We start from the raw sequence: 57,480 nt of genomic DNA on the forward strand, positions 1-57,480 counted from the left end.
GACGAATGCGCATATTTGCAAACTCGGCCATTAGCTAATCTTCGCAAATGCAAATCCGCAAAGTCGCTGAAAGTGCCCCGGGGGCGGGGCGTTTTGCCATGGACAGCCCCGGACGGCAGGCATAGCACTTTGCCATGACTGAAAAACCCGTCGTCCGGTTTCTGGACCGCACCACCGCCCCACATGTCCTGACACTAATCCTGCTGGCCGGCGTATCGGCGCTGAACATGTCGGTTTTCCTGCCCTCCCTGAACGGGATGACCGCCTATTTCGGCACCGAATACGCGGTGATGCAGCTTGCGGTTTCGGGCTATCTCGCGGCGACGGCGGTGCTTCAGGTTCTGGTCGGACCGCTTGCGGACCGCTTTGGGCGGCGGCCTGTCGTCCTTTGGGCTTTGGCGCTGTTCACACTCGCCACCATTGGCGCGCTGTTTGCCCCGACGGTCGAGGTCTTCCTTGCCTTCCGTATGGCGCAGGCGGTTGTGGCCACCGGCATGGTCCTCAGCCGGGCCGTGGTGCGCGACATGGTGCCCGCCGATCAGGCGGCGTCGATGATCGGCTATGTGACCATGGGTATGGCGCTGGTCCCGATGGTGGGGCCGATGATCGGCGGGGCGCTGGATCAATTGTTCGGCTGGCATGCAACCTTTGTCTTTCTGGCCGGGGCCGGGGCGCTGGTCTGGGCGCTGTGCTACCGCGATCTGGGGGAAACGGTATCCGGCGGGGGCGTCGGGTTCCGCGACCAGCTGCGCAGCTACCCCGAGCTTCTGACCTCGCCCCGGTTCTGGGGCTACGTGGCCTGCGCCGCCTTCGGGTCTGGGGCGTTTTTCGCTCTTCTGGGCGGCGCGAGCTTTGTCGCGGGCACCGCGTTTCACCTATCGCCTTTCTGGACCGGGATGGCGCTCGGGTCTCCGGCCATCGGCTATGCGGTGGGCAACGGGATTTCGGGCCGCCTGTCGGTGCGGGTCGGCATCGACCGGATGATCCTTTGGGGCACGGGCGTGTCGACCTTCGGGATGGGCCTGTCTCTGGTCCTGTCGCTGGGCGGGGTGCATCATCCGCTGGTGTTCTTCGGGCTGTGCACCTTTTTGGGGCTGGGCAACGGGATCATGCTGCCCAATGCCACCGCCGGATCGCTGTCCGTCCGACCACATCTGGCGGGGACGGCATCAGGCCTTGGCGGGGCGATCATGATCGGCGGCGGCGCGGCCCTGTCTGCCCTGGCGGGCAGCCTGCTGACCGAAGAGACGGGCGCGATCCCGCTACAGGTGATCATGTTGGTCACCTCGGCGCTGGCTGGCGTCTCGATCCTTCTGGTCATGGCGCGCACCCGCGCCCTGGGAGAGGCTTAGGGGTGGTGGGTCAAGACCCACATTACGCCCCAACCGATTTGAGAATTTGAGAACGAAAAAGGGCCGCATCGTAAGGTGGGTCTTGACCCACCTTTGCCAAGGGGTGAATTTGCAAACACGCGCAAGACGCGGTGCTAAGTTGCAAAGGCGATCCAATGGCGGTTCAGAAACTCTATGCCGGGGCGAAGCTTCGGGAATTGCGGGCGCGGCTGGGGCTGACCCAGAAGGCCTTTGCCGAGAAACTGGGTGTGTCCCTGCCCTATCTGAACCAGATGGAGAACAACAATCGGCCCGTTTCCACCTCGGTCGTCCTGAGCCTTGCACAGGAATTCGGGTATGACGTGACAGAACTGCAGTCGGGGGACGAGGCGCGTCTGGTCGGCGACATGCGCGAGGCGCTGGCCGACCCGGTGTTCACCGCTGCCCCGCCATCCCTGGCCGATCTGCGCCTTGCCGCCGCCAACGCGCCGGCATTGGCCCGGGCCTTTCTGGACCTGCACGCGGCCTATCGCCAGACCCATGAACGGCTTGCCAGCCTGGACGAGGCGCTGGGACGCGAAGACGCCCGCCTGCAACCCAGCCCCTGGGAAGAGGTGCGCGACTTCTTCCACTATTGCGACAACTACATCGACGCGGTGGACCGCGCCGCCGAACGCTTTGCCACCCAAAGCGCGGCGGGGGCGACGATCCGCGATGCCGCGATATCGGAACTGCGCACCCGCAAGGTCAGCATCTCCTTCACCGACAGCCCCGTTGTCCGCCATTACGACCCCGATACCCGGCAATTGCAGCTGTCCCGCCGCGCGACCGAGGCGACCCGGACCTTCCAACTGCTGCTGCAACTGGCGCTGCTGACGCAGGACCAACTGCTGGAGGCGACGTTGGACCTTGCCCGGTTCCAATCGCCCGAGGCCCGCGCCATCGCCAAGGTCGGGCTGGCCAATTACTACGCTGGCGCGGTGCTGATGCCCTATGGACGGTTCCTGTCCGCCGCCCGCGAAACCCGGCACGATCTGGAACGGCTGGCCGACCGCTTTGGGGCGAGCCTTGAGCAAGTGGCGCACCGGCTGTCCACCCTGCAACGCCCCGGTGCCAAGGGTATCCCGTTCTTCTTTGTCCGGGTCGATCCGGCGGGCACGATCACCAAGCGCCATTCGGCAACCCACCTGCAATTCGCCCGATACGGCGGCGCCTGCCCGCTGTGGAACGTGCACCGGGCCTTTGAAACGCCGGGCCGGTTTCTGCGCCAGCTGGCCGAGACGCCGGATGGAATGCGCTATTTCTGCCTTGCCCGGGATGTGACGAAATCGGGCGGCGCCTTTGACGCCCCGACCCGCCGCTATGCCATCGGGCTGGGGTGCGAGGTGAAACACGCCCCGGCCCTCGTCTATGCCGACCACATGGACATCGACACGCCCGAGGCGTTCGAACCGATCGGGATTTCCTGCCGAATCTGCGAACGCAAGGACTGCCACCAGAGGGCGGTTCCACCGCTGGAACGGCGGTTGCGGGTGGACCCGGACCATCGCGGCGTTCTGCCTTACAGCGTTGACTGAACCACCGATCCGGGGCCTGCTTTCCGTCAGGTCAGGCGGCCCGGAGAAAAATACTTGTTGCGTCTGTAAAAAATTTTTTTAACCTTCGGACAACTCTGCCGCTGCCAAGGCTTTCATGTCCGAACTCCCTTCACCCAAGGGCCGTGCGCCCCGGCTTGGCCCGTTGCTTCGCAAACGGCGCAAACAGCTAGGGCTGACCCTGCAAGAGCTGTGTGACCGGTCGGGCGTGTCGGTTGGCTATCTCAGCCAGATCGAACGGGAAATGGCGACGCCGACGCTGGGCACACTGGCGCAACTGGCGGACGGGTTGCAGGTGGGTCTGGATTTCTTCGTGAAGTCGCACAAGCCGACCGACGCCATCACCCGCGCAGGAGGGCGCGAGCTGTTTTCGCTGGCCGGTTCGTCGATCAGCTACGAGGCCCTGTCGAACGACTATCCGGGGTCGGAAATGTCGTCCTACATCATGCATGTTCCGCCGGGATATGAATCCGAGGTGGTGTCGCATGAGGGCGAGGAGATCCTGTTCATCCTGTCGGGCACGATCCGGCAGGTGCTGGACGGGCAGGTCTTTACCATGACGGAAGGAGACAGCCTTCACTACAGCGGCGAGGTTCCGCATTCCTGGTCGAACCCGACCGATGAACCGGCGCGCATCCTGTGGACCGGAACCCTTGCGGTTCTGTCGCCGGACGGGTCGCGCCGCCTGCCGAAAGCCACCGCTGCCAACGATAATTGAGGCCGCCCCACAGGGGGCATCGGGCGCCGCAAACTGGCGGACCCAATACAAACACGGCGCAGAAGACGCCGGACCCAACCAAAGAACCGACATGGAGGTTACCCATATGTCACTGAAGATGAAATTCCTTGGCCTGACCGCGGCCATTGCCCTGAGTGCGGGCAGTGCTTCGGCGCAGGCGCTGGTCTATTGCTCGGAAGGTTCGCCCGAAGGCTTTGACCCGGCGCTTTACACGTCCGGCACCACCTTCGACGCGTCCAGCCACCCGATCTACAACCGGCTGGTCGAATTCAAGGTCGGCACCACCGAGGTCATCCCCGGCCTTGCCGAAAGCTGGTCGGTCTCCGAAGACGGCATGACCCTGACCTTCAACCTGCGCCGTGGCGTGCAGTTCCATTCGAACGACATGTTCACCCCCACCCGCGACTTCAACGCGGATGACGTGATCTTCTCGTTCGACCGTCAAGGCAATGCTGAAAACCCCTATAACTCCGTCTCGGGCGGAACCTGGGAATACTTCGGCGGCATGGACATGGGCTCGCTCATCGAAAGCATCGAAAAGGTCGATGACTACACCGTCGTCTTCCATCTGACCCGCCCCGAGGCCCCGATCGTCGCCAATATGGCGATGGATTTCGCCTCGATCGTGTCGAAGGAATATGCCGATGCGATGATGGAAGCAGGCACCCCGGAAATGCTGAACCAGGCGCCGATCGGCACTGGCCCGTTTGCATTCCAGGCCTATCAGAAGGACGCGGTGATCCGTTACCTGCGCAACGACAACTACTGGGGCGACCCGGCCCGCGTTGAATCTCTGATCTTCGCGATCACTCCGGATGCCTCTGTCCGCTACCAGAAGATCCAGGCGGGTGAATGCCATGTCATGGCCTATCCGAACCCGGCCGACATCAGCGCGATGCAGGCTGACGCCGGCACTGTGGTGATGGAACAGGAAGGTCTGAACGTGGGCTATCTGGCCTACAACACGACCCAGGCCCCGTTCGACAATGCAAACGTGCGTCGCGCCCTGAACATGGCGATCGACAAGCAGGCCATCATCGACGTGGTGTTCCAGGGCTCTGGCCAGATCGCCAAGAACCCGATCCCGCCGACCATGTGGTCCTACAACGATGCCGTGGTGGACGATGCCTATGATCCGGCAGCCGCCCGCGCCATGCTTGAGGCCGAAGGCGTGACCGACCTGTCCATGAAGATCTGGGCAATGCCGGTGCAGCGTCCCTACAACCCCAACGCCCGCCGCATGGCCGAACTGATGCAGGCCGACTTTGCCGAGGTTGGCGTGGATGTTGAGATCGTGTCCTACGAATGGGGTGAATACCTGTCCCGTTCGCGCGAGCTGAACCGTGACGGTGCTGTCCTTCTGGGCTGGACCGGCGACAACGGCGACCCGGACAACTTCCTTGCCGTCCTTCTGGGCTGTGAAGGGGTTGAAGCGTCGAACCGCGCCCAGTGGTGCCACCAGCCGTTCGAAGACCTGATCCAGGCCGCCAAGGTGTCCAACGATCCGGCCGAGCGGACCCGTCTTTATGAAGAGGCGCAGGTGGTTTTCAAGGAGCAGGCCCCCTGGGCAACCATCGCCCATTCGGTCGTCTACATGGTGATGCGCCCCGAGGTTGACGGCTATGTCGTGCACCCGCTGGGTGGCCACATCTTCAACCAGGTCGGCCTGAACTAAGCTGACGTGATGAAATCGGACCGGCGCGGCCCTCGCGCCGGTCCAACCAACCCTCCAATCCAGAGGCGCAGATGACCGAAACGCTTGCCGACAGACTGGCCGATTATGCCGAGGTGGCGAAACGGATGGGGGTTGATGCCGTGGCGCTTGTGCCCGGCCCGAATTTCACCCGCGTCGTCCACCATCCCTTCATGAGCCATGAACGGCCCTTCGTTCTGGCAGTGGGTGCGGATGGGCGCGCGGCGGCCATCGTGCCGAACCTTGAATTGCGCAGCTGGGATCTGGTGGGCTTTGATGGCCCGGTTTTCGATTGGCGCGACCAGACCGGCTACGCCGAGGCGTTCCAGTCTTTCATGGACTACCTCTCCCCCGCCTCCATCGGGGTCGAGGGGCAAGTCATGCGGGTCTTCGTCCATCACGCGATGCAGAAGGCCCGTCCGGACGTCCGGATTGTCGACGCGGAAACCGAAATCTCGGCCCTGCGGATGATCAAGACCCCTGACGACGTCGCCGCCATGCGCGAGGCGATCGCCATTTCCGAACGCGCACTGCAACGCACGTTGGACGGGGTGCGGATCGGCCAGACCGAGAAACAGATCGAACAGGCGCTGATCCTGAACCTGTTCGCTGAAGGGGCCGAGGACCACGCGTTCCGCCCGATTGTCGCCGCAGCCGACAATTCCGCCCGCCCCCACGCCAAGGCCCGGGACTATGCGATTCAGGCGGGCGATGCGCTGCTGCTCGATTTCGGGGCGCGGGCGGGCGGGTTCTGCGCCGATATCACCCGCACCTTTTTCGTGGGCCATGTAACGGACGAAGCGGCCGAGATTTACGACACCGTGCTGCGCGCCAACCGAAAGGGGCATGAAGTGACCCGCGCGGGCGTCACCGCGCATCAGATCGACGACGCGGTGACCGGCGTGCTCGAGGCCTCTCCTTTCGCCGACTTCATCCGCACCAAGACCGGCCACGGGCTGGGCCGCGAGGTGCACGAGGCCCCCTATGTCATGCGGGGCAATCACCTGACCCTGCCCGCCGGGACCGTCTATACCAACGAACCGGGCCTTTACTTGATCGGCAAGCTGGGCGTGCGGATCGAAGACGATATCCTGATCACCGAAGAGGGCTGCGACAGCCTGACCACCTTTCCGACTGACCTACAGGTGCTGACGTGCTGAAATTCCTGCTTTCCCGTCTTCTGACCTTCGTGCCCACTTTCATCGGGGTGACGTTGATTTCCTTCGCCTTTATCCGGGTGCTGCCCGGTGACCCGATCATCGTGATGGCGGGCGAACGGGGGATGACCGATGAACGCTATGCCGAGCTGACCGCGCAATACGGGTTCGACAAACCCATGACCGTGCAGTTCTGGGATTACCTGACCGGGGTGCTGCAGGGCGATCTGGGCCAAAGTTTCGTGACCAAGCGCCCGGTCTGGGATGAATTCTTTTCGCTGTTCCCGGCCACGCTGGAACTGTCGGTCTGCGCGATGATCTTCGCGGTCTGCCTTGGGCTGCCCGCCGGGGTGATCGCCGCGGTAAACCGGGGCAAGCTGTTTGACCGGACCCTGATGTCGGCGGCGCTGGTGGGCTATTCCATGCCGATCTTCTGGTGGGCGCTTTTGCTGATCATCGTCTTTTCCGGGCAGTTGCAATGGACGCCCGTGTCGGGACGGATCGACCTGATCTACTATTTCTCGGACGCGACCGGATTCATGCTGATCGACTCGATCCGGTCCGGGCAAGATGGCGCGCTGTGGTCGGCGATCCGGCATCTGATCCTGCCGACCATCGTGCTGGGCACCATCCCGCTGGCCGTGATCGCGCGGCAGACCCGGTCCGCCATGCTCGAGGTGCTGGGCGAGGATTACATCCGCACCGCCCGGGCCAAGGGCATGTCGCCCCTGCGGATCAATTCGATCCACGCGCTGCGCAACGCGCTGATCCCCGTCGTCACCGTTATCGGCCTGTCGGTCGGCACGCTGCTGGCCGGGGCGATCCTGACCGAAACGATTTTTAGCTGGCCCGGCATCGGCAAATGGATGGTCGATAGCATCTTCCGCCGCGACTACCCTGTTGTTCAGGGCGGCCTGCTGCTCATCGCCGTGATGGTGATGATCGTGAACCTGACCGTTGATGTCCTTTACGGGATCATCAACCCCAAGATCCGGAAACGCTGACATGGCCCTTCAAACCATCGTCGAAAACACCCCCGACCGCCCGAGCGCCCTGCGCGAGTTCTGGTACTACTTCCGGGAAAACCGCGGCGCGGTCATCGGGCTTTGGGTCTTTGCGCTGTTCCTGCTGGTGGCGGCCTTTGCCCCCCTTCTGGCGCCCTATGACCCGACCGAGCAGTTCCGCGACTACACGCTTCTTCCGCCCGCGTGGCAGGAGGGCGGAAGCTGGGCCTTCCCGCTGGGCACCGACCCGCTGGGCCGGGACATGCTGTCGCGGCTGATCGAAGGGGCGCGGTTCTCCTTTTTCGTCGGCGTGGTGGTTGTGACCATCGCTACCACGGGCGGGATCATCATCGGGCTGATCGCCGGGTTCGCGCCGCGCTGGCTCGACACCATCATCATGCGGATCATGGATATCGTGCTGGCCTTCCCCTCGCTTCTGCTGGCGCTGGTGCTGGTGGCGATCCTCGGGCCGTCGCTGACCAACGCGATGATCGCCATCGCCATCGTGCTGCAACCCCATTACGTCCGCCTGACCCGCGCCAGCGTGCTGTCGGAACGGCAAAAGGACTATGTCACCTCGGCCAAGGTGGCGGGCGCCCGCCTGCCCCGGCTGATGTTCAAGACCGTTCTGCCCAACTGCCTTGCCCCGATCATCGTGCAGGCCGCCCTGTCCTTTTCCACCGCGATCCTTGACGCGGCGGCGCTGGGGTTCCTTGGCATGGGGGCGCAGCCGCCGACGCCCGAATGGGGCACCATGCTGGCCGAAGCGCGCGAGTTTATCCTGCGCGCCTGGTGGGTCGTCACCTGGCCCGGCGTCGCCATCCTGATCACCGTGCTGGCGATCAACCTGATGGGCGACGGGCTGCGCGACGCGCTTGACCCGAAACTGAAGCGGAGCTGAGCCATGAGCCTATTGCGTATCAGGAACCTCTCCGTCGATTTCGCCACCTCCTCGGGCCAGTTCCGGGCCGTGGACGGCGTCGATCAGGACGTCGACAAGGGCGAGATCTTGGCCATCGTGGGCGAAAGCGGATCGGGAAAGTCGGTGTCCATGCTGGCGCTGATGGGACTTCTGCCCTGGACCGCGACGATCACGGCGGACGAGCTGACCTTTGACGGGCAGGACCTGCTGACCCTGCCCGCCCGCGACCGACGCCGGATCGTTGGCAAGGATCTGGCGATGATCTTTCAGGAACCGATGTCGTCGCTGAACCCCTGTTTCACCGTGGGCTGGCAGATCAAGGAGGCGCTGCGCGTGCACCTTGGGCTGGACCGTGCGGCGCGGCACAAACGGGCGATTGAACTGTTCGAACAGGTGGGCATCCCCGCCCCGGAAAAGCGGCTGTCGTCCTTCCCGCACCAGATGTCGGGGGGCATGAACCAACGGGTGATGATCGCAATGGCCATCGCCTGCCGTCCGAAGCTGCTGATCGCGGATGAGCCGACGACCGCGCTGGATGTAACCATTCAGGCGCAGATCCTCGACCTGTTGACGGGGCTGCGGGAAGACACCGGGATGGGCCTTGTGCTGATCACCCACGACATGGGCGTGGTTGCGGAAACCGCCGAACGGGTCAGCGTGCAATACGCGGGACAAAAGATCGAGGAACGGCCCGTGGCCGATCTGTTCCGCACGCCGCACCACCCCTATGCGGCGGCCCTGTTGGACGCGCTGCCGGAACGGGCGACCGAAAAGCGGCTGCCGACCATCCCCGGCGTGGTGCCCGGACAGTTCGACCGGCCAGCGGGCTGCCTGTTTTCGCCCCGCTGCAAATTCGCGGATGACCGGTGCCGGGGGACGGCACCCGCCGCTGCCGGACCCGACCTAGGCTACACCCGTTGCCATTATCCGCTGAACACCGACCAGAGGATCGCATCATGACCGCCGCCCCCGTGATGAGTGCCGAAAGCCTTGCCCGCCACTACGAGGTCGGCGGCGGCATCCTGCGCAAGCCGCAGGTGCTGAAGGCCGTGCAGAACGTCGATTTCCAGCTCTACGCCGGCAAGACGCTGGCTGTCGTTGGGGAATCGGGCTGTGGCAAATCCACACTCGCGCGGATGGTCACGATGATCGAGGAACCGACCGCCGGGACGCTGACGCTTGACGGGGAACCGGTTCTGCCGGATCGCTGGGCCTCGCTTCGGCAATCGGTGCAGATCGTGTTTCAGGACCCCTATGGATCGCTGAACCCGCGCCAGCGGATCGGCCAGATCCTGATGGAACCACTGGTGATCAACCGCCCCGACATGCCCACAAGCGAACGCGAGGCGCGGGCGCGCGACATGCTGGGGTTGGTGGGGCTGCGGCCCGAACATTTCGACCGCTACCCGCATATGTTTTCCGGCGGGCAGCGGCAACGGATCGCAATCGCGCGCGCACTGATGCTGGACCCGAAGGTGCTGGTGCTGGACGAACCGGTATCGGCGCTGGACCTGTCGATCCAGTCGTCAATCCTGAACCTGCTGATCGACCTGCAAGAGCGGCTGGGTTTGGCCTATCTGTTCATCTCGCACGACCTGTCGGTGGTGCGGCATGTCGCCGACGAAGTGATCGTGATGTATCTGGGCCGGGCAGTGGAGCGGGGCACCAAGGACGAGGTCTTTGGCGGGCCGCGCCACCCCTATACCAAGGCGCTGTTGTCCGCGACGCCGATTGCCGACCCCGAGGCCCGGAAAGAGCGGATCAAACTGGTTGGCGAATTGCCCTCGCCGTTGAATGTGCCCGCGGGTTGCCCGTTCAGCCCGCGGTGCTGGAAGGTTCAGGACAGGTGCCGTGCAGCCGCGCCAGAACTTGACGGGGAGACCCACAAGGCCGCCTGCTTCTTTCCCGAAGGATAGGGGATGGTGGGTTAAAACCCACCTTACCCGGGGGCGCTTCGCCCCCCGGACCCCCAGAGGATATTTCTAACCCAAAGAAGGGACTGGTTGCCCCTTTGTAAGGTGGGTCTTGACCCACCATACCTCTCAGCAGTTGGGCACGTTGACGGCCAGCCCGCCCAACGCGGTTTCCTTGTATTTCTCGCTCATGTCGACGCCGGTCTGCCGCATGGTTTCAATCGCCGCGTCCAGCGGGACAAGATGCGTTCCGTCCCCGCGCAGCGACAGAGAGGCGGCAGACACCGCCTTGATCGCGCCGAGCCCATTGCGTTCGATACAGGGCACCTGCACCAGCCCCCGGATCGGGTCGCAGGTCATGCCAAGGTGGTGCTCCAGCGCGATTTCGGCCGCGTTTTCCACCTGTTCCGGCGTGCCGCCCATCACCGCGCACATGCCGGCGGCCGCCATGGCGCTGGCGCTGCCCACCTCGGCCTGACAGCCGCATTCCGCGCCCGAAATCGAGGCGTTGAACTTGATCAGCCCGCCGATGGCCGCCGCCGTCAGCAGGAAATCGGGCACTTTCGACACCGTCGCGCCGGGCACGTGGTCCAGCCAGTAGCGGATCGTTGCGGGCACCACCCCGGCGGCACCATTGGTGGGCGCGGTCACCACTTGCCCGCCGGCTGCGTTTTCCTCGTTCACCGCCATGGCGTAGGTCGAAATATAGTCGTTGATCGTATGCGGCGCGGTCAGGTTCATGCCCCGTTCGGCCATCAGCGCCTCGTGAATCGCCTTCGCCCGGCGCTTGACCTTCAACCCGCCGGGCAGGATGCCCTCGCCCGCAAGCCCGCGTTCGATGCAGTTGTTCATCACCTCCCAGATCCGGGCAAGGCCCCGGTCCAGATCGGCTGCGGGCTTGCGGGACAGTTCGTTCTGGCGCTTCATCTGGGCGATGGTCAGCCCGCTTTCCGCCGCCATATCAAGCATTTCCACGGCGGACTTGAAGGGAAACGGCACCGGGGCGCCATCGTCCTGATCCTTGCCCGCCGCCAGTTCCTCGGCCGTGAGAACAAAGCCGCCGCCGATGGAATAATAGGTCACTTGCGTGATCACGTCGCCCTGCGCATCGGTCCCCTTGATGATCAGCCCGTTGGCGTGACCGGGCAGGTTCGGGCCATAGTCGAAGACCAGATCGTCCTTGGGCAGGAACTTCAACTCGTCCAGCCCCTCGGGCGTCACGGTGCCCTCTTCATTGATCCGCGCCAGCTCGGCCTCGGCCTTGTCGGCGTCGTAGTCATCGGCCCGGAACCCGGCCAGCCCCAGGATCACCGCCCGGTCGGTGGCGTGCCCGACCCCGGTGAAGGCCAGCGATCCGTGCAGGGTCACCTTCAGCCCCGCCACCTTGAACGGCTGCCGCCGCAGGTGATCAAGGAACATCGCCCCGGCCACCATCGGTCCGATGGTATGCGACGATGACGGGCCGACGCCCACTTTGAACATGTCGAAGACGGACAGAAACATCAGAGCGCACTTCCTTCGGGAGGGTTTGGGAGTATCGGTTTGGAAAACGGCGTGGGGCCAAGCCCCTCGGCCAGGGCGACACGGGCAACGGACGCCCGCGCCTCAAAGACTTCGGCAAAGGTCTTCAGGCGCGGCCATTGGCCAAGGTCGTACCAGTCGGTTGCGCCCCCATAGATCGCGGCCCAGCGGAGCATCGGAGCAAGGTAGCAGCCAAGGATTGAGGCCCGCCCGTCAAGCCAGGGGGCATCGGGCGCCGCGTCCAGCACGGACAGGGCCGCGCCGATCCGGGTTCGGGTCCGGGCGCGCAGGTCTTCGTGGTGGGCGTCGATAAATTGATCCGGGTAGAACAGCACGCGTTCCGCCGGATGCAGGGTATTCGCGAGCCAGAACAGCCATTTCAGCGCCGCCGCCCGCCCCTCCGTGCCGGGGCCGGGCATCAGGCCATCCGAGTTCTCGCTGATCCAGAGCAGGATTGCGCCGGTTTCAAAGATCGACCCCTGCGGTGTTTCCAGTGTCGGGATCAGCCCGTTTGGGTTGATCGCCAGATACGACGGATGCTTTTGCCCCCGCGCGGCCCGGTCCACCAGAACGGTCTGATAGGGCAGCCGCGCCTCTTCCAGCGCCAGCCGCACGCAAAGCGAGGCGTTGTCCGGAGCATAGTGGAGGCGCAGATCCATCGTCATATCCGCCTTCTGCGTCGCGCGGGGCGATTTCGCCCCGTCGAATGCGACGTTTCCTATCGGAAACCCGTCCGGCCGCCAAGCGGTGGCGAGCGTTGGTCCGTTTTCTGGCTGGATGGTCGGGGCGAGAGGATTCGAACCTCCGACCTACGGTACCCAAAACCGTCGCGCTACCAGGCTGCGCTACGCCCCGACGCGCTGTCCTTAGACTGCCCGGACGGGTTTGAAAAGGGTCAGTTGCACGGAAGTGCCGCATCCGCGCCAAAGGCCGGGTGCCGCAACGCATCCCCAACCTTCAGGCCTAGCCGCGCGGCCATCCCGCCGTTGATTTCCAGTACCGCCAGAATTCCGTCCCCGCCCGGAATCGGCGTTTCGTCCAGCGGTTCGGCATTTTCATGAATATGCCGGATCACCCCATCCGGGCCGATGAACAGCATATCAAGCGGAATAAGCGTGTTGCGCATCCAGAAAGACGGTGCCTGAGGCCGTTCGTAGATGAACAACATGCCTTCCATCATGGGCATCCGTTCCACGAACATCAGCCCCTGCGCACGTTCCTGCGGGTCATCGGCGATTTCGACCCGAAACAGGGCTTCGCCCCGGTCCCCCTGCACGGCAACCCGATCGGGGGCACAGTCCTGCGCGGCGGCAGACACAGAAATGCCGCCCGCCAACAGCAGACCGACAACCGCGTGGATCACCCGGCGCCCTACTTCGATTCGACTGCACGTTCCCAGCTGAGCACCTCGGTCGCCATTTTGCCACGCTGCCCATCGATCACCTTCAGGCCCACGGCTTCGCCGGGCATAAGGTCTGCCATGCCGGACCGGCGCAGCACCTCGATATGGACAAACACATCTTCGGCCTTTCCGAAGACATTGGCAAACCCGAATCCCTTGGCCTTGTCGAACCATTTGATACGAGCCGGCTGAATTGGCGTGCGGGCCAATTCTTCGGGGTCGATCCCGGCAAGATCGCCCAAGGGCGCCGTCACGGTCGTATCGGGCGGGGTGATTTCCAGCACGTCGACCGCTTGCGCCCCTCGCTCGGTGTCCACCACTTCCAGTCTGATCCGCGACCCATCCGCAACCGAACTTTGCCCGAAATTCCGGAGCACGTTCGCGTGCAGAAGGATGTCCGGCCCCCCCTCGTCCGCGACGACGAAACCGAACCCCTTGGTTGGATCAAACCACTTCACATGGCCGCCGACCTGGCGACCCTTGTCCTGTGTTTCTTCTACCATCTCATTCTTCCAAAGCCGGTTCCCATCCATACCGGCCACCCCCACCTGACCGCGTCAGGCAGGTGGATACAAGCCCAAAATTACTGGATTTTAGGTCATGCTATTCGCGAAGCGTGAAATTTCAGGGGTTCAGGCGCTCTATTTTCCAGGAAGATTTTTCGCTGTCCCGGGTCCAGCGGAACCGATCATGCAACCGGAATGCACCATCGGCCCAAAACTCGATCTCGCAAGGATTGATACGGTAGCCGCCCCAGAAGGGCGGACGGTCCGGGTTGATTCCCTTGGCGGCCGTGATTTTCGCGACCTCGGCCATCAGATGGGACCGCGACGACAGGGGCTGTGACTGGCGCGACGCCCAGGCCCCCAGCCTGCTTTTGAGCGAGCGGGACTGGTAATAGGCATCGGCCTGCGGCCCGTCTTCACGGGTCACGGTCCCGCGCACCCGGATTTGCCGCCGCAGCGACTTCCAATGTATCACGAAAGCGGCCTTGCCGGCGGTGTCCAGTTCCTGCGCCTTCTTGCTTTCGTAATTCGTGTAGAACACGAAGGCCCCGGCCTCGATCTCCTTCAAAAGAACCATCCGCGCGTTCGGCAATCCGTCCGCATCGACCGTGGCCAGGGCAATGGCATTGGGATCGTTGATCTCGGCCGCATCGGCCTCTGCCAGCCAGTTGCGCGCGATTTCATACGGGTCATCCCCGGCAAAGATTCCGTCCCGATCCGACATGTTCGTTCCTCTGGTTCTGCTGTGCCCGCCTGACCCCACGTCAATCAGATGCGAAACAAGCGGCTTTGTCAGGCTTGATGCCTTACGGGCAATCACTTACACCGGATCGAAATTGGGCCGGGAAGGCAAGGGGGACATTGATGTCGTCGAATTTGATGCAGGGCAAACGCGGGCTGATCATGGGCCTTGCAAATGACAAGTCGATCGCCTGGGGGATTGCGCAGGCGCTGGCCGACGCCGGGGCCGAACTGGCCTTTTCCTATCAGGGTGAGGCCCTGAAGAAACGGGTCGATCCGCTGGCGGCGCAGCTGGGGTCCGATATCGTGCTACCCTGCGACGTGACCGACATGGACTCGGTCGACGCCCTGTTTGCCGAACTGGAAGCCCGCTGGGGCAAAATGGATTTCGTCGTTCACGCAATCGGCTTTTCCGACAAGAACGAGTTGCGCGGCCGCTATGCCGACACCAGCCGTGACAACTTCCTCATGACGATGGACATCTCCTGCTATTCCTTCACCGCCGTGGCAAAACGCGCCGCTGCGCTGATGCCGGACGGCGGGTCCATGGTCACCTTGACCTATTACGGTGCCGAACAGGTCATGCCGCATTACAACGTCATGGGCGTTGCCAAGGCCGCGCTGGAAGCGTCGGTGCGCTATCTGGCCGAGGATTTCGGCAAGGACGGCATCCGCGTCAACGCGATCTCGGCCGGGCCGATCAAGACGCTGGCCGCCTCGGGCATCGGCGATTTCCGCTATATCCTGAAGTGGAATGAATACAATTCGCCCCTGCGCAAGAACGTCACCATTAACGAAGTAGGCGGATCGGCCCTGTATCTGCTGTCCGACCTGTCGACCGGGGTGACCGGTGAAACTCACCACGTGGACGCCGGATACCACGTTGTCGGGATGAAAGCGGTGGACGCCCCCGACATGACCCCCGGCAAGGATTGAGACAAGGAAGACCCGTATGACCGACCGCCTGCCGCACGAAAAAGGGTTTCACGTAAGCTGGGATCAGATGCACCGGGACAGCCGGGCGCTGGCCTGGCGGCTGGACGGGCGTGGCCCGGACGATGGCGCCTGGCGCGCGGTGGTCGCGATCACCCGTGGCGGCATGGCCCCGGCGATGATCGTCGCCCGCGAGCTGGATATTCGCACGGTCGATACGATCAGCGTGAAATCCTACCACTCGGGCGGCGGCAAGGCCGATCAGCGGCGAGATGCACAGGTGCTGAAATCCCCCAATGCGGACATGATGGGAGACGGCACTGGCATCCTTGTGGTCGATGATCTGGTCGACAGCGGCAAGACGTTGGAACTGGTGCGCAAGCTGTACCCCAAAGCCCATTTCGCCACCGTCTATGCCAAGCCGCAGGGCGAACCGATGGTCGATACCTTCATCACCGGGGTTAGTCAGGACACGTGGATTTTCTTCCCTTGGGATATGGCGCTGCAATACGTCGAACCGTACCGGGGCAAGGACTGATCCAGAGCGATTGACAGGGGCGCGGTGTTGCGCCCCTTTTCATTTTCCGGGGGTTTCATGACACTGACCCGCACCCAAACCACATTCGCCCCGCCCGTGATGGAGGCCCGCCGCTGGCTGGAGGGGGTCACCTTTCCGCCCGAGCGGCCGCTGATCAACGTCAGCCAGGCCGCGCCGGTCGATCCCCCGCCCGCCGCGCTGCGGGCCGAGATTGCCCGCGCCGCGGTAGAGGACGCCGGTGCCCATCTTTACGGCCCGGTGCTTGGACTGCCCGACTTGCGGGCAGAGGTCGCGGCGCAATGGTCGGCGGCCTATGGCGGATCGATTGACTCGGCGCAGGTCGCCATTACCTCGGGCTGCAATCAGGCGTTCACGGCAGCCCTGACCACGTTGTGCAGCGACGGGGACGAGGTAATCCTGCCCCTGCCCTATTACTTCAACCACGCCATGTGGCTGGACATGTCGGGCATCCGCATCGTTGGGTTGATGACCGGCGACGGGATGATCCCCGACCCGGCCAAGGCCGAGGCGCTGATCACCGACCGGACCCGCGCCATCGTCCTTGTGACCCCAAACAACCCGGCGGGGGTGGAATACCCGGCGGGCGTGGTCGGTGCCTTCTACGACCTGTGCCGACGGCACGGGATCGCGCTGATCGTGGACGAGACCTATCGCGATTTCGACAGCCGGACCGGCGCGCCGCATGATCTGTTCATCCGCCCAGATTGGGACGACACCCTGATCCATCTTTATTCCTTTTCAAAGGCCTACCGGCTGACCGGGCATCGTGTGGGGGCGATGATTGCCAGCCCTGCGCGTCTGGCCGAGGCCGAGAAGTTTCTGGATACGGTGGCGATCTGCCCCAACCAGTTGGGTCAGCGGGCGGCGCTGTGGGGGATGCGGAACCTGTCGCAATGGGTGGCGGGCGAGCGGGACGAGATTCTCGACCGGCGCACCGCGATCGAAGAGGGCTTTCCGCGTCTGGCGGCGAAGGGCTGGCGGCTCTTGGGATGCGGCGCCTATTTCGCCTATGTCGAACACCCGTTCGACGAACCGTCGGATGCGCTGGCGCAGCGGTTGGTGACCGAGGCGGGCATCCTGTGCCTACCCGGCACCATGTTCATGCCCCCCGATCGCGCCGAAGGCCGGCGGCAATTGCGGATCGCCTTCGCCAATATCGACCGTGCCGGAATTGCTGCCCTGTTCGACAGGCTGGCGGCGCTTTTCTGACCTGATTGTGGTGGGTCAAGACCCACCTCACCCACTTTCCCTGCAGCCTCGACCCACTTTCCCTGCAGCCTCGTAAGGTGGGTTTCAACCCACCATACCCCCACATGCGTTCCCGGCCTTGCACCCCGGCCCCGCCCCGCCTATTCAGAGGCAACAGTTGAAGGGTCCGGAACCAATGGGCCCAAGGAAAACAGGGGTGGGCGCATGGCCGCGAAAAATGGCAAGCGGGTCGGGGTCTGGATCATTCTGGGCCTGTTGTTCGTGGGGCTTGTGGGCTTTGGCGGCGCGGGCCTGACCGGTTCGGTCCGGTCCATCGGCACCGTGGACGGTAACGAGGTGCCGATCGTCGACTATCAGAATTCGATCAACAGCTATGCCCGGTCGCTGTCGGCCCAATCCGGCGTGCCGGTCAGCTTTGCCACCCTGCAACAGATCGGTGCTGACCGCGAGATCCTGAACGCGCTGATCAACCGCTATGCCATCGACGCCGAAGTGGCCCGGATGGGACTTTCCGTGGGCGACGATAGGGTGCGTGAAACAGTCGTGTCGAACCCCAGCTTTGCCGGGATCAACGGCGAATTCGACCGGCTGGCCTACCGCGATCTTCTGGACCGTAACGGACTGACTGAGGAAGCCTTTGAAGCGCAGGTCCGGGCCGAGGCCGCGCGGTCCCTTCTGGAAACCGGCGTGGGCGCGGGTGTGACCATGCCTGACAGTTTCCTTGACGTGATCATCGGCTATCAGGCCGAACGCCGCGACGTGACCTGGGCAACCGTCGGGGCGGAATTCCTGGCGGCCGACCTGCCCGAACCGACCGGCGAGGAGTTGCGGGCGTTCCATGCCGAGAACCCCGATCTGTTCACCGCCCCCGAAACCCGCGACATCACCTATGCTTGGCTGACGCCGGACATGCTGCGCGACGGGGTCGAGGTGGACGAAGCCGCGCTGCGCGAACTGTATCAGGACCGCATCCGCGATTATGTCGTACCTGAAACGCGGTTGGTCGAACGGATGCCCTTTGCCGATGAAGAGGCCGCCATTGACGCGATGAACCGGATCGCCGCCGGAGAGATCGACTTTGACGGTCTGGCCGAGGAGCGCGGCGTGGACCTGTCCCTTCTGGACATGGGCGACGTGACCGAGGCCCAATTGGGAGAAGCCGGGGCGGATGTGTTCTCCTCTGCCACCGGAGAGGTCGTCGGCCCCCTACCCTCGCCGCTGGGATCGGCGCTCTATCGCACCAACGCCATTTTCGACGCCCGCGAAACCACCTTTGAAGAGGCAATGCCGGACCTGCGTGACGAATTGGCCACTGCGCGCGCGCGGCGCATGATCGACGAAAGCCGCGAGGCAATCACCGACCTGCTGGCCGGGGGTGCGCGTCTGGAGGATCTTGCCGAGCGGACGGATCTGGAACTTGGCACGATCCGCTTCTTCGACGGTGTCGAGGACGGGATCGCCGCCTATGACGGATTCCGCGCCGCCGCCATCGCCGCCGAACCGGGGGCCTACCCGGAATTGCAGGAACTGGAGGACGGCGGCGTTTTCGTCCTGCGTGTCGATGCGATCACCGAACCCGCCGTGCAGCCGATCGAGGACGTGGCCGAGGAACTCCGCGCCGCATGGGAGGATCGCGCCCGCGCCGCGGCCGTTCTGGCCCGCGCCGAGGAGCTTGCCACGCAGGTCGGCGCCGGATCGGACCTGACCCTGCTGGGCCTTGCCCCGGTGACCGAAGCCGACATGACCCGCCGTATCTTTGTCCCCGGCACCCCCCCGGGCTTTGGCCCCAAGGTCTTTGAACTGGGCGAAGGCGAGGTCGCGGTGATCCCGGCCGGACCTGATGCCATCATTCTGCGGGTGGACGCGATCCGCGCCCCCGACATGGACAGCGAAGACGTGCAGGCCCTGCGCGGCGCGCTGGCGGCGCAGATGAACCAGGACCTGTCCGACGCGGTCTATCAGGTGTTCGAACAGACCATTCGCACCAACGCGGACCTGAACATCGACCAGAACGTGATCAATCAGGTCAACGCCCAGCTTCAGTAAGAAACGGAACCACCCATGGCCCTGACCCCGGATTTCGACGCCTTCCGCGCCGCCTATGAGGCGGGCCGCAATCAGGTGGTCTATACGCGGCTTGCGGCCGACCTGGATACGCCGGTGTCGCTGATGCTGAAGCTGTCGGGCGCCGGCAAACATGCCTTCATGCTGGAATCGGTCACAGGCGGAGAGGTGCGCGGACGCTATTCGATCATCGGCATGAACCCTGACCTGATCTGGGATTGCCGCGGGACCGAGGCGCGGATCAACCGGGCCGCCCGATATGACGACGATGCGTTCGAGGTTGAGTTGGCCGACCCGCTGACTTCGCTTCGCGCGCTGCTGGCCGAAAGCCGGATCGACCTGCCCGACGGGCTGCCCGGCGCGGCGGCGGGGCTGTTCGGCTTCCTCGGCTATGACATGATCCGGTTGGTGGAACACCTGCCCGATGTGAACCCCGACCCGATCGGCCTGCCCGACGCGATGCTGTTGCGCCCCTCGGTCGTGGCGGTGCTGGACGGGGTCAAGGGCGACGTGATCCTTGTGGCCCCCGCATGGGCCAGTTCCGGCCTGTCGGCCAAGGCCGCCTATGCGCAGGCCGCCGAACGGGTGATGGATGCCTGCAGGGCACTGGACCGCCCGGTGCCGGTGGACAGCCGCCAGTTCCACGCCCCGCACGAGGTTGCCCCGGCGACATCGAACTTTACCCGCGAGGGCTACAAGGCCGCCGTGGAGAAGGCCAAGGACTATATCCGCGCGGGCGATATCTTTCAGGTGGTTCCGGCGCAGCGCTGGACGCAGGAGTTCCGCGAGCCGCCCTTTGCCCTGTATCGCAGCCTCCGGCGCACGAACCCCTCGCCCTTCATGTTCTTCTTCAACTTCGGCGGGTTTCAGGTGATCGGCGCTAGCCCGGAAATCCTTGTTCGGGTGTTCGGGTCCGAGGTGACGATCCGCCCGATTGCCGGCACCCGTCCGCGCGGCGCCACCCCGGAAGAGGACAAGGCGAACGAGCTGGACCTGCTGGCCGACCAGAAAGAACTGGCCGAGCACCTGATGCTTCTGGATCTTGGCCGCAACGACACCGGCAAGGTGTCGAAGATCGGCACCGTCCGCCCGACCGAGCAATTCGTGATCGAGCGCTATTCCCACGTCATGCATATCGTGTCGAACGTGGTCGGCGAACTGGCCGAGGATCAGGACGCCCTGTCGGCCTTCTTTGCCGGGATGCCTGCCGGGACCGTATCCGGTGCGCCCAAGGTCCGCGCGATGGAGATCATCGACGAGCTGGAACCGGAAAAGCGCGGCGTCTACGGCGGCGGCTGCGGGTATTTCAGCGCCAATGGCGACATGGACATGTGCATCGCCCTGCGCACGGCCGTTCTGAAGGATCAGAAGCTTTACATTCAGGCCGGGGGCGGCGTGGTCTATGACAGCGACCCAGAGGCCGAGTACATGGAAACCGTCCACAAGTCGAACGCGATCCGCAAGGCAGCCGAGGACGCGACGATGTTCAGCGGGTCGGGGAACGGCTAAGGCAAAGAATGCTTTTGGCGGCAGACCCACCTGGCAATTCAATTCACAGTTTTGGAAGCGGAACGTCATATGCAGCAAGTTTCGCACGTGCCGCCTTAACTGCTTCTGGTGGGAAGCATTCTGAATATTCCACTACTACATACTCACCAGTAAACCTTGCCGCCCCTGCGGCAACAAGTGCCTCAAATCCCGGCGTGACATTCGGATCGAGTGCCCAATCAATCAAAGTCTGGACCGCACCTTTCGTGGCAATCTTGCGGCGCGTGTAACTCGCCTGTTGTTTCCTGCCGTGTTTCTCTCGAAGAGTCTCTTCGTAAGCGGCGACAGCTTCCCATAGCCGACGCACGACAGGATCCTCATGGCCCTCGCCGGACAATTCGAAGATGCGAATTCTACACGCAGCCGCTATGTCTTTTCTGTTCAGGCGCAATGCATTTTGTTGAAGCCTACGAACTGCCTCAATGTCGTTCATTTTTCTTGGATCAATTGTCATCTAATGACCTCGCCACTAATCCGTTCACGAAACATCCAATTCGAACGCCCCCTCCTTGCATTGAACTGTATTCGAGGTGTGACTAGAAATCTCCCCCCAACAGCACCGCCGACAGCGGCGCCTGATTGACCTGCCCGGCCCGGTTGGCGGTGGACCAGAGGATCAGCGCGCTGATGGTTTCGGGCCGGACCCGGCCCAGAAGCACGACGCCGCTTTCCTGCCGCGCCCGGAACGCCGCCTGATCAAGGAACCGGCGGATCACCCGCGCGTCCTGCCCTTCGGCGTCCAGATCGCGGTAGAAGATCGCGGCGGGCACCTCGGCTGCCTCAGCCGCCCGCTGCGCGGTGTTCAGCCCGCGCGACAGGCTGACAAAACCGCGCCCGTCATCGGCCAGCCGGGCCATGACCTCTTCGGTGCCGCCGCGCGCGCGGGGCAGGCCGTTGCCGTCCATATCCACAAGGGCCACGGTTTCCGGATTGTCCGAGAAAAGCGCCTCCAGCGTCGTCGCCACATCCTGCGCCTCGAAGCTTTCTGGCAGGTTGATCCGCAGCGCGACCTCGACCCCTGCATCGCGGTAAGCGCGGACAAGTCCCGCTGCCCCTTCCGCCGAAGGATCGACCGCGACAGTCACGGGAACGCCCGCCGCCGACAATGCCGCCGGGCCGCCGGGCATCGTGCCATCATCGACCAGAACGATCGACAGGATCGGGCGGCCGTCATCCTCGAACGGGGTGCCGAAATCCTGAAGCGCGACACCGGTGAGGGCCGCGCCAAACAGTTCGGGCTCTGCCGGTTCTGCCGCAGTAGCCTCATCGGTCGAGGGGCGGATGACCCGCACGGTGTCGTCACTGGTGGGCATGGTGCGGGCCGGTTCGCCGGACAGGCCGACCACAGGGGCGGGGCCGGTTTCGGGGGCCGGTGCGGGTTCTGCGACGATGTCGGGCGTCGGTTCAATCGGCGCCGTGGGCTCTTCTACCGAAACCTCGGGCAGGGCCTCTGGCATGGCAGGTTCCGGGGCGGGTTCGGGCGCGGCTTCCGGCGCGGCGGGCGCGTCGGGCACCACCAGAACCGCGATCTCTCCCGTCGCATCCGGTGCGACCATCCCACCGGGCACCGGCTCTTCCTCGGGCAAGGCAGGCGCGGGGCGCGCGCCCTCAACCGGGGTTTGCAGTTCGACCACTTCGTCGGCAGCCGCCGCCTCGGACGGGGCGGGCGCGGGGGTGGTGGACACCGCAAGACTGTCTTCACTGTCCGGCACCGCGGGCGCGGGGGCTTGCGGGTTGGGCAGGACCGGGCTGTCGGGGCTCAGGGCGGGCGCCTCTGCCCCCTGCCCGGCTACCGGCGCTGTCGGGGCACCTTCGACCGCCACGGCAACAGGCGCTGTGGGGGGGGCTGTATCGGCAACGGGCGGCGCGGATTCGGCGGTTGGCTCTGCCACCGGCGTTTCCACGATAGCGGGCGCCGTGGCAGGTTCGATCGGCGCGGCCGAGGTGGCCTCGGACTGGGCGGTGGCGGTTGCCGGGGCGGCCTCGGGCGCTGCGACCTGCGGCGTGGCGGGCGGCGTATTCCCCGCCGGCTGCGGCCCCAGAAGCGATGCCGTGCCCAGCCCGACCACCGCGACCACGGCTCCGACCAGACTTCCGCCTAGAAACCCTCTGAACATGGGTCTGCCCCCTCATCATTCGTCTTTTTGGCCGGTCCGGACCTTGACGCTTGCCCCGGACCCGGCCCATGTATGGCCCAACCATACCGGAAGCCACCGGGGCCATGGTAGCCCCCAATTTCCGGTCGACAGACAAAGGCGGGACAATGCTGCTTCTTATCGATAACTACGACAGCTTTACCTATAACCTTGTCCATTATCTGGGCGAATTGGGGGCCGATGTCGTGGTCCGGCGCAACGATGCGCTGACGGTTCAGGATGCGATGGGGATGAACCCGGACATGATCCTGCTGTCGCCAGGCCCCTGCGACCCGGCACAAGCCGGGATCTGCCTTGCCCTGACCGAGGCCGCCGCCGAAACGCGGACGCCGCTGATGGGCGTCTGCCTTGGCCACCAGACCATTGGCGAGGCCTTTGGCGGCAAGGTTGTCCGCTGCCACGAGATCGTTCACGGCAAGATGGGGCAGATGCACCACTCGGGGAAAGGGGTGTTCTCCGGCCTGCCCTCGCCCTTTGAGGCGACCCGCTATCATTCGCTGGTGGTCGAGCGGGACAGCCTGCCCGATTGCCTTGAGGTGACCGCCTGGCTGGAAGACGGGACGATCATGGGGCTGCAACATAAGACGCTGCCGATCCACGGGGTTCAGTTCCACCCGGAATCCATCGCCTCCGAACATGGCCACCGGCTGCTTCAGAATTTCCTCGACCTTGCAAAGGAACCGGCATGAGCGACGCGCTGAAACCCCTGATCGCGGCCGCCGCCGAACGCCCCCTGACCCGGGCCGAGGCCGAGGCGGCCTTTGACATCCTGTTCGAGGGGGACGCGACGCCCAGCCAGATGGGCGGGCTTCTGATGGCGCTGCGCACGCGGGGGGAAACGGTGGACGAATTCGCCGCCGCCGCCGCCGTGATGCGGGCGAAATGCCGCCCCGTAAAGGCCCCCGAAGGCGCGATCGACATTGTCGGCACCGGCGGCGACGGCAAGCATACGCTGAACATTTCCACCGCGACGGCCTTTGTCGTGGCGGGCGCGGGCGTGCCGGTGGCCAAGCACGGCAACCGCAACCTGTCGTCCAAGTCGGGCACGGCGGATGTGCAGGCGGCCATGGGGATCAACGTCATGGTCGGGCCCGAGGTCGTGGAACGCGGTCTGGCCGAGGCCGGGATCGGCTTTATGATGGCGCCGATGCATCACCCGGCGATGAAGCACGTGATGCCGACGCGGGCGGAACTGGGCACCCGCACGATCTTTAACATCCTCGGTCCGCTGACCAATCCGGCGGGCGTGAAACGGCAGCTGACCGGCACCTTCAGCCGCGACCTGATCGCGCCGATGGCGCAGACGCTTCAGGCGCTCGGGTCCGAGGCGGCCTGGCTGGTGCACGGGTCGGACGGGACGGATGAGATGACCATCACCGGGGTGACCTGGGTCGCGGCCCTGTCGGGCGACATGATCGCCATGCGCGAGGTGCACCCGGAAGACGCTGGCCTGCCAGTGCATCCGTTCGAGGCCATTGTCGGCGGCACGCCAGAAGACAACGCCGCGGCCTTCCGCGCGCTGCTCGATGGCGCGCCGGGCGCCTATCGTGATGCGGTGCTGCTGAACGCCGCCGCCGCCCTTCTGGTCGCGGGCAAGGTGGATAGCCTGAAAGACGGCGCAACACTGGCGGCCGAAAGCATCGCCAGCGGCGCGGCAAAGCGGGCGGTCGAGACACTGGCCCGGATCACGCAGGCCGGGTGACGGGGGCGGTGGGTTAAAACCCACCTTACGTTTGAGGGGCGCTGCCCCTCTGGCCCTGTCGGCCCATTCACCCCGGAGTATTTGGGGCAAAATGAGAGGCCATTCTTCTTTGGTTCTAAATATCCTCTGGGGGCCATGAATCATCTGGTTGGGGGGCGAAGCGCCCCCGGGTAAGATGGGTCTTGACCCACCGCCCCTAGCGGGATTTGAAAATCGTTCCGAAGATGCCTCGGATGATCCGGCGCCCGGTTGTCCCCTTCAGCTCTTTCACCATGGCTGTTGCCAGCGCATCGCCGAGGCTGTCCTCTTTCCGCCGGGACCGGGTGCTGCGGCTGCGGCCCGCGTCGTAACGGCGGGCGTTGCGGAACTCGCGCTCCTGGGCTTCCATCTCCGCCTCTTGCGCCTCGGCCGCTTCGGCCTCTCTCGCGGCTGCATCTGCCCGGCGGGCCAGCATTTCCGCCGCCGAATCCCGGTCCAGCCGCGTGTCGTATTTTCCGGCAACGGGTGACCCTGCGATGACAGCCTTGCGGTCGTCTGCCGTGATCGGGCCAAGCTGGGACGACGGCGGGCGGATCAGGGTCCGTTCGACGATCCCCGGCACCCCCTTGTGGTCCAGCATCGAGGTCACCGCCTCGCCCGTGCCGACCTCTCGGATCGCCTCGGCGGTGTCGAAGGCGGGGTTCGGACGGTAGGTGTCGGCGGCCTTTTTCAGGTCGCGCTGGTCGTTGGCGGTGAAGGCGCGCAGTGCGTGCTGCACCCGGTTGCCCAACTGGCCCAGAACGTCCTCGGGCACGTCGGCCGGGTTCTGGGTGATGAAGAACACCCCGACCCCCTTGGACCGTATCAGCCGCGCCACCTGTTCCACCTTGTCGATCAGGGCCTTGGGCGCGTCATCGAACAAAAGATGCGCCTCGTCGAAGAAGAAGACCAGCTTGGGCTTGTCCGGGTTGCCGACCTCGGGCAGTTCTTCGAACAGTTCCGACAGGAGCCACAGAAGGAAGGTCGCGTAAAGCCGGGGCGAGCCCATCAGCTTGTCCGCGGCAAGGATATTGATCCGTCCGCGCCCGTCCGGGTCCGTGCGCATCAGGTCGGCAAGGTCGAGGGCCGGTTCGCCAAAGAACGCCGCCCCGCCCTGATTTTCCAGCACCAGCAACTGCCGCTGGATCGCCCCGACCGAGGAGGTCGCGACGTTGCCATAGCGCAGCGATAGCTCTTTCGCGTTTTCGCCCACGAACAACAGAAGCGCCTGAAGGTCCTCAAGGTCCAGAAGCGGCAGCCCTTCTTCATCGGCCACCCGGAAGGCGACGTTCAGCACCCCTTCCTGCGCGTCGGACAGTTCCAGAAGCCGGGACAGCAGAAGCGGCCCCATTTCGCTTATCGTGGTGCGGACCGGGTGGCCCTGATCGCCGAACAGGTCCCAGAAGGTGACCGGAAAGGCCGAATAGGTCAGATCAAGCCCGATCGTCGCGGCCCGTTTCATGAAGGCCTCGTGCAGCTTGAAATCTTCCCGCCCCGACCGGGCCAGCCCCGACAGATCGCCCTTCACGTCCGACAGGAACACCGGCACCCCTTCGGCGGAGAGCCCTTCGGCAAGAATTTGCAGCGTGACCGTCTTACCGGTGCCTGTGGCCCCGGCGATCAGCCCATGCCGGTTGGCGTAATTCAACAGAAGGCTTTGCGGCGCGCCATAGCCATCCCCGCCCCCACCAACAAAAATCCGATCGCCCATACCCGGCCTCCCTGTTCGACTTCCGGCCTACAATACTTGTTTAACCAATCTCTGCCAGAGTGATCCTGTCCGCCCTGCCATGTCCTCCGGCCTGGGGCGGGTATCCTCCCTGTCAGACTTGCCGCGCCCCTTGGGCGCGGCGTTTTTTTGCCTGCGTCCGTCAAGACGGATCAAATGCGACCTTCCCCGAGCAGGGGGCGAAGTTTTCCTGTTGACGCATGCGATTCCATTGCGTAGCGTCCCCTCAATTAGTCGGCCAAGTCCGACAGGGAGAGATGGGAAAAGGGGTCGGGATGGCCCCTTTTTCTGTTTTGGGGAGTGCCCGTTGGGCATGCAACGGCGATGGTTCGCCGATGATTTCCAGCCTTTCCCGCTGACACCCGGAACCGGCCATGTTAAGCGTGGCGCGACAAATGCTCTAAGTCAGGACCATTCATGACCAAATTCTTCAAGACCCTTTCTGCCGCCGCCCTTCTGGTTGTGAGCGCCGCGGCACTGCCCGCGCAGGAAACCGCCACCGAAGGAACCGGCACGTCGGACGAATTGTCGATGGGCCAGCCGGCCCTGCAGCCGGGGCAGCCCTATGCCCGTGAACAGTTCGGCGACTGGACGATCCGCTGCCTGAACAACCCCGAAGGCGACGATCCCTGCCAGCTGTACCAGCTTCTGACCGATGCCGAGGGCAACGAGGTTGCCGAGATCAACCTCTTTCCGCTGGATGGCGCGGGTGATGCGGTGGCCGGCGCCAATATCGTGGCCCCGCTTGGTACCTTCCTGACCCAGGGCGTGACCTTGTCTGTCGATGGGGGCGAGGCCCGCCGCTATCCGTTCACTTTCTGCAATGCGGGCGGATGTGTGGCGCGTGTCGGCTTTACCGCCGCAGAGGTCGCCCAGTTCAAGGCGGGCAATTCTATCGCCATGAGCCTTGTGCCCTATGCCGCACCGGACAACCGCGTGGATCTGACGATTTCGCTGACCGGCTTTACCGCTGCGTTTGACAGCGGCACGCCGGTCCAGCAGCAGTAGGTTCACAGTTTCCGTATTTGCCGCCGCCCCATCCCCGGGGCGGCGGTTTTCCTTTGGGGCCAAGGTGGGTCAAGACCCACCTTACACTACGGCCGACGGCCAGATGCAGCCGTAGGGTAGGTTATGACCCACCCTTAGCGCGACAGCGCCCGCATCCCCCGGTCGATCCCTTCCAGCGTCATCGGAACCATCCGGTCCTCGCCAAAGATCTGCTGGATCATCTTCACCGACTGGGTGTATCGCCACATCCGTTCCGGCAGCGGGTTGATCCAAAGGTGCCCCGGCCATTGGTCCCGGGCGCGCGACAGCCAGACCTCGCCCGCCTCCTCGTTCCAATGTTCGTTGGCCCCGCCGGCAAAGGCGATCTCGTAGGGGGACATCGACGCATCGCCGACGAAGATGCATTGGTAGTCCGGGCCATAGGTCCGCAGCACGTCCCAGGTGGGGGTCTGTTCGTTCCAGCGCCGGGCGTTGTCCTTCCACACCCCCTCATACAGGCAGTTGTGAAAGTAATAGTGTTCCAGATGCTTGAATTCGGCGCGGGCGGCGCTGAACAGTTCCTCGACCAGCTTGATATGCGGGTCCATTGATCCGCCCACGTCAAGGAACAGCAGGACCTTGACCGCGTTGCGCCGTTCGGGCCGGGTTTTCACGTCCAGATAGCCTTGTTCGGCGGTGGCCCGGATTGTGCCGTGCAGGTCCAACTCTTCGGCCGCGCCGTCGCGGGCCCATTTGCGCAGCCGCTTCAGCGCCACCTTGATATTGCGGGTGCCCAGCTCAACGTCGCCGTCAAGGTTCCTGAATTCCCGCTTGTCCCAGACCTTGACCGCGCGTTGGTGGCGGCTTTCCTTCTGGCCGATGCGGATGCCTTCGGGGTTGTAGCCATAGGCGCCAAAGGGGGATGTCCCGGCGGTGCCGATCCACTTGTTGCCGCCCTGATGGCGGCCCTTCTGGTCTTTCAGACGTTCGCGCAGGGTTTCCATCAGCTTGTCAAAGCCGCCGAGCGCCTCGATCTCGGCCTTTTCCTCGGCGCTCAAGAACTTCTCGGCCAGTTTTTCCAGCCATTCTGCGGGCAGGTCCACGGCCTCCAGCACCTGTTCAGTGCTGATCTGTTCCAGCCCGTCGAAGGTTGCGGCAAAGGCCCGGTCGAACCGGTCGATGTTGCGTTCGTCCTTCACCATTGCCGTGCGGGCAAGGTAGTAAAACGCCTCGATATCATAGGTGGCCAGACCCGCCTTCACCCCTTCGAGAAACCCAAGGTATTCGCGCAGCGACACCGGCACGCCGCCCGACCGCAGGTTTTCGAAAAAGGGCAGGAACATCGGCCCCGCGCCTAGCGCATGGACCGATCGATGAAGAGCAACAGGAACAGTCCGATCACCCCACCGATCATGGCAAAGACAGCGGCCCATTGCAGAAGGTCAGCCAGCTTGCCGCCCTTCATTCGCGCCCGAAGCGCCCCAAGAATTGCCCCGGCCAGAAGGCCAATCAGCGGATAGATCATCTGGACAGTGGTCCCTAGCTTCTCCGGCCCGGGTTGAGCGAGGCGACTTCGCGCAGGCGGGCCCGGACGTTGCGTTCAGAGCCAAAGCCGTAACGCGCCCAGCCCAGACTGTCCAGACGCACGGCCCGCGCCTCATCCGCGCGGCCCATAAGGTCCAGCGCTTCGGCCTTGAACATCATCAGGGTCGCCAGTAGGGCCGCGTTTTCGTGGTCGCGAGCGATTGGGATCGCCTCATCCACGATGGCCAGCGTGCGGTTTCCATCGCCTGCCGACAGGGTATAGGCCGCCAGCTGGACCGCGACATGCGCCGTGTGCAGCCGGGTTTCATAGGACCGGCGATAGGCCCGGTCGGCCGCCTGGAACGCGCCACGGGCAAGGTTGGCGTCATTGCCGACCTGCAACCGCCCATAGGCGAACAGGGCAAAGCCTTCGCGGGTGCCGTGCCAATTGAAGGCGCGGCCAAGGTTGATCGCCTGTTCCGCGGCCTGTCGCCGCCGCGTGGGCGATGCCCCCGGTGACAGGGCGGTTTCGATCGCGTCGATCCAGTCGCGGCTGGTGTCGTTCATCGGACGGCCATAACCGATTTCGCCCGACGGGTTCAGCCGGGCCAGAAGCGCGGGCAGACGCGCCGCGACCTCGCCCCGGGTCATGCCGTTGCGCAGTTCGGGCGCATAGTAGGCCCGCAGGACCAGCATGTCGAAGCTGGTCAGAACCGCGTGGATATTGTCATCGTTGAAGACGCTGTCTGGCAGCCGGTAAAGATCGTTCAGCGGGCCAAGCGCTTGGGCGATTTCTTCGTGCAGACAGTCGCGGATTTCCTGCGGCGCCACGTCGGAGGGGACAAAGACCGTGGCCCTGTCGCGCCGTTCCAGCGTGGTCCAGTCGACCTGCGGGGTCCGGCGGAAGGCCTTGTATTCGTCCCAATTGGACACGCGCGGCACAACGAAACAGGCGGCGCGCGGAACAGCGCGCTGCAATTCCTCGCGCGGGATGGCCTGCACGGTGATCGACGCGGCACCGGCGCCGGTCATGAAGATGTCGATCCCGGCCTCGGCCCGGAAGCGGGACAGAAGGCCGCGCAGGTCGGGCACAAGGGTGCCGGGGACGTCACCGATGACCCGCACGCTGATCGGCCCTTCGAACCGGGTCAGGCGCGGCACCGGACGGCCGCTTTCCATGCGGAACGCAAGATCAAGGAAATCCTGGGCAATCTCGGAATTGGCGCGGGTGGCGGTGATGACCCGAGCCGCTGCAAAGGATCGCATCGGCGGCAGGGTATCTTCCTGCACCACGTTGCGCGTGGGCGGGGCGTTCTGGGGCATGGGCGCACAGGCGCTCAGGGCAGCAATGGCGGCGACGGCAAGTTTTCTCATGCCACCACCTGCCCTGCCGCTGCGGCGGGCCACATCTGAAATCGGTCACGTCGCGCCGTGCCCGCCCCGACAGAGGGCCGGGCGAAGTGGCGTTGGATGTCGACCGGCATGTTTGCCTTGGTCAAGTCCTGTCTCCTTACTGCTCACCTTGCCGTCCTGCCAACGGAGTGAGGCCGCAAGACGAACCAATCGGGGCAATCCAACGGCATTGTTGCGACAGCGTGGAGTAAACCGCCGGGACGGGGCGAAATCACCCGCCCGATGCCCCGCCCCCACAATTATCCGGCGACCGTGGCCGGAAGGACTCAGCCGCATTGTGGCGGGGTGTTCCCTCACCGCTAGATATGGGAAATCCGGCGACTTGGGGTCAGTTCGGCAGGCGCGCGGCGGCCAGAATGGGCCCCTGCCCGTCTTCCTGAATCAGGACGACCGCATGTTGCCCCTGCGCAGGTGGCAGGGTCAGGGTCAGGGGGGCGCGTCCCGTCCAACGTTCAACAATCTGCCAGCCGGTGACGATATTGGCATAGGCCAGCGTGCGGCCCGCATTTTCGCCGCGCCGGATCTCGACCTCGACCATGGGAAGGTAGCTGACGATCTGGACCACGGCGTTGCGCGGTGCGCCCTCGTGCCAGGTGGCGGACAGATGGACCCGCCCGCCGGACCGGCGCAGGTCGATGGTGACGGGATCGGACTGTTGGTCATGGGCGCGGATCAGGTCCATCAGGTCCATCCCCTTTGCCCCGACCACGTGGTCGACCCCACCCACAACGAATTGCGGGGTGTAGACGGTATTGGCCCCGGCAGCGCGGGCATAGCGGTGCTGTCGCGCGGTCCAGGCTGGGCTGCCGAAACTATCGGCCCAGCCGATGTAGTCCCAGTAGTCCACGTGCAGCGCCAGCGCGATGATATCGTCGCGCCTGGCCATCTCGGCCAGCATTTCATCGGCAGGCGGGCAGGACGAACAGCCCTGCGAGGTGAACAGTTCTACCACCACCGGCGAATCTTCAGCCATGGCACCACCCGCGATGGCGGTTGCCCCTGCGACAAGAATGGCCCGAATGGTCTGTATCATATCTCTAGCGTCCCGGCGGTTGTGCCCTTGCCCATCATGGGGCGCATCAAGGCTTAGACCAAGCCCGCTGTAATGGCCAATCAACCAATTGCGAGAGCGGCGCGAGGTTGTGCCCCTCTGCGGTTTACGCCCGATTCACCTCGCTTGCGCAAAATTGTGCACAATGGTATACAAAAAGGGCCTCACCCCCTTGATTGCCCGTCTGGCATGGTGCAGAAGCATGCCGACGCCCGCGCAAGACCCGGGCCATCCGCCACCAAAAGGGAGCCTCCCCGATGACCGTTACCGTTGGTAAAGACACCGCGAAAACCCGTAAGACACTCAAGGTCGGCGATCAGTCCGTCGCCTATTACTCGATCCCGGCCGCTCAGGCCGCGGGCCTTGGCGATTTTGACCGCCTGCCCGCCGCGCTGAAGGTGGTTCTGGAAAACCTGCTGCGGTTCGAAGACGACGGCTTTTCAGTCTCGGTCGATGATATCCGCGCCTTTGCCGACTGGGCCAAGAACGGCGGCAAGACCAACCGCGAAATCGCCTATCGCCCTGCCCGCGTGCTGATGCAGGATTTCACCGGCGTCCCGGCCGTTGTGGACCTTGCCGCGATGCGCGACGGGATCAAGGCGCTTGGCGGCGACGCCCAGAAGATCAACCCGCTGAACCCGGTCGACCTTGTCATCGACCATTCGGTCATGATCGACGAATTTGGCAACCCGCGCGCGTTCCAGATGAACGTGGACCGCGAATACGAACGCAACATGGAACGTTACCAGTTCCTGAAGTGGGGTCAGTCGGCCTTCAACAACTTCCGCGTCGTGCCGCCGGGCACCGGCATCTGCCACCAGGTGAACCTTGAATACCTGGCCCAGACCGTCTGGACCGATACCGACCAGAACGGCGAACTGGTCGCCTACCCCGATACGCTGGTCGGCACCGACAGCCACACCACCATGGTCAACGGCCTTGCCGTTCTGGGCTGGGGCGTCGGCGGGATCGAGGCTGAGGCCGCCATGCTGGGCCAGCCGATTTCCATGCTGATCCCCGAGGTCGTGGGTTTCAAGCTGACCGGTGAAATGGTTGAAGGCACCACAGCGACCGACCTTGTTCTGAAGGTCGTTGAAATGCTGCGCGCCAAGGGCGTTGTCGGCAAGTTCGTGGAATTCTACGGCGAAGGTCTGGACCGGCTGCCGCTGGCCGACCGGGCGACCATCGCCAATATGGCCCCCGAATATGGCGCCACCTGCGGCTTCTTCCCGATCGACGGCGAAACCCTGCGTTACCTGCGCCAGACCGGCCGCGACGAAGACCGGATCGCACTGGTAGAGGCCTATGCCAAGGAAAACGGGTTCTGGCGCGGCGACGATTACGCGCCGATCTACACCGATACGCTGGAACTGGACATGGGCACCATCGTCCCCGCGATTTCCGGCCCCAAGCGGCCGCAGGACTACCTGCCGCTGACCAATGCGAAAGAGGCCTTTGCCAAGGAAATGGCCGAGACCTTCAAGCGTCCGATGGACAAGGAAGTCGCCGTGAAAGGCGAAGATTACACCATGTCCTCGGGCAAGGTCGTAATCGCCTCGATCACCTCCTGCACCAACACCTCGAACCCCTATGTTCTGATCGGGGCCGGGCTTGTCGCCCGCAAGGCTCGCGCGCTGGGTCTGAACCGCAAACCCTGGGTCAAGACCTCGCTTGCCCCCGGCTCGCAGGTCGTGACCGAATATCTGGAGGCCGCAGGGCTGCAAGAGGATCTGGACGCCATCGGCTTCAACCTTGTCGGCTATGGCTGCACCACCTGTATCGGCAACTCCGGCCCGATCCAGAAGGAACTGTCCGAGGCGATTGCCGAGGGCGATCTGGTCGCCACCTCGGTCCTGTCGGGCAACCGCAACTTCGAAGGGCGGATTTCGCCCGACGTGCGCGCCAACTATCTTGCCTCGCCGCCGCTGGTCGTGGCCTATGCGCTGGCCGGGGACATGAACATCGACCTGACCAGCGAACCGCTGGGGCAGGACAAGGATGGCAATGATGTCTTCCTGAAAGACATCTGGCCGACCAACGCGGAAATCGCCGAACTGGTCGAAAAGACCGTGACGCGCGAAGCCTTCCTGAAGAAATACGCCGATGTCTTTAAAGGCGACGAAAAATGGCAGGGCGTGGAAGTGACCGGTGGCGAAACCTACGACTGGCCGCCGACCTCGACCTATATCCAGAACCCGCCCTATTTCCAGGGCATGGGCAAGGACGCGGGCGAGATCACCAATATCGAAGGCGCCAAGGTTCTGGCGATCCTTGGTGATATGGTCACGACCGACCACATCAGCCCCGCCGGGTCGTTCAAGGACACCACCCCGGCCGGGAAGTACCTGACCGACCGTCAGGTGGCCCCGCGCGAGTTTAACTCTTACGGGTCGCGGCGCGGCAACCACGAGGTGATGATGCGCGGCACCTTCGCCAACATCCGCATCAAGAACGAGATGCTGGACGGGGTCGAAGGCGGCTACACGAAGGGCCCGGACGGGTCGCAGATGGCAATCTATGACGCCGCCATGGCCTATGCCGAGGCCGGCACCCCGTTGGTGATATTCGCCGGTGAACAATATGGTGCCGGGTCGTCGCGTGACTGGGCCGCCAAGGGCACCGCGCTTCTGGGGGTCAAGGCTGTTATCGCCGAGAATTTCGAACGCATCCACCGGTCGAACCTCGTCGGTATGGGCGTCATCCCCTTCGAATTCACCGGCGGCGACACCCGCAAGTCGCTTGGCCTGACCGGGGAGGAGACCGTGTCGATCGAAGGTCTGGACGGGGTGAAGCCGCAGGATGTGGTGGCCTGCCATATCACAATGGGCGACGGCACCACCAAGACCATCCAGATCAAGTGCCGGATCGATACCGCGCCCGAGATCGAATACGTCGAGAACGGCGGCGTGCTGCACTACGTGCTGCGCAACCTTGCCAAGGCGTAACCCGCCGGGACAGAACAGGAAAAGGCCGCCTCTAGGGCGGCCTTTTTCGTTTGGGGGGCGGTGGGTTAAAACCCACCTTACGTGAGGGGCTCTGCCCCTCTGGCCCGTTCCGGGCCATTCACCCCGGGATATTTATTGACCCAAAAAAGGGGCCGGACTCAGCATCCATTCTTCTTTGGATTCCAAGCATCCTCTGGGGATCCGGGGGGCGAAGCGCCCCCGGGTAAGGTGGGTCTTGACCCACCGCCCCTAATTGCCCCCTAGCGCCTTTTCCAGTTCCGGGCGGAACCGCTGTTCGTAGTCGTCCCCAACAAGCGCGCCCTGAAACCGGTATAGGATCGTTCCCTCGCCATCGACGATGAAGGTTTCCGGCGGGGCGGTGACCCCCCAGTCAATCGAGGTCCGCCGCCGGGGGTCGAAGCCGTGGGCGAAGAACGGGTCGCCTTCTTCCGCCAGATAGGTCATCGCGTTGCCCTGCTGGTCGGCGAAATTAATGCCCGCGATGCGAAAGCCCTCGGCCTCCAGTGCCTCCAGCGTCGGATGTTCGGCCCGGCAGGGACCGCACCAGCTGGCCCAGAAGTTCACCAGCGTCAGATCGCCCCCGCGCAGGTCCGCATCAGTCAAGAGCGGCTTACCCGGCAGCCCCTCGGGCGCGACAGCGGGGGCCTCCTGCCCGATCAGGGCCGAGGGCAGGTCTTCTTCGTTCCCCCAGTAAAGCCCGCCAATGGCAAGCCCGGCCACGGCGGCGAAGATGATGGGGGGCAAAAGGACGAGTGGCGAGACCTTAGCCATCGGTCTTCTCCGCCCGGTCGAGCCGCGCCTTGGCAGCGCGCGCCTGCATCAGGCTGACCACGATCAGCGCCAGCAACAGCCCCACCGTCACTCCGTAGGAGGCCCAGACGTGAAAGGTATGTTTCCCGAAATCCAGCATCACGATGCCCCCCGGTTTGCCCGCGCTTCCAGCGCCATCGCCCGCCGCAGCCGGATTAGCGCGTTGGTCCGGATCAGCACGAGCGCGATGAAAAACAGAATGAACCCGCCCATCGACAGGACCGCAGGCCACCAGAAGGACGGGTCGATGTTGGTTTCCTTGTCGGCTGAGAAGGTGGCCGACTGGTGCAGCCCCTGCCCCCAGAAAATCGCGGCATAGCGCGACAGGACCGCGAAGACCGACCCGACGATGCACAGGACCGAGGTGAGGTCCGCGGCGGTGTCCTGATCCTCGATCGCGGCCCAGAGCGCGATGTAGCCGAGGTAGAACAGGAACAGGATCAGGAAAGAGGTCAGGCGCGGCTCCCATGCCCACCACGTTCCCCATGTGGGTTGCCCCCAGATCGCCCCGGTGGCCAGACCGATCAGGGTCATCACCGCGCCGATGGGGGCCGCCGCCCGCGCGGCCAGCGCCGATACGTGATGCCGCCGCACCAGCCAGATCAGCGAGGTGACAAGCATCATGAACCAGGCGTTGATCGCCATCAGGACCGAGGGCACGTGCACGAAGAGGATCTTCACCGAATGTTCGAAATTCTCGGCGGCGGGCGTCAGGAACAGCCCCCAGCCAAGCCCGGCAAGGATCAGCCCGAAGGATGCCCAGGACACCCACGGAATGATCGGCGTTGTCGTCGCCATGAATTTCTTAGGGTTCGCGTATTCCCAGATCGACATATGGTCCTCGACAGGTTTAGCGCAGGTTGACCCGAAGGGCCGCCGCACTTGCAAAAGGCAAAAGCGCGAAGGCCCCCGCCGTGATCCCCGCCAACATGGTCAAAGGCACGGCGGTTGCCAAGCCCTCTGCCCCGCGACGAACGGCCTCTGCCCCGAAGATCAGGGTCGGCACATATAGCGGCAGCACCAGAAGCGACATCAAAAGCCCACCCCGCTTGATCCCCACCGTCAGCGCCGCGCCGAAAGTGCCGATCATCGACAGCGCGGGCGTGCCAAGCGCGAGCGAGAAAAAGAGGAAGCCATAGGCCTCGGGCGCGAGATGCAGCAGGAAGCCAAGCGCCGGGGCGGCGAGTGTCAGCGGCAAGCCGGTGGTCAGCCAATGGGCCAGCGCTTTCATCAGCGCGGCCCCTTCCAGAGGCAGCGGCGAGGTGGCCAGCAGCGCGAGCGACCCGTCTTCGTGGTCCAGCGCGAAGATCCGGTCCAGCGACAGAAGCGCCGCGAGAAGCGCCGCGACCCACAGGATACCGGGCGCGATCCGGGTCAGGATATCCTGCTCGGGCCCCACGCCGAAGGGGACCAGCACCACGACAATCAGAAAGAAGGCCAGCCCAAGGCCAAACCCGCCCCCGGCCCGCACCGCCAGCCGCAAATCCCGGATCAGAAGCGCGATCACAGGAACGCCTCGTCACTGGCGCCGGACATGGTGGCAGAGGCCTTGAACGGGGTCAGGTCCAGGACCGGCGCGTCCAGCCCAAGGTCGATATGGGTGGCGATCACAGCGATGCCGCCCGCCGCCAGATGGGTCTCCCGCAGGTAGTCTGCAAAAAGCCCGACAGAGCGTGTGTCGAGCGACACCGTCGGCTCGTCCAGAAACAGAACCTTGCGCCCGATCACCCCCAGCCGCGCCAGTCCCAGTCGCCGTTTCTGCCCGGCGGAGAGGGTTCCGGCGGCCCGCAGGCGCAGGGCGGTCAGATCAAAGGCGTCATAGACCGTGTCCGGGACGGCGCTGCCATACAGCTGCGCCCAGAAGGTGAGGTTTTCCTCGACAGTCAGCGTTGCCTTGATGCCGTCGGCGTGGCTGGCATAGGCGGCCTCTTCCTCGGGCAGGTCGATGGTGCCCGCCAGTGCCGGTTGCAGCCCGGCCAGCGTGCGTAGAAGGGTTGTCTTGCCGATCCCGTTCGGCCCGCGCAGGACAAGCGCCTGACCAGCGTCCACCGCAAAACTGACCCGGTCCAGAACGGGGATACCGCCACGGGCGCAGGACAGGTCAGTGACGGTCAGGCGTGTCATGGTCTGGGCATACCCCATGCGCGTGGCCCCGGAAAGATCAGACCGGGATCAGCGCCAATCCGACGCGGCGTCCTTCGGACAGAAGCACGTTGTAGGTGCGGCAGGCGGCGGGGCTGGCCATGGGTTCGATGGCCACCTCCGCCGCATCCAGATCGGCCTGAAAGCCCTTGGGCAGATAGGCCATATCGGCCCCGGTGCCGACAAAGATCACGTCGACGATGTCCTTGGCCGCGATCAGGGCTGCGGCATCCTCGAACCCGTCCCAGGGGGCGATGCCGTTGGGCAGAACGAGGATCGGCCCTTCATAGACCTGTCCCCCCATGCGAAAGAAGCCGGGGCCATAGCCTTCGACCGGAACCGCATCGGTATAGACAACCTCGTTCAGCCGCATTGCCTTGCCCCCTGCCCGCGATCAGGCGTCGATATCCATGAACTGGTTGCCCGTCGGTTTCTTGTCCTTGGACCAGTCGCGTTTGACGCCCAGCATCAGCACGATGTTCTTGGCCACATAGATCGACGAATAGGTGCCGACCACGATGCCCCATGTGATGGCAAAGACAAAGCCACGGATCACATCGCCGCCCAGCACCAGAAGCGCGATCAGCGCGATCAGCGTGGTGCCGGAGGTCATCAAGGTCCGGGCCAGCGTTTCGTTGGCCGACAGGTTCAGCACCTCGCGCAGCGGCTTGACCTTGTACTTGATCAGGTTTTCACGCACCCGGTCGAAAACGACCACGGTATCGTTGATCGAATAACCGACGATGGTCAGAAGCGCCGCGATAATCGCAAGGTCGAACCGGATCTGGAAGGCCGAAAAGATGCCGATGGTCAGGATCACGTCATGGAACAGCGCGGCGACGGCGCCGACCGCGAACTGCCATTCAAACCGTAGCCAGATATAGAACAGGATCGCGATGAGGGCGGCGCTGACCGCCATGATCGCCTTTTGGATCAGCTCTCCGGACACTTTCGGACCGACGCTTTCGACCGACGGGAAGGTGATCGACGGGTCCACCGTCTGAAGCGCGGCCTCGACCGCCTCGATCGTGTCGGCGGCAACACTTTCATCGCCTTCCTGCGCCTGAATGCGGATCATTGCCACGTGCTGGTCTTCGTCAAAGGTCGGATCGAAGACTTCGGTGATCGACACATCCCCCAGCCCCAGCGGCTCGATCGCGGCGCGATAGGCGCCGGTGTCGACGGCCTGCGTGGACTGGGTGCGGATCGTGGTGCCGCCCAGAAAGTCGATGCCATAGTTCAGCCCCATGCTGAAGAACAGGGCGACCGAGAGGATCATCGCAAGGACGGAGGCCCCAAAGGTCGGTTTGGCGACCTTGAAGAAATCGAAGTTGGTATGTTCGGGAACCAAACGTAGACGCATGGGATCAGACCTCGATTTTCTTGGGACGACGGCGCTGGAACCACCAGACGATCAGCAGGCGGGTCACGAAGATCGCCGAGAAGACCGAGGTGAGAATGCCCAGACCCAGCGTGGTGGCAAAGCCACGCACCGGGCCGGAGCCCACGACCCAAAGGATCGCCGCCGTGATGAAGGTGGTGATGTTGGCGTCCAGAATGGCGGACAGCGCCCGTTCATAGCCCAGTTCGATGGCCCGCGCCGGGCCCTTGGCCGTACGCAGTTCTTCGCGGATACGTTCATAGACCAGCACGTTGGCGTCCACAGCCATACCGATGGTCAGAACGATCCCTGCGATCCCCGGTAGGGTCAGTGTCGCGCCCAGCACCGAAAGCGCCCCGAACAACAGGGCCACGTTGATCATCAGCGCAAGGTTGGCGAACCAACCGAACAGCCCGTAGGACAGCGCCATGAACAGGATCACGGCGGCCATGCCGACGATGGCCGCGATCTTGCCCGCCGCGACACTGTCAGCGCCCAGTTCCGGCCCGATGGTCCGTTCTTCAAGGAACACCAGTTCCGCCGGCAGGGCACCCGCCCGCAGAAGCACCGCAAGGTTGGTCGATTCCTCAACCGTGAAATTCCCGGTGATCTGACCGGACCCGCCCCGGATCGGCTCGTTGATGCGCGGCGCGCTGATCACCTCGTCATCCAGCACGATGGCAAAGGGGGCGCCGACGTTCTCGGCCGTATAATCCCCGAATTTCCGAGCACCTGTTCCGTTAAACCGGAAGTTGACCGAAGGCCGCCCGTTCTGGTCGAACGACGGCTGCGCATCGGTCAGCTCTTCGCCCGTTACGACGGGGGTGCGCTCCAGCACGTAGAACACTCCCTCCTCTTCCAGCGAGGGAAGCAGTTCCTCGGTCGCCGAAGTGATCGTGTTCTCATCTGTTGTGCGACGCACGACGGGCTGGAAGGTCAGCTGTGCGGTGGCGCCGATCCAGCCCTTCAGCTCCTGCGCCGATTTCGCGCCGGGCACCTGGATCAGAATCCGGTCCGCGCCCTGCCGCTGGATCGCGGGTTCGCGGGTGCCTGCGGCGTCGATCCGGCGGCGGATGATCTCCAGCGCCTGATCTACGGTGCGGTCAGCGGTGGCGGCCATTTCCGCCTCGGACAGGCGGATGGTCAGGACCGGGCCGTCGATGGACACGACGATGTTCGATGCCCCTGCCCCGGTCAGCGACACCACAGGCTGGGCCAGACCGCGCACGATCTCAAGCGCGCGGGCCGCGCCATCCTGTTCCGAAATCCGGACGACCAGCAGGTCCTCGGGGCTTTCCTCGCGGGTCACAAAACCCACTGTATCGCGTTCCGCGGCCAGCGCATCGCGCACCTCGGGCCACATGTTTTCCAACATCGAGGCATAGACGTCCGCAACCTGCACCTCGGCCAGCAGATGCGCGCCGCCGCGCAGGTCCAGACCAAGGTTCACCAGCCCGTCGGGCAGGAACGACGGCCAAAGCGCGGCCTCGGCCTCCAGATCCGCGTTGCTAAAACCGGCGTCGATCAGCACGCGCGCGTCACTGGCGCGTTCGACCCGTTCGTAGAACAGGTTCGGCGCGGAAAACAGGATGCCCGCGGCGCAGACAAGAACGATCACGGCCTGCTTGAACTTGGAAAACTGCAGCATGGATGCCCCCGGACGGGTTGGTGTCGGATCAGCCCTTGGCCGGTTCGGTCTTGTTCAGGACCTGGGCGATGGTGCCCCGGACGACGCGGACGCTGACGCCCTGCGCGATCTCGACCTCGACCTCGTTTTCGCCGTCCTTGACCTTGGTCACCTTGCCGATGACACCGCCCTGGGTGACGATCTGATCGCCCCGGCGCAGGGCCGCGACCATCTGCTGGTGGTCCTTCAGCTTCTTCTGCTGCGGACGGATCAGGAGGAAGTACATGATCCCGAAAACGAGGATCAGCGGAATGATGGATTCAAAGCCCTGCATGGCGGCGTTTTTCCCTTTTCTTGGTCCGGCGAAGGGGCCCTTCGCCAAAGTCGGCGCACGTTACGGCGGGGACAGGGGAATGGCAACCACGGCCCAACCCGAAAACCCACCATATCTTGCGCGTGACCGGCATATATGCAGGAGTTTGACAACCGGAAGGGGTAAGGGGTGCGACATTGGGAACCGAGAGCCTGTTTCAACTGACATTTCCACCGGTAACGGTGCTGGATACCGTGGTCTGGACACTGCTGGCGGTCGTGGCCGGGTGCCTGTGGATCTACCTTTGGATTTCCGCAAGCGCCCGTCAGGACCAATCCAAGCGGCTGGGCAGCCTTTTTGGCATGTCGCCGGGTATCGCGGTGGCGATCACGGTGATCATCGCCCCGCTGTTCCTTGCGGCCCTCGCCGCGTCCTTTTCCGTCCTATTGCGAACGGTGGTGAACCCTTCGCTGGCCACCGGGCTGGGGACAGGCGCCCTGATCGCCGCCACGCTGGGGGCCCCCTTCCTGATCTGGCGCAGCATCGTGGCGCAGAAGACCGTCGATCACGCAGCAAAGAGCCTGTTCAACGACAAGATCAACGCGGCCGTACAGGACCTCTATGCACAGCGACAGGTGACCAAGGTCGACAAGCGGAACAAGGGGCAAATGTTCAACGCGTGGCAAGACGATGTGGTCAAACGAAACGCCGCCATCGACCGGCTGTTCGGTTTGGCCGAGGAAGCAGCCGACAAAGACCCCAAGGAAGTGCACCGCATCGCGTCGATGCTGTCGGTCTATGTGCGGGAGTTGTCAAAGGAACCTGACCTGCGCGCCAAAACTCCGCCCAAAGGCGCGAGCCCGCAGGAAATGCGTGACTGGGCGCGCAACTTGGAAATCGCGCGATCGGACATGGAAAAGGCGGTGCAAACCCTTGGCAAGTTGCGGAGATTGATCGCAGAAGATGTCGACAAGGCAAAGATAGACCTACGGGACGCCAACCTGCAAAGGATGGACCTCCAGTCGCTCGATTTCGTCGCCGCAAATCTGCGTAGGGCGAAGTTGCAGGGGGCGAACCTCTTCTTGGCGGAGTTGCAGGGGGCAAACCTCTCCGGGGCGGAGTTGCAGGGGGCAGACCTCTCCGGGGCGGAGTTGCAGGGGGCAAACCTCATCTGGGCGGAGTTGCAGGGGGCAAACCTCATCAGGGCGGAGTTGCAGGGGGCAAACCTCTCCGAGGCGAAGTTCGATGATGCAACCAACCTCACAGCGGCTACTCTTCGAGGTGCCGCTGTGAGGTTGGTTGATGATACCACCATAGCACGATTGAGGTCATTCTTCGACGACATCTTCGCCGATGGGGGCCTGTTTGGCCAAGATGACAGCAACAGGACCCTTCCCAATGGCGCGGACTGGCCGGACCATTGGCCAAGGGAAGAGCTCGATTTCGGAGATTTCCTCAAGGCTTGGCGCGCGTGGCAATGCACCCTTGATCCACCTTTGCCGCCGGAGGCTTTGCCGGAGGACGGTTAGGACCGGGCCCGGACCGGGGTGGGCGATTTGAAGGTGGGGCTGCTGTGCTTTATCGAGCCACGTCCTCTGACCGTTGGTTTTTCCTGCGCCATCGCCATACGCCCGCCCGAGGGGCGGGACGGGCGCGGTCCGGGCTGGTCGCCCGGACCATCCGGGGGCCAACCGTCGCGCCCCTTCATCCCCCCTTCCCCGTCCTGCCAAATCCGTGCATAAGCGCGCCCATCTGAAAAACACATCAAAGGACCGGACCCATGCATGACATCCGCACCATCCGCGACAATCCCGCCGCTTTCGACGCGGCGCTGTCTCGTCGTGGGATCGCGGGCATGTCGTCCGAGATCCTCGCGCTGGACGAGGCCCGCCGCGCCCTGATCCACGCCGCAGAGACCGCGCAGGCCGAACAGAACAAGGCCTCCAAAGAGGTCGGCGCCGCCAAGGCCCGGGGGGATGAGGCGGAATTCGAGCGCCTGCGCGCGCTGGTGGCCGAAAAGAAGGCCGAGATTGCCCGCATGACCGAGGAAGCCAAGGAAAAGGACGCGGCCCTGACCGACCTTCTTCTGGGCATCCCGAACCTGCCCTATGACGACGTGCCCGATGGCGCGGACGAGGCCGACAACGTGGAAATCCGCCGCTGGGGCACGCCGCGCAATTTCGCCTTTGACCCGGTCGAGCATTACGAGATCCCCGCCGCAAAACCCGGCATGGATTTCGAGACCGCGGCGAAACTGTCGGGCAGCCGCTTCGTGCTGCTGAACGGCGCGATGGCGCGTCTGCACCGGGCGCTGGCGCAGTTCATGATCGACTTTCATGTCGAAAACCACGGGTTGTCGGAAACCATCACCCCCGTGCTGGTGCGCGAGGATATGATGGTAGGCACCGGGCAATTGCCCAAATTCGGCGAGGACAGCTATCAGACCACAAACGGCTGGTGGCTGATCCCCACGGCCGAGGTGACGCTGACCAATATCGTGAACGGCGACACGGTTGACGAGGCCACCCTGCCCCGCCGCTACGTTGCCCATACCCAGTGTTTCCGGTCTGAGGCCGGCAGCGCGGGCCGCGATACATCCGGCATGTTGCGCCAGCACCAGTTCGAGAAGGTCGAGATGGTGTCGATCACCCACCCCGACCAGTCCGAGGCGGAACACGACCGGATGACCGGCTGTGCCCAGGCTATCCTTGAGGCGCTGGAACTGCCCTACCGCACGGTCGTCCTGTGCACCGGCGACATGGGCGCGGGCGCCCGCCGCACCCATGATATCGAGGTTTGGCTGCCGGGGCAGAACACCTACCGCGAGATTTCGTCGGTTTCGACCTGTGGGGATTATCAGGCCCGCCGGATGAACGCCCGGTTCAAGCCTGCCGATGGCGGCAAGCCGCAGTTCGTGCATACGCTGAACGGGTCCGGGCTGGCCGTGGGCCGGACGCTGATCGCGGTGCTGGAGAACGGGCAGCAAGAGGACGGGTCGGTCGCCCTGCCCGCCGCGCTGCACCCCTACCTGCGGGGCAAGACGCGGATCACGGCAGAAGGCCAGATGGTCTGACAGTAAAGGGGGCCGCGGCCCCCTTTTTTCATCCACTCCTGCAACTCCGGCCTTCTGCAAGGAAGGCCACGCGCCGACCGCCCCCCAGGGCGGCGCGTTCCGCGCCACCCGCGGTCAGCTTGGGGCATAGTTTGTTTGTGGCTACTTTTTCTCGCCCTTGCCCAGGTGCTTCTTCAGCCGCGAGGGCTGCTTGTTCTTGCGGCCTTTGAACGGGTTCTTGTCACCCTGATCGCGCAGGAACAGGCGGATCGGCGTGCCGGGCATGTCAAAATCGTCCCGCAACCCGTTGATAAGATACCGGGAATAGCTATCCGGCACCTTGTCGGGATGCGACGTCATCACGACAAACGCAGGCGGGCGAGTCCGCACCTGGGTCATGTAGCGCATCTTGATCCGCTTGCCCTGTGGCGCGGGCGGCGGGTGCTGTTCCAGCATGCCGATCAGCCAGCGGTTCAGCTGGGCGGTGGTCACGCGGCGGTTCCAGACATCATGGGCCTTCATGATCGCCTGCTGCAGCCGGTCCAGCCCCTTGCCCGTCTTGGCCGACACGGTGACCAACGGCGCGCCGCGCAACTGCGGCAGAAGCTTTTCGAAGGAGGCGCGCAAGTCTTTCAGCTTGTCCTGCTTTTCATCCTCCAGATCCCATTTGTTTACGGCCACCACGACCGCCCGACCCTCTCGCTCGGCAAGGTCGGCGATGCGCAGGTCCTGCTGTTCAAAGGGGATTTCGACGTCCAGAAGGACCACCACGACCTCGGCGAATTTTACCGCACGAAGACCATCGGAAACCGAGAGTTTCTCCAGCTTTTCCTGAACCTTGGCCTTCTTGCGCATACCGGCGGTGTCGAAGATGCGCATCGGGACAGGGTCCCCGTCGCGGCCTACCCATTCTGTCTGAACCGAGATCGCGTCGCGGGTGACACCGGCCTCTGGCCCGGTCAACAGGCGTTCTTCGCCGATGATCTTGTTGATCAGGGTGGATTTGCCAGCGTTCGGGCGGCCAACCACGGCGATTTGCAGTGGCTTTTCCCGGGTGGGCACGCGCGGGCCCATATCCTCGTCATCCTCGTCGATCTCGACATCGGTTTCGGGGGCCTCGCTGGCGTGCTTTTCGGCGAATTCATCGGCCAGCGGCATCAGCACCTGCAACAGGTCGGTCATCCCTTCGCCATGTTCAGCCGACAGGCGGATCGGTTCGCCCAGCCCCAGCGCATAGGCTTCCAGCAGCCCCGCCTCGCCCGCGCGGCCCTCGGCCTTGTTGGCCGCAAGCAGCACATGGGCGTTCTTCTTGCGCAGGATATCGGCAAAGACCTCGTCCGTCGGGGTGACGCCAACACGGGCATCGATCAGGAACAGGCAGACATCGGCCATTTCCACCGCCCGTTCCGTCAGCCGCCGCATCCGGCCCTGAAGGCTGTCATCGGTGGCTTCTTCCAGTCCGGCGGAATCGATCACCGTGAACCGCAGATCGCCCAGCCGCGCCTGCCCTTCGCGCAGGTCGCGGGTCACCCCCGGCTGGTCGTCCACCAGCGCGAGCTTCTTGCCCACAAGGCGATTGAACAGCGTCGATTTGCCCACATTGGGGCGGCCGACGATTGCAAGGGTAAAGGTCATGGTCGCGGGTCCGGATAAATTCAGACCCGCCCTCTATACCATTCGCAGCCTAACGGAAAGCCAGCAGTTGGCCGCGCGTGTTCAGCAGATACAGGACCTGCCCCGCCACAACCGGATTGGAGGCAGCGCCGCCTGGGATTTCCACCTGCCCGATCAGCGCACCAGAGGCCGGATCGAACTGCCGCAGCGCCCCGTCGGACGAGGCGACGATCACCCGTCCGCCCGCGATGATTGGGCCGAAATGCGCGTAGAGGGTTTTTTGCCGCCGTTCCCGGCCTTCTTCAAATGTCGGCATTTGGACCCGCCAGACGACCGACCCATCGCCGGAATCCATCCGCACCAATTCGTTGCGGTCATTGACGAAGAACAGGCTGTCGCCCGCGGGCCAGACTGGGCCGACGGCCCCTTCGGTCGCGGTCCAGAGCCGGTCGCCGGTTGCGGCTTCCATCGCAACCACCCGGCCCGAGGAATTGCCGACATAAAGACGGTTTCCAACCACCACCGGATCGGCGGCGATATCGGACACGGTCGATGCCGCGCTGCCAAGCCGCTGCCCGGTCACGACCGAGGACCAGCGCCGCAAGCCGCCACGCGGGAAGGCGGCCAGAACTTCGCTGCTGGGGAAGGGGAAGTAGGCCAGTTCATCGGTCACGGCCACCCCGGCCCCACCCGAGAAGCCGGATGCAGAGGGCGCGCCGTCAATGGTCCAGCGAATGCGGCCTGTATCCGCCTCGATCGCCCAGGCGCGGCTGTCGCGGGCCACGAGGTAGACCAGCCCATCCCGCACCGTGGGGGCAGACCCGCCCGGCGCGTCAAGGTTCTGGGTCCAAAGCTCGGCCCCAGTCTGCGCATCAAGCGCGGTCAGTTCGCCAAAACCGGTCGCCACGAACAACGTGCCCCCGGCAAACGCAATACCGCCGCCCGAGGCAGAGGAGGTCGAGTCGTAGCCCGGTGTCACATCGCGCGACCAAAGCGCCGCGCCGTTGGTGCCGGTCGCGGTGACCGTGGCACGGGAATCAAGCGTATAGACCACGCCCCCAGCGACCACCGGATCGGCGGTGATGCGGGCACGACGGCTGTTGCCCTCGCCCACGTTGACCTGAAATGCCAGTTGCAGGGCCGATCCCAGCGCCGGGTGCCCCGCCACATGGGTCGGGCCGCCGTTGCGATGGGTCCAATCAGCGTTCGTCGTCGCCTCGGGCAGGCGCAGCGGGCGGGTTTCGTTCACAGCGGCCTCAGGCGCGCCGACCATGCCTTCGCGCAGATCGACCCGTTCACCGGGCAGGATCACATCGCGTTCGGCGCAGCCTGCCAGCAAGACCAGCGAAAGGGCCGCCGTCGAAAAGAACCTGTTGATCGTCACTGCCTGTGCCCCCTCTTGGCCATGCGCCACTTCGAACCGCTATTGGTCGGTTCCGGCAACCTCTGCCGGGCTGGCCAGTTCCAGTTCGCCGCCCAGCGCCACAATCAAGCCTCCGGCCCGGTCGCGCAAGCCCCGCGTTGCGCCTGCATCTTCGCGAATGGCCCGCAAATCGGCCAGGGCAGCGTCAACCTCGCCCATTTCGATCCGGGCTAGGGCGATCTGTTCCTGTGCCAGAAGCGACAGCGGCGCACCGGGGCGGGCCAGCGGTTCCAGCGCGGTGATCCGGTCGGCGGGGGCGGTCGTGCCCACCTCTGCCAGAACGGCCTTGAACCCGGCGATGTCGCGGTAGATCGGCGCGACTTCTGCATCGTTTGCAAGCGCGCGCAGCGTTTCGGCCGACGCGGCGGCGTCGCCTGCGTTCTGTTGTTCTGCGGCCAACAAGAAGGCGGTCGCCACGCCCGACGGCAGGTCGGCCAGGGCCGCGACCCGGTCGGCACTTTCATTGGCGGAAAGCGCGGCATAGATCGCGTCACCCTTGGCCTGTGCAGCGGCAGCACTTGTGGCGCGCTGGTATTCGGTCCAGGCCGCGCCGCCGACCAATCCGACGACCAGCACGGCGGCGATCCAGCCGTACTTTTTGAAATAAGCGAACAGTTGGTCTCGGCGGACCTCTTCGGTCACTTCGTCGATAAAGCTCTCGGGGTTGCTCACGCCAATACTCTCCGCTCGGGCAATTCTTCGGGACCGTCTTATCGTGAAGCGGCGGGCAATGCCAAGACCCGCGTCATCGCGCGGCCACGCCCCGCCAAACGCCCAAATCTGTTGCACCTCTGCGCCACCTTGCCGCTAATTCATGAAAACTCTAATCTGAACCGGTTAGTTTAGCGTATCGGATGCATCAAACGCTTGCGACTCGGCCCCAGTGACATAAGTCAACGGTCAGCCACCGCCCATGTGAACACCGCTTCGAAGTCAAAGGTCCGACCACCCATGAAGATCATGCCCATCCTGACCGCCATCCTAGTCTCGGCTGTCCTTTATCTTGGTATTTTCGAACGTGACCGGCTGTTGGGCTTTGCGGGGCTGGATGGCGCGGAACCCGAGGTCGCGGCCGAGGAGGCCGTTGCCGAAGAGGTCGCCGAGGGTGATCTGATCAAGGTCGTAGTGCAAACGTCTTCGGCGCGTGAAGTTGACAACGCGGTCATCCTGCGGGGCCAGACCGAGGCCGCCCGCGAGGTGGAAGTGCGGGCCGAAACCTCGGGCCTCGTGATTTCCGATCCGCTGCGGAAAGGGGCAAGCGTGTCCGAGGGCGATCTGCTGTGCGAATTAAACCCCGGCACCCGCGCCGCCGGTCTGGCCGAAGCGCAGGGGCGTCTGGCCGAGGCCCGGTCGCGACTTCCCGAGGCGCAGGCCCGTCTGCCCGAAGCGCAGGCCCGCCGGGGCGAGGCGGAATCGCGCCTGACCGAGGCGGAGTCGCGGCTGGAAGAGGCCCGCGCCCGCCTGCAAGAGGCCCAAATCAATTATGACGCCGCCGAAAAGCTGTCCGAGGACGGGTTCGCATCGGAAACCCGTTTGGCCAATGCCGAGGCGGCCCTGTCGGCAGCCCGTGCCGGGGTGACATCCGCACAGGCCGCGGTTGAAGGGGCCCGCGCCGGGATCGTCAGCGCCGAGGCCGGGATCGAAGGTGCCCGCGCCGCAGAGGAAAGCGCCCGCGCTGGGATCGCGTCGGCGGAAGCCGGGGTTGCCAGCGCTGAAAAGGAATTGGACCGGCTGCGGATCACCGCGCCCTTTGCCGGCCTTCTGGAAACCGACGCTGCCGAACTGGGTGCGCTGCTGCAACCGGGCAGCCCCTGCGCCACGATCGTGCAGCTGGACCCGATCAAGCTGGTGGGCTTCGTTCCCGAAACCGACGTCGCCAAGATCGAGGTCGGCGCGATGGCAGGTGCGCGGCTGGTGTCAGGACAAGAGGTGCGCGGGCAGGTGACCTTTATTTCCCGGTCCGCCGATCCGACCACACGCACCTTCCGGGTCGAGGTGAGCGTGCCCAACCCCGACCTTGCGATCCGGGACGGCCAGTCGGCGGATATCCTTGTGGCCGCCGCGGGCCGGTCGGCGCACCTATTGCCGCAATCGGCACTGACCCTGAACGACGAAGGGCTATTGGGGCTTCGTATCATCGAAGAGGGCAACGTTGTCCGCTTCATCGAGGTGGAGCTTCTGCGTGACACAATAGACGGGGTTTGGGTCACCGGGCTGCCGGAGACGGTGGACGTGATTGTTGTCGGACAGGAATTCGTCATTGACGGGGTCGTTGTCGCCCCGACCTACCGCGAGGCGAACGGATGACCGGTATCGTAGATTGGGCCGCGTCCCGGGCGCGGATGGTTCTGGCCTTCATCGCCCTGTCCATCGCGGCGGGGTGGTTCGCCTATACCGGCCTTCCCAAAGAAGGCGAGCCGGATATCGAGATCCCGGCCCTATTCGTGTCGGTCCCCTTCCCCGGCATTTCGGCGGAAGACGCCGAAAGCCTGCTGGTCAAGCCTATGGAAACCGAGCTTGCCGATCTCGACAACCTGAAGACCATGACCGCGACCGCCGCCGAAGGCTATGCCGGTGTCGCGCTTGAGTTCGAGTTCGGCTGGGACAAATCGCAGGCCATGGCCGATGTCCGCGACGCGATGAACGCGGTCGAGGCCTCGTTCCCGTCGGGCGCCGAAAGCTATTCGATCAACGAGATCAACTTTTCCGAATTCCCGATCATCATCGTCAACCTGACCGGTGACGTGCCCGAACGGACCCTGATCCAGATTGCCAAGGATCTTCAGGACCGGCTGGAAGGGCTTGAACCGGTTCTGAAGGCGCAACTGACCGGCCAGCGGGACGAGATGCTTCTGGTCGAAATCGACCCGCTGAAGCTGGAGGCCTATAACGTCACCGCCGGGGAGCTGATCAACGTCGTCACCCAGAACAACCTTCTGGTCGCCGCGGGCGAGGTATCCAGTGCGCAGGGCACTTTCGCGGTTACGATCCCCTCGTCCTTCGACGAACCGCAGGACGTCTATAACTTGCCGGTCAAGACCAATGGCGACCGGGTGGTGACCCTTGGCGATCTGGCCACGATCCGCCTGACCTTCGAGGACCGCGAAAGCACGGCCCGATTCAACGGCGTCAACACCGTGGCCCTTCAGGTGGTCAAGCGGAAGGGGTTCAACGTCATCGACACCGCCGAAATGATCCGCGCGGCGGTGGACGAAGCCCGCGCGGACTGGCCCGAAAACATGCAGATCGCGGTCGAGGTCGGCACCTCGAACGACCAAAGCCGCAACGTGGCGTCGATGGTCAGCCAATTGGAAGGCTCGGTCCTGACCGCCATCGCGCTGGTGATGGTCGTGGTCCTTGCGGCCCTTGGCACACGGCCCGCGCTTCTGGTGGGTTTTGCAATCCCGACGTCTTTCCTGCTGACCTTTGCCCTTTTGGCGGTCATGGGCGTGTCGATTTCCAACATCGTCATGTTCGGCCTGATCCTTGCGGTCGGGATGCTGGTGGACGGGGCCATCGTGGTGGTGGAATACGCTGACAAGCGCATCCGCGAAGGCATCGGCCCGATGCACGCCTATGTGGACGCGGCCAAGCGGATGTTCTGGCCCATCGTGTCGTCGACCGCGACGACGCTTTGTGCCTTCCTGCCGATGCTGTTCTGGCCCGGCGTCGCAGGCGAATTCATGGGCATGCTGCCTGTGACGATCATCTTCGTCCTCTCGGCCTCGCTGGTGGTGGCCTTGATCTACCTGCCGGTCATGGGCGGGGTCACCGGCCGGATGAGCCGCCTGTTCGGCCGCTATTCCGACGCCCTGCGCGCGCGCCTGCCCTGGGCCGTGCGCGCGGTTCTGGTGATTCCATCGATATTCGTGACCTACTCGGGCGCGATGCTGACGCTGAACCCGGGTTACTTCTCGGGCGCGGCAAGCCAGACCGACGGGGGCGGGTCCTCTGTTCCGGGCATGGCGCTGTTCGTGCTGGGCGCGATCATGGTGTCGATCACCGTGGGGTCGATCCGGCTGAACCGCCAGCAGAAGCGGATCAAGGCGGGCTACCGCCGGTCGCCCTTTGGCTGGGTGATCCATGCCATCGCGGGCAACCCCGTCATGCCGCTGGTGTCGATCGGGGCGATCACCTTCCTCGTGATCTCGGTCTTCACTTACTTTGGGGCGAACAACAACGGCGTCGAATTCTTCACCGAAAACGAACCAGAGCAATCCATCGTCTATGTGCAGGCACGCGGCAACCTGTCGCTTGAGGAGAAAGACGCGCTGGTGGCACAGGCCGAACAGGTGGCCCTGTCACAGCCGGGCGTGCAGACCGTCTTTGCCTTTGCCGGTGCGGGCGGGCTGAACCAGAATACCGCCGGAGCCTCGGGCCCCACCGATGCAATCGGGCAGTTGCAGCTGGAACTGGTGCCGTGGGAAGACCGCGCTGCCTATTCCCGCGAAACCGGTATTCCTCTGACAGATCTGGACGGGGATGTGATCATTGCCCAACTGCAAGACCGGCTCAGCCAAATCCCCGGCATCCGGACCGAGACCCTGAACCTTGCGATGGGTCCGGGCGCGGTGAAACCGATCCACCTGCGCCTGAAGGGCGACAACTGGCAGGAACTGCTCGACACCACGCAGGTCGTTCGTGACTACCTCGACGGGCTGGAGGCTGTGACCCAGACCGAAGACAGCCGCCCCCTGCCCGGCATCGACTGGGAAATCAGCGTCGACGTGGAAAAGGCCGGCCGGTTCGGGGCCGATGTGGCCACCGTCGGTGGCATGGTGCAGCTTGTGACGCGCGGCATCCTTCTGGATACGATGCGGGTCGACACCTCGGACGAAGAGATCGAGATCCGCGTTCGCCTGCCGGAAGAGGATCAGGTCCTGTCGACCCTGTCGAGCCTCAAGGTGCGGACCGCTTCGGGCCTTGTGCCCCTGTCGAACTTCATCACCATCACGCCGGTGCCGACGCTGGCCCAGATCAACCGGATCGATCAACAGCGGTATTTCGACGTGAAAGCCGGGGTTGAAACCGGTCTGGTCAAGCTGACCGATGCTGAAACCGGCGCCTCCCGGATCATCCCCGAAGCCGATTATGACGCCGACGAAGGTTTGAAGGCACAGGTGACCGCCGGGGACCTGACGCTTGCGGTGGTCAACGGCAACGAACGGATCGAGGTCATCCAGGAGTGGCTGGACACGCCGGGCAACCTGCCCGCCGGGGTCAGCTATGAATGGGCGGGCGATCTGGCCGACCAGAGCGAATCCACGGCCTTCCTGCAAACCGCCTTCATGGGGGCGCTGGGGCTGATGTTCATCATCCTGCTGGCCCAGTTCAACAGCTTCTACAACTCGGTCCTCGTGCTGCTCGCGGTGATCCTGTCTACCACCGGGGTGCTGATCGGGATGCTGGTCATGGATCAGGCGTTCTCGGTCATCATGACCGGCACCGGGATTGTGGCGCTGGCTGGGATCGTGGTGAACAACAACATCGTGCTGATCGACACCTATCAGGAATACCGGCAATACATGCCCCGGACCGAGGCGATCACCCGCACCGCCGAGGACCGCATCCGCCCGGTGCTTCTGACCACGATCACCACCATGGCGGGCCTGACCCCGATGATGTTCGGCCTCAGCCTTGATTTCTGGAACGGCGGCTATTCCATCGACAGCCCGACGGCGCTGTGGTGGAAACAGCTGGCCACTGCGGTCGTTTTTGGCCTTGGGATCGCGACCTTTCTGACGCTGATCTTCACGCCCTCGATGCTGGCGGTGCGGGTCTGGGTGACCACCTATGCCGAATGGGCGTCGATGCTGGCCGCGAAACTGTCGATGGGCCGGACCAGCCGCGCCGCCCGCGACTGGGCCCTGTCCAAAGCGGCGAAGCGGGTCCGGACACCGGAAATCATCTGGACGCCCGAACTGATGCCCGTACCGGAACCCGCGCCGGAAGAGGTGCCCGAGGAACCGACACAGGAAGCCGCGAACCAGCCCGAGCCTGCCAAGGCAGAGGCCGAAAAACCCGCCGGGAAAAAACCGCCGCTGTGCGCCGCCGAGTAACCGGTAAGGTGGGTCTCGACCCACCACCCGGCCCCGCAATCAATTGGGCCTCAACTATCTCAAAGAGGCCTCGATACTGTACTAGACGTTGTCTCGCGGCATGATTGTTGGAAGTGGGTCAGTGCGTTCTCCCCTACGCCCAGCATTCCTGTATCGACTCTGATACTCGCGACGCTGTTTCGCAATTTCATAGAGAACGATGCCCGAACTCGTGCCAAGGTTCAGGCTTTCAATCATACCAAACATCGGGATGGCGACGCACATCGCACTTCGGTGTATCGCAGTTTCGCTGATGCCTCGCTTTTCGTTTCCGAACCAAACTGCAAGTTTTGCAAATTGCGTGAAATCACCTTCATGAAGGTAGACGTTGGTTTTTCCTTTGACATGTGGAGAAGTCACCACGGAGACAAAGCCATTGCTTTCCAGATGGTTCAGGCAGTCTTCTGTACTGTCGAACCGCTTTACGAATGTCCATTTCACCGCAGAGACAGATGTCGAAGACAAAGACTTCCTCTCCCGCATCTCCTGCCAGTCATTCGGCAGTGAGTTCCGAGGATCAACAACATAGGCCTTCTCAACACCAAGTGCATTGACGTTTCGAATGACGGTTCCGATGTTCTTGATGTCTGCCGGGTCTTCGATAACCGCGATCAAGTTCTTGCACCGAAATTCCTTGATCGCGTCAGCCCGTTTTCGGACCGAGGCTCTTTGCTTCTTGGGTGCTTTGTCTTGCATATCGGCACCATATCCCAAAGGGGCTTTTGCACAAGTGCAAGGTGCCAGTCATGCACGTGGCCGATGACTTCAAGTGGCTGCAGTAGCAAGTACAGCCAGGCCGGGATATTCTGGCTTCCCTCCATTTGCCAAATCGGGGAAATGGCGGCGTGCGGGGCGAGGGCCTCTCGCCCTAAGCCCGGCTTTGGCACGGTCTCGGTCCGAGGAATGCCGGGGCTTCGCCGCAAACCGAAGAGTTGACAGGCCAGATCGCCTGGGGCGGTAAGGTGGGTTTCAACCCACCTTGCCTGTCAGGCCCGCGTCTTCCTCGGCCTGCTGGCGGTGCCACAGCTGGGCATAGCGGCCCTCTTGCGCCAACAGCTCGTCGTGCCGACCCTCTTCGACGATCTCGCCTTTTTCCAGCACCACGATCCGGTCCGCATCGGCGATGGTCGACAGCCGGTGCGCGATGGTCAGCACGGTCCGCCCCTGCCCCATCGCCTTCAGTTCCGCCTGAATTTCGCGCTCCGTGTCGGTATCCAATGCGCTGGTCGCCTCGTCCAGCAACAGGATCGGCGGGTTCTTCAGCAGGGTCCGGGCGATGCCGACCCGTTGCTTTTCCCCGCCCGAGAGTTTCAGGCCCCGTTCGCCCACGGCCGTATCATAGCCTTCGGGCAGGGATTGGATAAAGTCGTGGATCTTCGCGGCCTTGGCCACGGCCTCAATCTCGGCGCCGGTCGCGCCCGGGCGGCCATAGGCGATGTTGTAACGAATGGTGTCATTGAACAGGACCGTATCCTGCGGCACCACCCCGATCTGCGCGTGTAGGCTGTCTTGCGTCACATCGCGCAGATCCTGCCCGTCGATCCGCAGCGCGCCGCCGTTCACATCGTAGAACCGGAACAACAACCGCCCGATGGTGGATTTGCCAGATCCCGATGACCCGACGATCGCCACGGTCTGCCCGGCGCCCACCTCCAGCGACACGCCCTTCAGGATGGGCCGCGCCGCGTCATAGCCGAAGGACACATTGTCCAGCGTCACCGCCCCGCCACTCACCTCAAGCGGTCGCGCGCCGGGTTTGTCCTGCACCTCGGCTGGTTGTTCCAGTAGCTGGAACATATCGCCCATGTCGATCAGCGACTGCCGGATTTCCCGGTAGACAGTGCCAAGGAAGTTCAGCGGCATGGTGATCTGGATCATATAGGCGTTGACCATGACGAAATCGCCCACGGTCAGGGTGCCGTCCTGCACCCCCATCGCGGCAAGGATCATCACAACCACCAGCCCGCCGGTGATCAGGAAGGATTGCCCGAAGTTCAGGAAGGCCAGCGAATAGTTCGTCTTCAACGCCGCCTGCTCATAGCCCGCCATGGCCCGGTCATAGCGGTCGGCCTCCCACTTTTCGGCCCCGAAATATTTCACGGTTTCGAAGTTCAGCAGGCTGTCGATCGCCTTTTGGTTGGCGTCCGTGTCCTGTTCGTTCATTTCCTTGCGGATCTTCACCCGCCATTCGGTGACCGCGAAGGTGAATTTCACATAGGCCGCGATGACCACGGCGACGACGGCAAGGTACCAGAAATCGAACTGCACGAAGAAGATGACCCCGATCAGCAGCAGCTCCAGCACCAGCGGCCCGATCGAAAACAGCATGAAGCGCAGCAGGAAATCGACCCCCTTCACCCCGCGTTCGATAATGCGGCTCAGCCCACCGGTCTTGCGCGTGATGTGATAGCGCAGGGACAGGCGGTGAATATGAGTAAAGGTTTCCAGCGCCAACATTCGCAGCGCCCGCTGCCCGACCCGCGCAAAGACCACGTCGCGCAATTGCTGGAACCCGACGCTCATCAGCCGGGCGAGGCCATAGGCAATGGTCAGGCCGATCGCCCCGACCGCCAGCATCCCCGCCCCCGATGCATCGGGCGCCAAAGCATCGACCGACATCCCGAACAGTTGCGGCACGATGATCGACACGACCTTGGACAGAACGAGGATCAACAGCGCGCCCACGACCCGCCGTTTCACCCATCCCTGCCCTTCGGGCCACAGGTAGGGGCCGACCTTGCGGATCACCTGCCAGCCGCGCATCCGGTCTTCGTCAACCTCCGTGCGCTTTGGGTCGGGCGGGGTTGCGCCTTGGGCGGCGGCGGGTGCGGCGGCGTCGGTCATGCGGGGGCTCCGGTCTGGATGGCCCCCTTACCTAGGATCGCTGGCGCCCAAAGACCAGAGCAGCGGCGGATTTATTGTCCCTCGTCGACCTCTGGCAGAACGAAAATCTGCCCCGGATAGATCAGGTCGGGGTTGCGAATTCTATCCCGGTTCGCCTCGAAGACATAGGTGTACATCACCCCATCGCCATAGCGGTCGCGGGCGATGGCCCAAAGGGTATTGCCCGGCTGCACCGTCCTGACCGCGATGCCACGTTCGTCCAGCGTTGCCTGATCCTCGGCCATGACCTCGGCGATGGCCTCGGGCTCTTCCCGCTTGAACGGGGTTTCGATCCGGCTGATCACCGCGCCCTCGGCGTCCACTTCGTCCACACGCAGGGTATAGACGCCGGTGTCCACCTCGGGCAGGTCGGTGCGCCAATTGCCGCCGTCGCCGATCCGCGACGTGGTGATCGGCTGGTTATCCAGATAGATGCGTACGAACCCATCGCTGCTGCCGCGTCCCGCCAGAAGGACCTCGCCCGCCGGGTCATAGGTGATGCTGTCCAGCGCGACCGAGGACATGACTTCGGGCGAGGTGTCTGAGGTGGCGGGCTGGATCACCTCCACCCCCTCGTCGCTGAGGCTGAGGACCGCGGGCGCGGACGGTGCCGCAGGTTCGCCGGTGTCAGATGTGACCTCACCCCCGGTGTCGGCCTGCGCGGTTACCGGGGCCTCGGCCTGCGGTGTTTCCGGCGCGGGTGCCGCAGATACGGGCGCTTCGGCGGTTGGTTCGGTTGCGGGGTCCGCTTCCGTGTCTTCAGCGGTCGTGGCCGGCGCCTCTGTCGTCCCGTTCGAGGGGGCCTCAGGCGCGGGGTCGGCTGCGGCAAGCGCAGCGGGGGCCGATGTCGGGCTGATCAATCGTTCATCCGCTGACAGGACCGCCGCCCCGTCCGGGTCTGCCAGAAGGGCAAGAACGCGGGGCTGGTCCGAGGCTGGCAGGGACAGGAAGGCCATGAAGGCCCCGTTGGCATCCGCTGTCACACGGTCCACCGATGTGCCGTCGATAAGGATATCGACCACCATGCCCGGATCGGCGCGCCCGGCCACGGTGCCCAACCCATCGGATTCAATGCGCATGTTGTCGAACCGGGGGGCCGACACGGCCGGGGCGTCCGGTTCCGACGCAGCGGGGGCCTCTGCCACCGCGGTTTCAGCCGTGGGGGTCGTGGCGCTTTCGGTCAGGTCGGCGTCCGGCGCGTCATCGGGGGCCGAAGGCGTGGGCGTGGGGCCGGTGCCGGCCTCTGCCGCCGGGGCAAGATCGCTGGCGGGGGCAGTCCCGGCCTCTTCGCCATCCGGGGTCGCGGCAATGGTCGCGGGGGCGGTCGCCGGGTCAGGTTGTTCGGCGGGGGATGACCCAAAGACAAGATAGCCCGCAATGATGGCCACGACCGCCGCCACGCCGCCCGCGGCAAGGCCCGCCGTGCTTGATCCGAAAACGCTTTTCACGCCTGTCCCTTCCCCCATGTCCACCCCGCCCGAAACCAGCATTCCCGGCAGAGGTTGAGCGACCATAGCAACGGGGGTATGAGCGGTCAAAGCCTATGAAACCCATCCGAAAGGACAGCATATGACCGCATCCGCCCAAATTTCCGTCTGCGTCTATTGCGGGTCGCGGGCCGGGGCGCGTCCGGCCTATGCGCAGGCAGCCCGCGACACGGGCGCGATGCTGGCCCGGCGTGGCTGGCGGCTTGTCTATGGGGCGGGCGACGTCGGGCTGATGGGGCTGGTCGCCAAATCCACGCAAGAGGCCGG

At 64.2% G+C, this 57,480-nt stretch carries 51 protein-coding genes and 1 tRNA gene (1 of these 52 only partly in view); 23 read left to right on the plus strand and 29 right to left on the minus strand.

Annotated features, from left to right (window positions below; all coding sequences use genetic code 11):
• Positions 1 to 134 precede the first annotated feature (134 nt).
• The 9 genes from U3648_RS11210 (at position 135) to U3648_RS11250 (ending at position 10,357) form a co-directional block, all read left to right on the plus strand.
• Positions 135 to 1,352, plus strand: a complete 1,218-nt coding sequence (locus tag U3648_RS11210; protein ID WP_420859317.1) for a multidrug effflux MFS transporter — start codon at positions 135 to 137, stop codon at positions 1,350 to 1,352.
• Between the two features lie 155 nt (positions 1,353 to 1,507).
• Positions 1,508 to 2,908: a helix-turn-helix domain-containing protein gene (locus tag U3648_RS11215; protein ID WP_420859318.1), complete on the plus strand. Its 1,401-nt coding sequence runs from the start codon at positions 1,508 to 1,510 to the stop codon at positions 2,906 to 2,908.
• Between the two features lie 115 nt (positions 2,909 to 3,023).
• Positions 3,024 to 3,644, plus strand: coding sequence for a helix-turn-helix domain-containing protein (locus U3648_RS11220; protein WP_420859319.1), 621 nt, complete (start codon positions 3,024 to 3,026; stop codon positions 3,642 to 3,644).
• A gap of 118 nt (positions 3,645 to 3,762) precedes the next feature.
• On the plus strand, positions 3,763 to 5,340 hold the full coding sequence (locus tag U3648_RS11225; protein ID WP_420859395.1) for an ABC transporter substrate-binding protein: 1,578 nt from the start codon (positions 3,763 to 3,765) through the stop codon (positions 5,338 to 5,340).
• 71 nt (positions 5,341 to 5,411) lie between these two features.
• Positions 5,412 to 6,518 carry a M24 family metallopeptidase gene (locus tag U3648_RS11230; protein ID WP_420859320.1) on the plus strand — a complete coding sequence of 369 codons (1,107 nt, stop codon included), beginning with the start codon at positions 5,412 to 5,414 and terminating at the stop codon, positions 6,516 to 6,518.
• On the plus strand, positions 6,512 to 7,519 hold the full coding sequence (locus U3648_RS11235; RefSeq protein WP_420859321.1) for an ABC transporter permease subunit: 1,008 nt from the start codon (positions 6,512 to 6,514) through the stop codon (positions 7,517 to 7,519). The genes U3648_RS11230 and U3648_RS11235 overlap by 7 nt, the downstream gene beginning before the upstream one ends.
• Position 7,520: 1 nt before the next feature.
• Positions 7,521 to 8,420: an ABC transporter permease subunit gene (locus tag U3648_RS11240; RefSeq protein ID WP_420859322.1), complete on the plus strand. Its 900-nt coding sequence runs from the start codon at positions 7,521 to 7,523 to the stop codon at positions 8,418 to 8,420.
• Between the two features lie 3 nt (positions 8,421 to 8,423).
• Positions 8,424 to 9,401, plus strand: a complete 978-nt coding sequence (locus U3648_RS11245) for an ABC transporter ATP-binding protein (protein ID WP_129681491.1) — start codon at positions 8,424 to 8,426, stop codon at positions 9,399 to 9,401.
• Positions 9,398 to 10,357, plus strand: coding sequence for an ABC transporter ATP-binding protein (locus U3648_RS11250; protein WP_420859323.1), 960 nt, complete (start codon positions 9,398 to 9,400; stop codon positions 10,355 to 10,357). The genes U3648_RS11245 and U3648_RS11250 overlap by 4 nt, the downstream gene beginning before the upstream one ends.
• Before the next feature lie 126 nt (positions 10,358 to 10,483).
• Here the strand turns inward: U3648_RS11250 and U3648_RS11255 are convergent, their stop codons facing one another.
• From U3648_RS11255 to pdxH, 6 genes are all read right to left on the minus strand, one after another.
• A complete protein-coding gene (locus tag U3648_RS11255) occupies positions 10,484 to 11,857 on the minus strand; it encodes an L-serine ammonia-lyase (RefSeq protein ID WP_420859324.1) in 1,374 nt (457 codons plus the stop codon).
• Positions 11,857 to 12,534, minus strand: a complete 678-nt coding sequence (locus U3648_RS11260; RefSeq protein ID WP_420859325.1) for a glutathione S-transferase family protein — start codon at positions 12,532 to 12,534, stop codon at positions 11,857 to 11,859. The genes U3648_RS11255 and U3648_RS11260 overlap by 1 nt, the downstream gene beginning before the upstream one ends.
• A gap of 119 nt (positions 12,535 to 12,653) precedes the next feature.
• Positions 12,654 to 12,730 (minus strand) — tRNA-Pro (locus U3648_RS11265).
• Between the two features lie 40 nt (positions 12,731 to 12,770).
• Complete coding sequence (locus U3648_RS11270) at positions 12,771 to 13,235, minus strand: DUF192 domain-containing protein (protein ID WP_420859396.1); 465 nt, start codon at positions 13,233 to 13,235, stop codon at positions 12,771 to 12,773.
• Between the two features lie 11 nt (positions 13,236 to 13,246).
• Positions 13,247 to 13,780, minus strand: a complete 534-nt coding sequence (locus U3648_RS11275) for a cold-shock protein (RefSeq protein ID WP_420859326.1) — start codon at positions 13,778 to 13,780, stop codon at positions 13,247 to 13,249.
• A gap of 121 nt (positions 13,781 to 13,901) precedes the next feature.
• Positions 13,902 to 14,507, minus strand: a complete 606-nt coding sequence (pdxH, locus tag U3648_RS11280) for a pyridoxamine 5'-phosphate oxidase (protein WP_420859327.1) — start codon at positions 14,505 to 14,507, stop codon at positions 13,902 to 13,904.
• Positions 14,508 to 14,647: 140 nt separating this feature from the next.
• On the opposite strand from pdxH, the gene fabI reads away from it, so the two are divergent.
• From fabI to trpE, 5 genes are all read left to right on the plus strand, one after another.
• A complete protein-coding gene (fabI, locus tag U3648_RS11285) occupies positions 14,648 to 15,460 on the plus strand; it encodes an enoyl-ACP reductase FabI (RefSeq protein WP_420859328.1) in 813 nt (270 codons plus the stop codon).
• Between the two features lie 16 nt (positions 15,461 to 15,476).
• On the plus strand, positions 15,477 to 15,995 hold the full coding sequence (gene gpt, locus U3648_RS11290) for a xanthine phosphoribosyltransferase (protein ID WP_420859329.1): 519 nt from the start codon (positions 15,477 to 15,479) through the stop codon (positions 15,993 to 15,995).
• A 57-nt stretch (positions 15,996 to 16,052) separates the two neighbouring features.
• On the plus strand, positions 16,053 to 17,225 hold the full coding sequence (locus U3648_RS11295; RefSeq protein ID WP_420859330.1) for an aminotransferase: 1,173 nt from the start codon (positions 16,053 to 16,055) through the stop codon (positions 17,223 to 17,225).
• Positions 17,226 to 17,429: 204 nt separating this feature from the next.
• A complete protein-coding gene (locus U3648_RS11300) occupies positions 17,430 to 19,271 on the plus strand; it encodes a peptidylprolyl isomerase (protein ID WP_420859331.1) in 1,842 nt (613 codons plus the stop codon).
• A gap of 15 nt (positions 19,272 to 19,286) precedes the next feature.
• Positions 19,287 to 20,798: an anthranilate synthase component I gene (trpE, locus tag U3648_RS11305; protein ID WP_420859332.1), complete on the plus strand. Its 1,512-nt coding sequence runs from the start codon at positions 19,287 to 19,289 to the stop codon at positions 20,796 to 20,798.
• A 43-nt stretch (positions 20,799 to 20,841) separates the two neighbouring features.
• On the opposite strand, the gene U3648_RS11310 is transcribed toward trpE, so the two are convergent.
• Together U3648_RS11310 and U3648_RS11315 are read right to left on the minus strand one after the other, a co-directional pair.
• Positions 20,842 to 21,291, minus strand: coding sequence for a hypothetical protein (locus U3648_RS11310; protein WP_420859333.1), 450 nt, complete (start codon positions 21,289 to 21,291; stop codon positions 20,842 to 20,844).
• An 82-nt stretch (positions 21,292 to 21,373) separates the two neighbouring features.
• Positions 21,374 to 22,954 carry a divergent polysaccharide deacetylase family protein gene (locus U3648_RS11315; protein ID WP_420859334.1) on the minus strand — a complete coding sequence of 527 codons (1,581 nt, stop codon included), beginning with the start codon at positions 22,952 to 22,954 and terminating at the stop codon, positions 21,374 to 21,376.
• 146 nt (positions 22,955 to 23,100) lie between these two features.
• Between U3648_RS11315 and U3648_RS11320 the strand changes: the two genes are divergently transcribed.
• Both U3648_RS11320 and trpD read left to right on the plus strand, forming a co-directional pair.
• Positions 23,101 to 23,682, plus strand: coding sequence for an anthranilate synthase component II (locus tag U3648_RS11320; RefSeq protein WP_129681512.1), 582 nt, complete (start codon positions 23,101 to 23,103; stop codon positions 23,680 to 23,682).
• Entirely contained in the window at positions 23,679 to 24,695 is a 1,017-nt protein-coding gene (trpD, locus tag U3648_RS11325) for an anthranilate phosphoribosyltransferase (protein WP_420859335.1), read from the plus strand. The genes U3648_RS11320 and trpD overlap by 4 nt, the downstream gene beginning before the upstream one ends.
• 196 nt (positions 24,696 to 24,891) lie before the next feature.
• Here the strand turns inward: trpD and U3648_RS11330 are convergent, their stop codons facing one another.
• The gene (locus tag U3648_RS11330) at positions 24,892 to 26,424 is read right to left on the minus strand and encodes a helicase HerA-like domain-containing protein (protein ID WP_420859336.1); all 1,533 of its coding nucleotides are present in this window, start codon (positions 26,422 to 26,424) and stop codon (positions 24,892 to 24,894) included.
• 435 nt (positions 26,425 to 26,859) lie between these two features.
• Between U3648_RS11330 and U3648_RS11335 the strand changes: the two genes are divergently transcribed.
• Positions 26,860 to 27,450 (plus strand): invasion associated locus B family protein, encoded by a 591-nt coding sequence (locus tag U3648_RS11335; protein WP_420859337.1) that lies wholly within the window; start codon positions 26,860 to 26,862, stop codon positions 27,448 to 27,450.
• Between the two features lie 134 nt (positions 27,451 to 27,584).
• Here U3648_RS11335 and U3648_RS11340 read toward each other — a convergent pair whose 3' ends face one another.
• From U3648_RS11340 to U3648_RS11360, 5 genes are all read right to left on the minus strand, one after another.
• The gene (locus U3648_RS11340; RefSeq protein WP_420859338.1) at positions 27,585 to 28,772 is read right to left on the minus strand and encodes a vWA domain-containing protein; all 1,188 of its coding nucleotides are present in this window, start codon (positions 28,770 to 28,772) and stop codon (positions 27,585 to 27,587) included.
• Between the two features lie 11 nt (positions 28,773 to 28,783).
• Entirely contained in the window at positions 28,784 to 28,954 is a 171-nt protein-coding gene (locus tag U3648_RS11345) for a hypothetical protein (protein WP_420859339.1), read from the minus strand.
• Positions 28,955 to 28,968: 14 nt separating this feature from the next.
• Positions 28,969 to 30,327 (minus strand): DUF2927 domain-containing protein, encoded by a 1,359-nt coding sequence (locus U3648_RS11350; protein WP_420859340.1) that lies wholly within the window; start codon positions 30,325 to 30,327, stop codon positions 28,969 to 28,971.
• Entirely contained in the window at positions 30,324 to 30,452 is a 129-nt protein-coding gene (locus U3648_RS11355) for a hypothetical protein (protein ID WP_420859341.1), read from the minus strand. The genes U3648_RS11350 and U3648_RS11355 overlap by 4 nt, the downstream gene beginning before the upstream one ends.
• Positions 30,453 to 30,694: 242 nt before the next feature.
• Positions 30,695 to 31,339, minus strand: a complete 645-nt coding sequence (locus tag U3648_RS11360; RefSeq protein ID WP_420859342.1) for a DUF1223 domain-containing protein — start codon at positions 31,337 to 31,339, stop codon at positions 30,695 to 30,697.
• 335 nt (positions 31,340 to 31,674) lie between these two features.
• Here U3648_RS11360 and acnA point away from each other — a divergent pair, with 335 nt between their 5' ends.
• Positions 31,675 to 34,362, plus strand: a complete 2,688-nt coding sequence (gene acnA, locus U3648_RS11365) for an aconitate hydratase AcnA (RefSeq protein ID WP_420859343.1) — start codon at positions 31,675 to 31,677, stop codon at positions 34,360 to 34,362.
• 249 nt (positions 34,363 to 34,611) lie between these two features.
• Here the strand turns inward: acnA and U3648_RS11370 are convergent, their stop codons facing one another.
• From U3648_RS11370 to yajC, 9 genes are read right to left on the minus strand one after another with little or no spacing between them, the layout of a single operon-like run.
• Positions 34,612 to 35,154, minus strand: a complete 543-nt coding sequence (locus U3648_RS11370; RefSeq protein WP_420859344.1) for a DsbE family thiol:disulfide interchange protein — start codon at positions 35,152 to 35,154, stop codon at positions 34,612 to 34,614.
• Complete coding sequence (ccmD, locus tag U3648_RS11375) at positions 35,147 to 35,293, minus strand: heme exporter protein CcmD (protein WP_420859345.1); 147 nt, start codon at positions 35,291 to 35,293, stop codon at positions 35,147 to 35,149. Before ccmD ends, U3648_RS11370 begins: the two co-directional genes overlap by 8 nt.
• Positions 35,293 to 36,027 (minus strand): heme ABC transporter permease CcmC, encoded by a 735-nt coding sequence (gene ccmC, locus U3648_RS11380; RefSeq protein ID WP_420859346.1) that lies wholly within the window; start codon positions 36,025 to 36,027, stop codon positions 35,293 to 35,295. Before ccmC ends, ccmD begins: the two co-directional genes overlap by 1 nt.
• A 16-nt stretch (positions 36,028 to 36,043) precedes the next feature.
• Positions 36,044 to 36,700: a heme exporter protein CcmB gene (gene ccmB / locus U3648_RS11385; RefSeq protein ID WP_420859347.1), complete on the minus strand. Its 657-nt coding sequence runs from the start codon at positions 36,698 to 36,700 to the stop codon at positions 36,044 to 36,046.
• Positions 36,697 to 37,317, minus strand: a complete 621-nt coding sequence (gene ccmA / locus U3648_RS11390; protein WP_420859348.1) for a heme ABC exporter ATP-binding protein CcmA — start codon at positions 37,315 to 37,317, stop codon at positions 36,697 to 36,699. Before ccmA ends, ccmB begins: the two co-directional genes overlap by 4 nt.
• Before the next feature lie 37 nt (positions 37,318 to 37,354).
• Entirely contained in the window at positions 37,355 to 37,708 is a 354-nt protein-coding gene (locus U3648_RS11395; protein ID WP_420859349.1) for an Mth938-like domain-containing protein, read from the minus strand.
• A gap of 21 nt (positions 37,709 to 37,729) precedes the next feature.
• Complete coding sequence (gene secF, locus U3648_RS11400; RefSeq protein WP_420859350.1) at positions 37,730 to 38,698, minus strand: protein translocase subunit SecF; 969 nt, start codon at positions 38,696 to 38,698, stop codon at positions 37,730 to 37,732.
• A gap of 4 nt (positions 38,699 to 38,702) precedes the next feature.
• A complete protein-coding gene (gene secD, locus U3648_RS11405; protein WP_420859351.1) occupies positions 38,703 to 40,364 on the minus strand; it encodes a protein translocase subunit SecD in 1,662 nt (553 codons plus the stop codon).
• A 28-nt stretch (positions 40,365 to 40,392) separates the two neighbouring features.
• Entirely contained in the window at positions 40,393 to 40,677 is a 285-nt protein-coding gene (gene yajC, locus U3648_RS11410; RefSeq protein WP_420859352.1) for a preprotein translocase subunit YajC, read from the minus strand.
• A 176-nt stretch (positions 40,678 to 40,853) separates the two neighbouring features.
• Between yajC and U3648_RS11415 the strand changes: the two genes are divergently transcribed.
• A complete protein-coding gene (locus U3648_RS11415) occupies positions 40,854 to 42,185 on the plus strand; it encodes a pentapeptide repeat-containing protein (protein WP_420859353.1) in 1,332 nt (443 codons plus the stop codon).
• 251 nt (positions 42,186 to 42,436) lie between these two features.
• Positions 42,437 to 43,729 carry a serine--tRNA ligase gene (serS, locus tag U3648_RS11420; protein ID WP_420859354.1) on the plus strand — a complete coding sequence of 431 codons (1,293 nt, stop codon included), beginning with the start codon at positions 42,437 to 42,439 and terminating at the stop codon, positions 43,727 to 43,729.
• A 141-nt stretch (positions 43,730 to 43,870) separates the two neighbouring features.
• Here the strand turns inward: serS and der are convergent, their stop codons facing one another.
• The 3 genes from der to U3648_RS11435 are packed head-to-tail and all read right to left on the minus strand — an operon-like array spanning position 43,871 to position 47,417.
• Positions 43,871 to 45,343, minus strand: a complete 1,473-nt coding sequence (gene der, locus U3648_RS11425; protein ID WP_420859355.1) for a ribosome biogenesis GTPase Der — start codon at positions 45,341 to 45,343, stop codon at positions 43,871 to 43,873.
• A 49-nt stretch (positions 45,344 to 45,392) separates the two neighbouring features.
• A complete protein-coding gene (locus U3648_RS11430) occupies positions 45,393 to 46,706 on the minus strand; it encodes a PQQ-like beta-propeller repeat protein (RefSeq protein WP_420859356.1) in 1,314 nt (437 codons plus the stop codon).
• 39 nt (positions 46,707 to 46,745) lie between these two features.
• The gene (locus U3648_RS11435; protein ID WP_420859357.1) at positions 46,746 to 47,417 is read right to left on the minus strand and encodes a hypothetical protein; all 672 of its coding nucleotides are present in this window, start codon (positions 47,415 to 47,417) and stop codon (positions 46,746 to 46,748) included.
• 279 nt (positions 47,418 to 47,696) lie between these two features.
• Between U3648_RS11435 and U3648_RS11440 the strand changes: the two genes are divergently transcribed.
• Together U3648_RS11440 and U3648_RS11445 are read left to right on the plus strand one after the other, a co-directional pair.
• Positions 47,697 to 49,052, plus strand: a complete 1,356-nt coding sequence (locus U3648_RS11440) for an efflux RND transporter periplasmic adaptor subunit (protein WP_420859358.1) — start codon at positions 47,697 to 47,699, stop codon at positions 49,050 to 49,052.
• On the plus strand, positions 49,049 to 52,804 hold the full coding sequence (locus U3648_RS11445) for an efflux RND transporter permease subunit (RefSeq protein ID WP_420859359.1): 3,756 nt from the start codon (positions 49,049 to 49,051) through the stop codon (positions 52,802 to 52,804). The genes U3648_RS11440 and U3648_RS11445 overlap by 4 nt, the downstream gene beginning before the upstream one ends.
• A gap of 81 nt (positions 52,805 to 52,885) precedes the next feature.
• Here U3648_RS11445 and U3648_RS11450 read toward each other — a convergent pair whose 3' ends face one another.
• The 3 genes from U3648_RS11450 to U3648_RS11460 form a co-directional block, all read right to left on the minus strand.
• Positions 52,886 to 53,539 carry a TrmH family RNA methyltransferase gene (locus tag U3648_RS11450; protein WP_420859360.1) on the minus strand — a complete coding sequence of 218 codons (654 nt, stop codon included), beginning with the start codon at positions 53,537 to 53,539 and terminating at the stop codon, positions 52,886 to 52,888.
• A gap of 273 nt (positions 53,540 to 53,812) precedes the next feature.
• Entirely contained in the window at positions 53,813 to 55,606 is a 1,794-nt protein-coding gene (locus U3648_RS11455; protein WP_420859397.1) for an ABCB family ABC transporter ATP-binding protein/permease, read from the minus strand.
• 152 nt (positions 55,607 to 55,758) lie between these two features.
• A complete protein-coding gene (locus U3648_RS11460; protein ID WP_420859361.1) occupies positions 55,759 to 57,240 on the minus strand; it encodes a LysM peptidoglycan-binding domain-containing protein in 1,482 nt (493 codons plus the stop codon).
• A 55-nt stretch (positions 57,241 to 57,295) separates the two neighbouring features.
• Here U3648_RS11460 and U3648_RS11465 point away from each other — a divergent pair, with 55 nt between their 5' ends.
• Positions 57,296 to 57,480, plus strand: partial view of an LOG family protein gene (locus U3648_RS11465; protein ID WP_420859362.1) — the beginning only. The gene runs 373 nt beyond the window's last position; 185 of the gene's 558 nt are visible here — the first part of the coding sequence; the start codon lies at positions 57,296 to 57,298; its stop codon lies beyond the right edge, outside the window.

The organism is Marivivens marinus, from assembly GCF_035969385.1.
In the GTDB taxonomy this organism is placed as follows: domain Bacteria; phylum Pseudomonadota; class Alphaproteobacteria; order Rhodobacterales; family Rhodobacteraceae; genus SELP01.

Excerpts from the sequence above, each read along its gene's own strand:
- U3648_RS11340 (WP_420859338.1), bottom strand. The coding sequence starts at position 28,772 with ATGTTCCTGCCCTTTTTCGAAAACCTGCGGTCGGGCGGCGTGCCGGTG.
- U3648_RS11240 (WP_420859322.1), top strand. The coding sequence starts at position 7,521 with ATGGCCCTTCAAACCATCGTCGAAAACACCCCCGACCGCCCGAGCGCC.
- secD (WP_420859351.1), bottom strand. The coding sequence starts at position 40,364 with ATGCTGCAGTTTTCCAAGTTCAAGCAGGCCGTGATCGTTCTTGTCTGC.
- U3648_RS11275 (WP_420859326.1), bottom strand. The coding sequence starts at position 13,780 with ATGGTAGAAGAAACACAGGACAAGGGTCGCCAGGTCGGCGGCCATGTG.
- pdxH (WP_420859327.1), bottom strand. The coding sequence starts at position 14,507 with ATGTCGGATCGGGACGGAATCTTTGCCGGGGATGACCCGTATGAAATC.
- U3648_RS11455 (WP_420859397.1), bottom strand. The coding sequence starts at position 55,606 with ATGCGCGGCTGGCAGGTGATCCGCAAGGTCGGCCCCTACCTGTGGCCC.
- U3648_RS11445 (WP_420859359.1), top strand. The coding sequence starts at position 49,049 with ATGACCGGTATCGTAGATTGGGCCGCGTCCCGGGCGCGGATGGTTCTG.
- U3648_RS11315 (WP_420859334.1), bottom strand. The coding sequence starts at position 22,954 with ATGTTCAGAGGGTTTCTAGGCGGAAGTCTGGTCGGAGCCGTGGTCGCG.
- U3648_RS11220 (WP_420859319.1), top strand. The coding sequence starts at position 3,024 with ATGTCCGAACTCCCTTCACCCAAGGGCCGTGCGCCCCGGCTTGGCCCG.
- U3648_RS11440 (WP_420859358.1), top strand. The coding sequence starts at position 47,697 with ATGAAGATCATGCCCATCCTGACCGCCATCCTAGTCTCGGCTGTCCTT.
- acnA (WP_420859343.1), top strand. The coding sequence starts at position 31,675 with ATGACCGTTACCGTTGGTAAAGACACCGCGAAAACCCGTAAGACACTC.
- U3648_RS11460 (WP_420859361.1), bottom strand. The coding sequence starts at position 57,240 with ATGGTCGCTCAACCTCTGCCGGGAATGCTGGTTTCGGGCGGGGTGGAC.
- serS (WP_420859354.1), top strand. The coding sequence starts at position 42,437 with ATGCATGACATCCGCACCATCCGCGACAATCCCGCCGCTTTCGACGCG.
- U3648_RS11395 (WP_420859349.1), bottom strand. The coding sequence starts at position 37,708 with ATGCGGCTGAACGAGGTTGTCTATACCGATGCGGTTCCGGTCGAAGGC.
- yajC (WP_420859352.1), bottom strand. The coding sequence starts at position 40,677 with ATGCAGGGCTTTGAATCCATCATTCCGCTGATCCTCGTTTTCGGGATC.
- U3648_RS11310 (WP_420859333.1), bottom strand. The coding sequence starts at position 21,291 with ATGACAATTGATCCAAGAAAAATGAACGACATTGAGGCAGTTCGTAGG.
- U3648_RS11320 (WP_129681512.1), top strand. The coding sequence starts at position 23,101 with ATGCTGCTTCTTATCGATAACTACGACAGCTTTACCTATAACCTTGTC.
- U3648_RS11295 (WP_420859330.1), top strand. The coding sequence starts at position 16,053 with ATGACACTGACCCGCACCCAAACCACATTCGCCCCGCCCGTGATGGAG.
- U3648_RS11370 (WP_420859344.1), bottom strand. The coding sequence starts at position 35,154 with ATGGCTAAGGTCTCGCCACTCGTCCTTTTGCCCCCCATCATCTTCGCC.
- der (WP_420859355.1), bottom strand. The coding sequence starts at position 45,343 with ATGACCTTTACCCTTGCAATCGTCGGCCGCCCCAATGTGGGCAAATCG.
- secF (WP_420859350.1), bottom strand. The coding sequence starts at position 38,698 with ATGCGTCTACGTTTGGTTCCCGAACATACCAACTTCGATTTCTTCAAG.
- U3648_RS11300 (WP_420859331.1), top strand. The coding sequence starts at position 17,430 with ATGGCCGCGAAAAATGGCAAGCGGGTCGGGGTCTGGATCATTCTGGGC.
- U3648_RS11260 (WP_420859325.1), bottom strand. The coding sequence starts at position 12,534 with ATGGATCTGCGCCTCCACTATGCTCCGGACAACGCCTCGCTTTGCGTG.
- U3648_RS11255 (WP_420859324.1), bottom strand. The coding sequence starts at position 11,857 with ATGTTTCTGTCCGTCTTCGACATGTTCAAAGTGGGCGTCGGCCCGTCA.
- U3648_RS11225 (WP_420859395.1), top strand. The coding sequence starts at position 3,763 with ATGAAATTCCTTGGCCTGACCGCGGCCATTGCCCTGAGTGCGGGCAGT.
- U3648_RS11330 (WP_420859336.1), bottom strand. The coding sequence starts at position 26,424 with ATGGGCGATCGGATTTTTGTTGGTGGGGGCGGGGATGGCTATGGCGCG.
- U3648_RS11245 (WP_129681491.1), top strand. The coding sequence starts at position 8,424 with ATGAGCCTATTGCGTATCAGGAACCTCTCCGTCGATTTCGCCACCTCC.
- ccmD (WP_420859345.1), bottom strand. The coding sequence starts at position 35,293 with ATGCTGGATTTCGGGAAACATACCTTTCACGTCTGGGCCTCCTACGGA.
- gpt (WP_420859329.1), top strand. The coding sequence starts at position 15,477 with ATGACCGACCGCCTGCCGCACGAAAAAGGGTTTCACGTAAGCTGGGAT.
- fabI (WP_420859328.1), top strand. The coding sequence starts at position 14,648 with ATGTCGTCGAATTTGATGCAGGGCAAACGCGGGCTGATCATGGGCCTT.
- U3648_RS11450 (WP_420859360.1), bottom strand. The coding sequence starts at position 53,539 with ATGCAAGACAAAGCACCCAAGAAGCAAAGAGCCTCGGTCCGAAAACGG.
- ccmC (WP_420859346.1), bottom strand. The coding sequence starts at position 36,027 with ATGTCGATCTGGGAATACGCGAACCCTAAGAAATTCATGGCGACGACA.
- U3648_RS11360 (WP_420859342.1), bottom strand. The coding sequence starts at position 31,339 with ATGGCTGAAGATTCGCCGGTGGTGGTAGAACTGTTCACCTCGCAGGGC.
- ccmA (WP_420859348.1), bottom strand. The coding sequence starts at position 37,317 with ATGACACGCCTGACCGTCACTGACCTGTCCTGCGCCCGTGGCGGTATC.
- U3648_RS11210 (WP_420859317.1), top strand. The coding sequence starts at position 135 with ATGACTGAAAAACCCGTCGTCCGGTTTCTGGACCGCACCACCGCCCCA.
- U3648_RS11215 (WP_420859318.1), top strand. The coding sequence starts at position 1,508 with ATGGCGGTTCAGAAACTCTATGCCGGGGCGAAGCTTCGGGAATTGCGG.
- U3648_RS11230 (WP_420859320.1), top strand. The coding sequence starts at position 5,412 with ATGACCGAAACGCTTGCCGACAGACTGGCCGATTATGCCGAGGTGGCG.
- U3648_RS11345 (WP_420859339.1), bottom strand. The coding sequence starts at position 28,954 with ATGATCTATCCGCTGATTGGCCTTCTGGCCGGGGCAATTCTTGGGGCG.
- U3648_RS11250 (WP_420859323.1), top strand. The coding sequence starts at position 9,398 with ATGACCGCCGCCCCCGTGATGAGTGCCGAAAGCCTTGCCCGCCACTAC.
- U3648_RS11335 (WP_420859337.1), top strand. The coding sequence starts at position 26,860 with ATGACCAAATTCTTCAAGACCCTTTCTGCCGCCGCCCTTCTGGTTGTG.
- trpE (WP_420859332.1), top strand. The coding sequence starts at position 19,287 with ATGGCCCTGACCCCGGATTTCGACGCCTTCCGCGCCGCCTATGAGGCG.
- U3648_RS11350 (WP_420859340.1), bottom strand. The coding sequence starts at position 30,327 with ATGAGAAAACTTGCCGTCGCCGCCATTGCTGCCCTGAGCGCCTGTGCG.
- trpD (WP_420859335.1), top strand. The coding sequence starts at position 23,679 with ATGAGCGACGCGCTGAAACCCCTGATCGCGGCCGCCGCCGAACGCCCC.